Here is a 55221-nt window from a genome sequence, read left to right on the forward strand (position 1 = left end):
ACGCGAACCGGCCGCGCCGGCAACGACACCGATCACAACCTGCGGAACCCACCATGAAGAAACTTCCGACTCCCACCCCCGCACCGCTGCTGGCCCTGCTGCTGGCGGCGGCTTTCGTGCTGGCCGGCTGCAAGCCGGCGCAGAGCGCGGGCGGACCGCCGCAGGCGCCGCCGGTCTCGGTGGCGCCCGCGGTCGTGCGCTCGGTCGCGGACTCCGAGGAGTTCACCGGCCGCCTCGAGGCGCCCGAGACGGTGGAGGTGCGGCCGCGCGTGGGCGGCACCGTCGAGCAGGTGCACTTCGCCGACGGCGCGCGCGTGGCCAGGGACGCGCTGCTGTTCACCATCGACCCGCGCCCTTACGAGGCCGAGGTGCAGCGCGCGCAGGCGCAGCTGGCAGCCGCGCGCACGCGCGCCGAGCTGGCCAAGGCCGAGCTGGCGCGGGCCGAGAAGCTGGTGTCGCAGCAGGCGATCTCGCGCCAGGAGTACGACCAGCTCGCCTCGGCCGCGGGCACGGCGCAGGCCGACATCGGCGTGGCCGAGGCCGCGGTGCGCATCGCGCGGCTGAACCTGGGCTACACGGCGGTGCGCGCGCCGATCGCGGGCCGCGCCTCGCGCGCGCTCATCACGACGGGCAACCTGGTCACGCAGCAGAGCCTGCTGACCACCGTGGTCTCCACCCACCGCATGCAGGCCTACTTCGACGGCAGCGAGCAGACCTTCCTGCGCCTGCGCCGCCAGGGCGGCGAGCTCGCGCCCGTGCGCATGGGGCTGGCCGACGACGAGGGCTACCCGCGCCAGGGCCGGGTGGATTTCGTGGACAACCGGCTGAACGCGCAGACCGGCGCCATCCGCATGCGCGCCGTGTTCGACAACGCCAAGGGCGACCTGGCCCCCGGCCTGTTCGCCCGCATCCAGATGCCCGGCGGCGCGCCGCAGCCGGCGGTTCTCACGCCCGAGCGCGCCATCGGCACCGACCAGAACAAGCGGTACGTGTTCGTCGTGGGTGCCGACAACATGCCCCAGTTCCGGGAGGTCAAGCCAGGCCCGCTGATCGACGGCATGCGCGTCGTCACCTCGGGCCTCAAGGAAGGCGAGCTGGTCATCGTCGACGGCCTGCAGCGCGTGCGCCCCGGCATGGCGGTGGCGCCCACGGCGCTGGCGGTGGACGAGCGCGGCATGCCCGTGCCCAAGGCACCGGGCGGCAACGGCAACGGCGCCCCGGCCCCGGCCAAGTCCTGAAAGCGGGCGCCGCATGAACATCTCCACCTTCTTCATCAACCGCCCGATCTTCGCGGCGGTGCTGTCCATCCTCGTCACCCTGGTCGGCGCCATCGCCATCTTCCAGCTGCCGATCTCCGAGTACCCCGAGGTCGCGCCGCCGCAGGTGGTGGTGCGCGCCCAGTTCCCCGGCGCCAACCCGCGCGTGATCGCCGAGACGGTGGCCACGCCGCTGGAGGAGCAGATCAACGGCATCGAGGGCCTGCTGTACATGAACAGCCAGGCCACGGCCGACGGCGCCATGACGCTGGCCCTCACCTTCAAGATCGGCACCGACCCCGAGGCCGCCGAGACCGCGGTGCAGAACCGCGTCAGCCGTGCCCTGCCCCGCCTGCCCGAGATCGTGCGGCAGCTGGGCGTGACCACCGAGAAGAGCTCGCCCAACCTCACCATGGTCGTGCACATGGTGTCGCCGGACAACCGCTACGACGCGCTGTACCTGCGCAACTACGCCACGCTCAACGTGCGCGACGCGCTGCTGCGCATCGACGGCATGGGCTCGGTGCTGACCTTCGGCTCGGGCGACTACGCCATGCGCATCTGGCTCGACCCGCAGAAGCTGGCGAGCCGGGACATCACGACGACCGACGTGGCGCGCGCCATCCGCGAGCAGAACACCCAGGTGGCCGCCGGCGTGGTGGGCGGCCCGCCGTCGCCGGACAACACCGAGTTCCAGCTGGCCGTGAACACCCAGGGCCGCCTGGGCACCGAGGAGGAGTTCGCCGACATCATCGTCAAGGCCGATCCGTCCGACCGCTCGCTGGTGCGCATCCGCGACCTGGGCCGCGTGGAGATGGGCCCCAACTCCTATGCGCTGGGCTCGCTGCTGAACAACAACGAGGCCGCCGCCATCGCCATCTTCCAGGCGCCCAACTCCAACGCGCTGCAGCTGTCCAACGACGTGCGCGCCGCGATGGAGGAGGTGAAGAAGAACTTCCCCCCCGGCGTCGACTACTCCATCGTCTACGACCCGACGCGCTTCGTGCAGACCTCGGTGGAGAAGGTGGTCACGACCCTGTTCGAGGCCGTGCTGCTGGTGGTGCTGGTCGTGGTGGTTTTCCTGCAGACCTGGCGCGCGTCCATCATCCCGCTGCTGGCGGTGCCGGTGTCGGTGATCGGCACCTTCGCGGTGCTGCTGGCGCTGGGCTTCTCGATCAACACGCTCACGCTGTTCGGGCTGGTGCTGGCCATCGGCATCGTGGTGGACGACGCCATCGTGGTGGTGGAGAACGTCGAGCGCAACATCGAGGCCGGCCTCAGCCCGCACGACGCCGCGGTGCAGGCCATGAAGGAGGTCTCGGGCCCCATCATCGCCATCGGCCTGGTGCTGTGCGCGGTGTTCGTGCCGCTGGCCTTCGTGAGCGGCCTGTCGGGCCAGTTCTACCGCCAGTTCGCGGTGACGATCTCGATCTCCACCGTGATCTCGGCCTTCAACTCGCTGACGCTGTCGCCGGCCCTCAGCGCGATGCTGCTGCGCCCGCACGACGCGCCCAAGGACCGGCTGACCCGCGGCATCGACAAGGTGTTCGGCCGCTTCTTCGGCTGGTTCAACCGGTTCTTCAAGCGCAACGCCGACCGCTACAGCGGCGCCATCACCACCACCGTGGTGCGGCGCAAGTCGCTGTCCCTGGCGGTGTATGCCGGGCTGCTGGCCGCCACGGCGCTGCTGTTCTACCAGGTGCCGTCCGGGTTCGTTCCGCAGCAGGACAAGCAGTACCTGGTGGGCATCGCCCAGCTGCCGGACGGCGCCAGCCTGGAACGCACCACGCGGGTGGTGCGCGAGATGAGCGACATCGCGCGCTCGGTGCCGGGCGTGCGGGATTCCATCGCCTTCCCCGGGCTGTCGATCAACGGCTTCACCGCCGCGCCGAACACCGGCATCGTGTTCCTCGGGCTCGACGAGTTCGACAAGCGCACGACGCGGGAGCTCAGCGCCGAGGCCATCGTCGGCCAGGTCAACCAGAAGCTGGGCGCCATCCAGGGCTCCATCCTGTTCGTGCTGAGCCCGCCGCCGGTCAGCGGCCTGGGCAACGCGGGCGGCTTCAAGCTGCAGCTGCAGGACAGGAGCTCGCAGGGAGAGGCCGCGCTCAACGGCCTGGTGCAGCAGCTGATGGGGCGGGTGTACGGCAACCCCGACAGCTCGATCACCCAGTTCTTCTCGAACTACCAGATCAACGTGCCGCAGCTGATGGCGAACGTCGACCGGGCCAAGGCCAAGCAGATGGGCATCAACCTGACCGACATCTACGATTCGATGCAGGCCTACCTGGGCTCGCTGTACGTCAACGACTTCAACCGCTTCGGCAAGACCTACCAGGTGATCCTGCAGGCCGATGCCGGCTACCGGGCCAAGGCCGAGGACATCGCCAACCTCAAGGTCCGCAACAGCCGCGGCGAGATGGTGCCGCTGGGCTCGGTGCTGACCGTGCAGCCGAGCTTCGGCCCCGGGACGGTGGGCCGCCACAACGGCTTCTACACCGCCGACCTGAACGGCGCGCCCAAGCCCGGCTTCAGCTCGGGCCAGGCGCAGGCCGAGATGGAGCAGCTGCTGGCCGAGGTGCTGCCGCGCGGCATGGGCTACGAGTGGACCGAGCTGGTCTACCAGGAAAAGATCGCGGGCAACACCATGGTCTACATCTTCCCGTTGTGCGTGCTGCTGGTGTTCCTGGTGCTGGCGGCCACCTACGAGAGCTGGACGCTGCCGATGGCCATCGTGCTGATCGTGCCGATGTGCATCCTGAGCGCGATCTTCGGCGTGTGGGTCAGCGGCCTCCTGGGCGAGCCGGGCGACAACAACATCTTCACGCAGATCGCCTTCGTGGTGCTGGTGGGCCTGGCGTGCAAGAACGCCATCCTGATCGTGGAATTCGCCAGGGAGCTCGAGGACCGCGGCAGGAGCACCGTCGAGGCCGTGGTCGAGGCCTGCCGCCTGCGGCTGCGCCCGATCCTGATGACCTCGATCGCCTTCATCGCCGGCGTGGTGCCGCTGGTGCTGTCCACCGGCGCCGGCGCCGAGATGCGCCGCTCGATGGGCGTGGCCGTGCTCAGCGGCATGCTGGGCGTGACGGCATTCGGCCTGTTCCTCACGCCGGTGTTCTACGTGCTGCTGCGCAGCCTGCCCAAGAGGACGGCGCGCGCGCCGCAGCAACCACAGCCGATGGGCGGGGGCGCCGGCGCGCTGGCGGCGCCGCACGCCAGGCGCGACGGGGACAGCAGCCATGAGTAAACCAGCCACCCTGCACCGTTTCGTCCCGGCCCGCCTGCGGCTCGGCCTGCTGGCCGGCGCCGCCCTGCTGGCCGCCGGTTGCGCGGTCGGCCCCGATTACCAGCCGCCCCCCGCGGGCCAGCTGCCCGCCGGCTTCGTGGCCGCCGGTGCCGGGCAGCCCGGTACCGGCGGCCAGGAGCTCGGCCGCTTCTGGCAGGGCTTTTCCGACCCGGTGCTCGACGGCCTGGTGGACACCGCGCTGGCCGCCAACACCGACGTGCGCATCGCGCAGGCGCGGCTGCAGGAGGCGCGCGCGCTGCTGCTGGGCGCGCGGGCGGAACTGCTGCCGGCCTTCGGCATCGACGCCGGCGCCGGCCGCGGCGTGACGCCGCTGCCGCAGCGGCCCGGCACCTCGCGCAGCGAGCGCACCGGCAACGCGTTCGACGCCGGCGTGGTGATGAACTGGGAACTCGACCTGTTCGGCGGCGCGCGCCGCGCCGGCGAGTCGGCGGCCGCCCAGGTGGCGGCCTCGGAAGCGGGCGTCGGCGCGGCGCAGGTCGCCGTGCTGGCCGAGGTGGTGCGCAACTACGTGCTGCTGCGCGGGCTGCAGCAGCGGCATGCGGTGGCCGACAGCTCGCTGGAGAACCAGCGCCAGGCGCTTCGGCTGACCGAGCTGCGGCAGGACGCGGGCCGTGGCACCCAGCTCGACGTGGCGCGGGCGCGCAGCCTGGTGGCCTCGACCGAGGCCGCGCTGCCGGCGCTGCAGGCGCAGATCGAGCAGGCGACGTTCCGCATCGCGCGGCTCACCGGCCTGGCGCCCGCGCAGGCGGTGCAGCGGCTGTCGGCCGCGGCCGCGCTGCCCACCCTGCCGGTGACCGACCTGGGCGCGCTGCCCGCGGGCACGCCCGAGGCGCTGCTGCGCCGCCGGCCCGACATCGTGCAGGCCGAGCGGCAGCTGGCCGCCGCCAGCGCCGACATCGGCGTGGCGACCGCGGACCTGTTCCCGCGCATCAGCCTGTCGGGCCTGCTGGGCTTCAACAACAGCCGCGTGTCCAACCTGACCGACAGCAACGCGCGCGTGTACTCGGCGGGTGCCGGCATCGCCTGGACCTTCCTGGACTTCGGGCGCATCCGCTCGCGCATCTCTGCCAGCGAGGCCCGCAACGAGGGCGCACTGGCCACCTACGAGCAGACGGTGCTGCTGGCGCTGGAGGAGACCGAGACCGCGTTCTCGCGCTTCAACCGCACCGCGCAGCAGGGCGACCGGCTGGAGGTGGCGGCCCGCAGCGCCGAGGAGGCGGCCCGGCTGTCGCGCATCCGCTTCGAGGCGGGCGCCACCGACTTCCTGGCGGTGCTGGACGCCGAGCGCGAGCTGCTCAGCGTGCGCGACCAGCTGGCCCAGGCGCGCAGCGGCACGGCCACGGCACTGGTGGACGTGTACCGGGCGCTGGGCGGGGGCTGGCGCTAGGGTCTGGCGGCGCCGAACCGCGTAGGACAGCCGGCGCTTGAAAGCCTCCAAAAATCCCCTATGATTGGCACTCGCTGAGATCGAGTGCTAACACTCCCTCACGATTAATTCGAAAGCGCTACTTGGTGGCGCTTTTTGATGTTCCCCCTGTTCCGAGTCAAGGAGATGCACATGAAACTTCGTCCTCTGCACGATCGCGTGATCGTCAAGCGCCTGGAAAACGAGACCCGCACCGCTTCGGGCATCGTGATCCCCGACAACGCCGCCGAGAAGCCCGACCAGGGCGAGGTGCTGGCCGTGGGCCCCGGCCGCAAGAGCGACAAGGGCGAGCTGATCGCCCTGAACGTCAAGGTGGGCGACCGCGTCCTGTTCGGCAAGTACAGCGGCCAGACCGTCAAGGTCGACGGCGACGAGCTGCTGGTGATGAAGGAAGATGACCTGTTCGCCGTCATCGAAGGCGCCCCCGCCGCCAGCCTGAAGAAGGCCGCCTGAGCGCCTTTCCTCCCCATCCCTCCCAAGCACAGCATACGAGGTAACTCAACATGGCAGCAAAAGACGTAGTTTTCGGCGGCGACGCCCGCGCCCGCATGGTCGAAGGCGTGAACATCCTGGCCAACGCGGTCAAGGTCACCCTGGGCCCCAAGGGCCGCAACGTGGTGCTCGAGCGCTCCTTCGGCGCCCCCACCGTGACCAAGGACGGCGTGTCCGTGGCCAAGGAGATCGAGCTCAAGGACAAGCTGCAGAACATGGGCGCCCAGATGGTCAAGGAAGTCGCTTCCAAGACCAGCGACATCGCCGGTGACGGCACCACCACCGCCACCGTGCTGGCCCAGGCCATCGTGCGCGAAGGCATGAAGTACGTGGCCGCCGGCATGAACCCGATGGACCTCAAGCGCGGCATCGACAAGGCTGTCACGGCCCTGGTCGAGCAGCTGAAGAAGTCGTCCAAGGCGACCACCACCAGCAAGGAAATCGCCCAGGTCGGCTCGATCTCCGCCAACAGCGACAGCTCCATCGGCGAGATCATCGCCAAGGCGATGGACAAGGTCGGCAAGGAAGGCGTGATCACCGTCGAGGACGGCAAGTCGCTGGAGAACGAACTCGACATCGTCGAAGGCATGCAGTTCGACCGCGGCTACCTGTCGCCCTACTTCATCAACAACCCCGAGAAGCAGAGCGCGATCCTCGAGAACCCCTTCGTGCTGCTGTTCGACAAGAAGATCAGCAACATCCGCGACCTGCTGCCCACGCTGGAGCAGGTCGCCAAGGCCGGCCGCCCGCTGCTGATCGTCGCGGAAGAGGTCGAGGGCGAGGCCCTGGCCACCCTGGTGGTCAACACCATCCGCGGCATCCTGAAGGTCGTGGCCGTCAAGGCGCCCGGCTTCGGTGACCGCCGCAAGGCCATGCTGGAGGACATCGCCATCCTGACCGGCGGCAAGGTGATCGCCGAGGAAGTCGGCCTGACGCTGGAGAAGGTCACGCTGGCCGACCTGGGCCAGGCCAAGCGCATCGAAGTGGGCAAGGAAAACACCACCATCATCGACGGCGCCGGCGCCGCCGCGGACATCGAAGCGCGCGTCAAGCAGATCCGCGTGCAGATCGAGGAAGCGACTTCCGACTACGACCGCGAGAAGCTGCAGGAGCGCGTGGCCAAGCTGGCCGGCGGCGTGGCGGTGATCAAGGTCGGCGCCGCCACCGAAGTCGAGATGAAGGAGAAGAAGGCCCGCGTGGAAGACGCGCTGCACGCGACCCGCGCTGCCGTGGAAGAAGGCATCGTGGCCGGCGGCGGCGTGGCCCTGCTGCGCGCCAAGCAGGCCGCTGGCGAGATCAAGGGTGACAACCCCGACCAGGACGCCGGCATCAAGCTGGTGCTCAAGGCCATCGAATCGCCGCTGCGCGAGATCGTCTACAACGCCGGCGGCGAGGCCTCCGTCGTGGTGAACGCCGTGCTGGCCGGCAAGGGCAACTACGGCTTCAATGCCGCCAACGACACCTACGGCGACATGATCGAGATGGGCATCCTGGACCCGACCAAGGTGACCCGCACCGCACTGCAGAACGCCGCGTCGGTCGCGTCCCTGATGCTGACCACCGAGGCCATGGTGGCCGAGGCGCCGAAGGAAGAGGCGCCCGCCATGCCCGGCGGCGGCATGGGCGGCATGGGTGGCATGGGCGGGATGGACATGTAATCCCATTCACTCGGAAAACGCTGCGCGTTTCCCGAGTGGTTCTAGCCAGATCAAAAAGCCGGGCAGAGCCCGGCTTTTTTCATGGGGAGCGCGCTGCGCGCTGCTGCGCGCGCCCGGTGCCCCTGCGGGATCAGGTGCGCAGCCGCCGCAGCAGGCCGGCGGTGGACGCATCCAGCCCCGCCGCATCGCCGCTGGCCAGCCGGGGCGTGATGTCCTTGGCCAGCACCTTGCCCAGCTCCACGCCCCACTGGTCGAAGCTGTTGATGCCCCACAGCGCGCCGCTGCAGAACACCCGGTGCTCCTGCAGGGCGACCAGTGCGCCCAGGCTGGCCGGCTCCAGCCTGTCCAGCAGCACGAAGGTGCTGGGCCGGTTGCCGGTGAAATGGCGGTGGCCGCCGGCGTCGTCCTTGCCCTGCATCAGCGCCTGGGCCTGGGCCAGCGCGTTGGCCAGCAGCTGCTCGTGGTGGCCGGCCAGGCGGTGCGCCGCCCGGCGCACGGCGACGAACTCCACCGGCACCACGTCCGTGCCCTGGTGCAGCATCTGGAAGTAGGCATGCTGGCCGTTGGTGCCGGGCTCGCCCCACAGCACGGGCGAGGTGGCGAACGGCAGGGCCTGGCCGGCGCGGTCCACCCGCTTGCCGTTGCTTTCCATCTCCAGCTGCTGCAGGTAGGCCGGCAGGCGGCGCAGCGCGCTGTGGTAGGGCGCGATGCTGCGGCTGGTGAAGCCGTGGAAGTTGCGGTACCAGAGGTCCAGCAGGGCCAGGCGCACCGGCAGGTTGCGCTCCAGCGGCGCGGTCGCGAAATGCGCGTCCATGGCGTGCGCGCCGGCCAGCAGCTCGCGAAAGCACTGCGCGCCGACGGCGATGGCGATGGGCAGGCCGATGGCCGACCACAGGGAGTAGCGCCCGCCCACCCAGTCCCAAAAACCGAAGGTGGTGGTGATGCCGAACTCGCGCGCCGCCGCCACGTTGGTGGTCAGCGCGGCGAAGTGGGAAGCGACATCCGGCCGGCCGTCACGGGCCGGGCTGTCGGCCGTGCCGCCCTGCGCCAGGAACCATTCGCGCGCCGAGCGCGCGTTGGTCATGGTCTCCAGGGTGGTGAAGGTCTTGGACGCGACCAGGAACAGCGTGCTGCGCGGCTGCAGGCGGCGCAGCACGGCATCCAGCTCGTGCCCGTCCACGTTGGAGACGAAGTGCATGCGCCGGCCGGGCGCGACGAACTCGTCCAGCGCCAGCGTGGCCATCTGCGGGCCCAGGTCCGAGCCGCCGATGCCGATGTTCACCACGTCTGTGATCGCAGTGTCGGCCCGCACCTGCTCGGCGTAGGCCAGCATGGCGTCCAGCGTGCGGTGCACCTCGGCCAGCTCGCCGGCGGCGTTGCGCACCGCCCCCGGCATCCAGCCGGCGCCGGCCGCGGGGTAGCGCAGCAGGAAGTGCATCACCGCCCGTCCCTCGGTGGCGTTGATGGGCTCCCCGGCGAACATGGCGTCGCGCTGCGCTTCCAGGCCGCATTGGCGCGCCAAGTCCAGCAGCAGCGCCTGGGCGGGCGCGTCGATCAGGTTCTTGGACAGGTCGACAAAAAGGTGCGGCGCCTCCTGGCTGAACGCCTCGAAGCGGCCGGGATCCTGCCGGAACGCCTGGCGCAGGTCGAAGCCGCGCCCCTGGGCGGCGAAATGCTGCTGCAGCGCGGCCCAGGCCGGCGCGCGGTCGCAGCGGGCGAAGGTGCTCAGGTCCACCGCCATCTCAGGCCGCCTTCATCAGCTGCTCGAGCTTGACCGCGTCGGCGGCAAAGGTGCGGATGCCCTCGGCCAGCTTCTCGGTGGCCATCGCGTCCTCGTTCAAGGCGTAGCGGAATCCGGCCTCGTCGTACTGCACGGGCTTGAGGTCCAGCGCACGGGCCTGCTGCGGATCCAGTGCCCGCGGCACGCTGCCCTCGGCGGCGGCCAGCTGCGCCAGCAGCTCCGGACTGATGGTCAGCAGGTCGCAGCCCGCCAGCGCCAGGATCTGGCCGGTGTTGCGGAAGCTCGCGCCCATCACCTCGGTGGCGATGCCGAAATGCTTGTAGTAGCCGTAGATCTGCCGCACCGACTTCACGCCGGGGTCGTTGGCGCCGGCGTTGCCTGCCTCGTCCCAGGCCGGGCCGGCGGCTTTCTTGTACCAGTCGTAGATGCGCCCGACGAAGGGCGAGATGAGGCGGACCTTGGCCTCGCCGCAGGCCACGGCCTGGCAGAAGGAGAACAGCAGCGTGAGGTTGGTGTGGATGCCGCGGGCTTCCAGCTGCCGCGCCGCCTGGATGCCTTCCCAGGTGGCGGCGATCTTGATCAGCACCCGGGCCGGGTCGATCCCTTCGGCGCGGTAGAGCTCGATGATGCGCAGCGCCCGCCCCATGGTGGCCTCGGTGTCGAAACTCAGCCGGGCATCGACCTCGGTCGACACCCGCCCGGGGATGATGCGCAGGATTTCCGCGCCGAACCGCACCAGCAGCCGGTCCATGGTTTCGTCGATCGGCGCACCGGGATGCCGGCCCAGCGTGGTCTTGAGCAGCGGTGCGTAGTCGGGCTTTTGCACCGCCTTGAGGATCAGCGAGGGGTTGGTGGTCGCATCCTGCGGCTGGAACTGCGCCAGCTGCATGAAGTCGCCGGTATCGGCGACCACGGTGGTGGTTTGCTTGAGCGATTCGAGCTGGTTCATGGCGGAATTATGGGGCGGCAGGACGGTAACTTGGTTACGCCCGGCCACGCCCTTCACAGGAAGGATGAGCTGCATTCCCGTCCAGCCCATCCGGAACTAAGTTACATTGGCCGCTTTTGCGGACGCGACTTCCCCATGAGCTTCGACCTCGTTCTTTTCGGCGGCACCGGCGACCTGGCCTGGCGCAAGCTGATGCCGGCGCTGTTCCAGGCCTTCCGGCACGGCAGCCTGCCGCCGGGCGGCCGCATCATCGGCGTGGCCCGCGACGACCTGAGCGACGACCAGTACCGCAACCTCATCCGGGCGCGCTTTGACCAGGTCGAGCTGGCCAAGCGGCCCAGCGCGGAAGAGTTCGACCGCTTCGCCGCCCTGCTCGCCTTCGTGCGCATGGACGCGTCCAAGCCGCAGGACTACCAGCGCCTGGCGCAGCGCCTGCGCGAGCGCAACGCCGACACGGTGGTGATGTACGTAGCCACCGCGCCGGGCCTGTTCACGGCCGTCTGCGAGCAGCTGGCGGTGGCCGGCCTGAACACGCCCAAGACCCGCGTGGTGCTGGAAAAGCCCCTGGGCCACGACCTCGCCTCCAACCGCGCCATCAACGAGACGGTGCGCCGCGTGCTGGCCGAGAAGCAGGTGTTCCGCATCGACCACTACCTGGGCAAGCCCAGCGTGCAGAACCTGTTCGCGCTGCGCTTCGGCAACGCGCTGTTCGAGCCGCTGTGGCGGCGCGAGACCATCGCCAACATCCAGATCACCATCGCCGAGGACCTGGGCGTGGAAAAGCGCGGGGCCTTCTACGACAGCACCGGCGCGCTGCGCGACATGGTGCAGAACCACGCGCTGCAGCTGCTGTGCGCGCTGGCGATGGAGCCGCCGATCAACGCGCATGCCGACGCCATCCGCGACGAGAAGCTCAAGGTGCTGCGCTCGCTCAAGCGCTGGAGCGCCGAATCGCTGGGCCAGCACGCCATCCGCGGCCAGTACACCGCCGGCCGCATCGGCGGCGAGCCGGTGCCGGGCTACCGCGAGGAGCCCGGCGTGCGCCCGGACAGCACCACCGAGACCTTCGTCGCGCTGCGCGCCGAGATCGCCAACTGGCGCTGGGCCGGCGTGCCCTTCTACATCCGCACCGGCAAGCGCCTGGCCGCGCGCGACGCGCACATCACGGTCAACTTCCGGCCGACGCCGCATGCCATCTTCAACACGCCGCTGGGCGCGGCCAACCGGCTGGTGATCAACCTGCAGCCCAAGGACGGGCTGGAGCTGCACCTGCTGTCACAGGGCCAGGACAACCGGCACGCCCCACGCCCCGGGAGCGGCACGGCGGCGCAGACGCTCACGCCGGTGCACCTGGACCTGGACTTCGACAAGCGCTTCGGCTCCGAGCGCGTGGGCGCCTACGAGCGGCTGCTGCTGGACGTGATCGACGGCCGGCTCAACCTGTTCGTGCGCAGCGACGAGCAGGAGGAGGCCTGGCGCTGGGTGGAGCCGCTGCTGGAGCACTGGCGCGGCGAGAGCAACGGCCTGCGGCCCTACGCCGCCGGCACCTGGGGGCCCAGCGCCTCCAGCGCCATGATCGCGCGCGACGGGTTCTGCTGGTCCGAGGAATGTTGACCCGCCCGCGCTGATGCTGGACCGCATCAAGGCATCGCTGCCCTCGCTGGCGCCGGCCGAGCAGCGCGTCGCCAGGCTGGTGCTGGGCGACCCGCGCGCCTTCGCCAACCTGCCGGTGAGCGAGCTGGCCGATCGCGCCCACGTGAGCAAGCCCACCGTGGTGCGCTTTTGCCGCAGCATGGGCTACGACGGCCTGTCGGACTTCAAGCTCAAGCTGGCCGGCAGCGTGAGCGAGGGCGTGCCCTTCATCCACCGCAGCGTGGACGTGGACGACAAGGTCGGCGACGTGCTGGTCAAGGTGATCGACAACACGGTGGCGGCCTTCCTCAAGTACCGCAACGACGCGTCCACCTGGGCCATCGAGCGTGCCAGCGAGGCGCTGGCCGCCACCTACCAGACCGGCCGGCGCATCGAGTTCTACGGCGCGGGCAATTCCGGCATCGTGGCGCAGGACGCGCAGCACAAGTTCTTCCGCCTGGGCGTCAACGCCATCGCCTACAGCGACGGCCACATGCAGGTGATGAGCGCCTCGCTGCTGGGGCCTGGCGACTGCGTGGTGGTGGTGTCCAACTCCGGCCGCACCCGCGACCTGATGGACGCCTGCGACATCGCGCGCAAGAACGGCGCCACCGCCATCGTGATCACCGCCACCGGCTCGCCGCTGGCGGCCGCCGGCCACATCCACCTGGCGGCCGACCATCCCGAGGGCTACGACCGCTACAGCCCCATGGTGTCGCGGCTGCTGCACCTGATGATCATCGACGTGCTGGCTACGGCGGTGGCGCTGCGCATCGGCGGCGCGCGGCTGCAGCCGCTGCTGCGCGAGATGAAGAACAACCTGCGCAACAAGCGCTACGCCTAGCGTTAGATCCGCCCTTCCTCCACCCCGTGGCAGGCGACCTTGACGCCGGCGATGTCCAGCAGCGCCGGCCGCTCGACGCGGCAGCGCTCGTTGGCGTGCGGGCAGCGCGGGTTGAAGGCGCAGCCGGTGGGCGGATTCAGCGGGTTGGGCACCTCGCCCTGCACCGGCGTGCGGGACTTGCCGGTGTCGTGCATCTTGGGGATGGCGTCCAGCAGCATCCGCGTGTAGGGGTGGCGCGGGTTGTCGAACAGCTGGTGCTTGCCGGCGACCTCCACCAGGCGCCCCAGGTACATCACGCCGACCCGATCGCTCACGTGCCGCACCACGGCCAGGTTGTGCGAGATGAACAAGTAGGTCAGCCCCTGCTTGCGCTGCAGGTCCTTCATGATGTTGAGCACCTGGGCCTGCACCGACACGTCCAGCGCCGAGGTGGGCTCGTCGCACACCAGGAACTCCGGCTGCGTGGCCAGCGCGCGCGCGATCGAGATGCGCTGGCGCTGGCCGCCGGAGAACTGGTGCGGGTACTTCATCATGTCGAGCGGCGACAGGCCCACGGACTTGAGCAGCTCGCCCACCCGCTCCCTGAGCTGGGCCTTGTCGGTGATCAGGCCGTGCTCCTTGAGCGGCTCGCCCACGATGTCCTCCACGATCCAGCGCGGGTTGAGGCTGGCGTACGGGTCCTGGAAGATCATCTGGATGCGCCGGCGCAGCTGCCGCCCCTGCGGCGTCTTGAAGGCGGCATGCGCGTCCTGGCCGTCGAAGACGAAGCCGCCGCGCGTGGGCTGGTACAGGCCCACCAGCAGGCGCGCCACGGTGCTCTTGCCGCAGCCGGACTCGCCCACCAGGGCCAGGGTCTGGCCGCGTTCGATGTCGAAGCTCACGCCGTCCACCGCGTGCAGCAGCTGGCGCGGCTTGCGCTCGATCACCCGGTTGAGCCAGGGAGCGGAGACGTCGAAGGTCTTGGCCAGGTCGCGCGCCTGGACCAGCGGCTGGGCGGATCCTTGCACCGCGGCCTGTTCGGGCTTGGTCACGGCATTCATGCCACCACCCTCGCCGATTGGGCCGCCGGGGCCTGGGTCCCCTGGTGCGCGTCGTGCAGCCAGCAGGCGGCGCGCGTGGCGCCGGCATCCAGCAGCTCCGGCCGCTCGCGGGTGCAGCGGTCGAAGGCGCGCGGGCAGCGCGGGTTGTAGGCGCAGCCGGGCGGGATGGCGTTCAGGCGCGGCATGGCGCCGTCGATCTGGTTCAGGCGCTCGCGGTCCACCGTGATGTCGGGGATGGCCGCCATCAGGCCCATGGTGTAGGGATGGGCGGGCTGGTTGATGACCTCGTGCACGGGCCCGATCTCGGCGATGCGGCCGGCGTACATCACCGCCACGCGGTCGCAGGTCTCGGCGATCACGCCCATGTCGTGCGTGATCAGCATGACGGCGGCGCCGCGGTCCTTGCAGATGCGCTTGAGCAGCTGGATGATCTGCGCCTGGATCGACACGTCCAGCGCGGTGGTGGGCTCGTCGGCCACGATCAGCTTGGGCTCGGCCGCCAGCGCCAGGGCGATCACCACGCGCTGGCGCATGCCGCCGGAGAACTGGTGCGGGAAGTGGTCGATGCGCTCGGCCGCGGCGGGAATGCCGGTGTCCTCCAGCAGGCCGATGGCGCGGCGGCGCGCTTCCTTTTCATTGACCGGCAGGTGCGCCTGGATGGTCTCGGTCAGCTGCCGCCCCACCGTGTACAGCGGGTTCAGCGAGGTCAGCGGGTCCTGGAAGATGGCGCCGATCTTGCGGCCGCGGATGTGGCGCATCTTCTCGTAGGGCAGGTTGTCGATGCGCTGGCCTTCCAGCAGCACCTGGCCCGAGGCGATGCGTCCCGGCGGCTCCAGCAGGCCGATGATGGAAGCGCCGGTGAGCGACTTGCCGGCTCCCGACTCGCCGACCATGCCCAGGATCTCCCCGGGCGCGATCTCGAAGGAGATGTCGTCCAGCGCGCGCAGCGTGCCGCGCCGGCTGGGGAACTCGACGACGAGGTTCTTGACTTGCAATAGGCTCATCTTTTTAACGAAGCCTTGGGTTCAGCGCGTCGCGCAGCCAGTCGCCCAGCAGGTTCACGGACAGCGCGATGAGGATGAGCATCAGGCCGGGGAAGATGGTGATCCACCATTCGCCGGAGAACAGGTAGTCGTTGCCCACCCGGATCAGCGTGCCCAGCGAGGGCGAGGTGGGCGGCACGCCCACGCCCAGGAAGGACAGGGTGGCCTCGGTGATGATGGCGGTGGCCACGTGGATGGTGGCCAGCACCAGCACCGGGCCGGTGACGTTGGGCAGCACATGGCGCGCCATGATGCGCAGCGGCGCGACGCCGGTGACGCGCGCGGCCTGCACGTACTCCTTGTTGCGCTCCACCAGGGTGGAACCGCGCACGGTGCGCGCGTACTGCACCCAGCCGGTGAGCGTGATGGACACGATCAGCACGCCGAAAGCCACCGAGTCGTGCGCGTTGGGGAACAGGGCGCGGCCCACCCCGGCGATCAGCAGCGCCACCAGGATGGCCGGGAAGGACAGCATCACGTCGCACAGGCGCATCAGCACGGTGTCGATCCAGCCGCCGCGGAAACCCGCCAGCAGGCCCAGCGCCACGCCGATGACCATGGACAGCAGCACCGAGGTGATGCCCACCACCAGCGAGATGCGCGCGCCGTACATCAGCGCCGAGAGGATGTCCCGGCCCTGGTCGTCCGTGCCCAGCAGGTACTGCGCGCGGCCCTCGGCCTGCCAGGCCGGCGGCAGCCGGGCGTCCGACAGCACCAGGGTGGTCAGGTCGAACGGATTGTGCGGCGCGATCCAGCCGGCGAAGGCCGAGCACACCACGCACACCAGCGCGATGAGCGCCGCCACCACCGCGACCGGCGAGGTGCGGAAGCTGTAGCCGACGTCGCTGTCGAGCCAGCGACCCAGTGTCTTGACCATCGCCCGCTTACCTGCCCACCGTGATCCACTTGAAGTCGAGGTAGTTGTCGCCACGCTGCACGACCTTCACCTTCTTGCTCACGCCCCAGGCCAGCGACTGCTGGTGCAGCGGCAGGTGGCCCACGTCGGCCGTGTGCAGGTCGAAAGCTTCCTTGATCATGGCCTGCCGCTTGGCCTTGTCGCCTTCCGACTGCACGGCGCGGGTGAGCTCGTCGAACTTCGGGTTGCAGTACGCGCCCAGGTTGAACTGGCCGGCGCCCTTGTCGTTCGGGCAGGCCATCAGCGCGTTCATCGCGTTGTGCGCGTCGTAGGTGCTGGGCGTCCAGCCCAGCAGGTAGAAGCTGGTATCGCGGCGCAGGATCTTGGGGAAGTAGGTGCCCTTGGTCTCGGCCGCCAGGTTGATCTTGACACCCACGCGCGCCAGGTTGGCCGCCACGGTCTGGCAGATGCGCGCGTCGTTGACGTAGCGGTCGTTCGGGCAGTTCATGGTGACCTCGAAGCCCTGCGGGTAGCCGGCCTCGGCCAGCAGCTTCTTGGAAGCCTCCGGGTCGAACGGCAGGCGCTTGTTCTGCGCCGGATCGAACCCGTTGATGCCGGGGCCGATCATCAGCGCGGTGGGGGCCGAGGCGCCGCGCATCACGGTGCGCTTGATGCCCTCGATGTCGATGGCCTGGTAGAAGGCCTGGCGCACGCGCTTGTCCTTGAACGGGTTCTTGCCCTTGACGCTGGAGTACAGCAGCTCGTCGCGGCGCTGGTCCATGCCCAGGAAGATGGTGCGCAGCTCGGGCGCGACCAGGGCCTGGGCGCCGGCCGAGGCATTGATGCGCTCGATGTCCTGCACCGGCACCGGCTCCATCACGTCCACCTCGCCGGACAGCAGGGCCGCCACCCGCGTGGCGTCGCTGCCGATGGGGGTGAAGATCACCTCCTGCACGTTGCCCTCGATCTTGTCCCAGTAGGTGCCGTTGCGCACGAACGTGGTGCGCACATTGGGCTGGCGCTCGCGCAGGCGGAAGGGGCCCGTGCCGTTGGCACGGAAGGAGGCCGCGTTCTCGATGCCCTTGCGCCGGTCCACCGGCCGCGTGGCCTGGTTGGTCTCCGCCCACTTCTTGCTCATGATGAACACCTGCGTCAGCACGTCCGGCAGGATGGGGAACGGCGCGGTGGTTTCGATCTCGACCGTGTGGTCGTTGATCTTGCGCACATCCTTCACGTCGTTGGTGTAGCTCTTCATGTCCGAGCCGTCGACCTGGGTGCGCGCCAGGCTGAACAGCACGTCGTCGGCGGTGAAGGGCGTGCCATCGTGGAATTGCACGCCCTTGCGCAGCTCGAAGCGCCAGACGGTGGGCGAGGTCTGCTTCCACGAGGTCGCCAGCGCCGGGGTCACGCTCAGGTCCTTGGCGCGGCCGACCAGGGGCTCGTACACGTTGCTGGTCACGCTCAGCTGCAGCGACTCGTTGAGCGAATGCGGGTCCATCGACAGCGCGTCGCCCTGGTTGGCGATGCGCACCGTCTGCGCGCCGGCGCCCAGGCTGGCGGCCGCCAGGCCCAGGGCGGCCACCCGCAGCAGGTTGAGCTTGAATTTCATCGTGAACTCCTTGTGGAAGAGAAGAGAGAAAGCGGCGCGCGCGGAAGGTCGTTCATGGCGCGGCCGGCGGCAGGGAATGTTCGACCAGGCCGGCATGCAGCGCCGAGCCCAGGGGCAGGATCTCGTCGTTGAAGTCGTAGCGGCTGTTGTGCAGCATGCAGCTGCCCTCGCCGCCCTGGCCGATGCGCAGGTAGGCGCCGGGCTTGGACTGCAGCATGAAGGAGAAGTCCTCCGCGCCCATGCTGGGCTCCATGTCGCGCACCACGTGCTCGGCGCCCACCAGGCCCTCGGCCACGTCGGCGGCGAACATGGCCTCGCGCGTGGCGTTGACGGTGGCCGGGTAGATGCGCTCGTAGTGCACCGTCGCGGTGGCGCCGAAGCCCAGCGCCACGGCGCTGCACAGCTCGGTCAGGCGGCGCTCGACCAGGCTCTGCACCTCGGGGCTGAAGGTGCGCACCGTGCCCACCAGGGTGGCCTTGCCCGGGATCACGCTCATCGCGTGCAGGTCGCCTGCCTGCATGGCGCACAGGCTGATGACGGCGCCGTCGACCGGACGTACGTTGCGCGAGACGATGCTCTGCACCGCCGTGATGATGTGGGCCGCCACCAGGACCGGGTCGACGGCCAGGTAGGCATGCGCGCCGTGGCCGCCGCGGCCCGTGACCTCGATGGTGACGCGGTCGGCCGAGGCCATCATGGGCCCGGGGTTGGTGCCTATCATGCCGGGGCGCAGGCCCGGCCAGTTGTGCATGCCGTACACGGCCTCGACCGGGAAGCGCTCGAACAGGCCGTCGTCGATCATGGCCTTGGCGCCGGCGAAGCCTTCCTCGCCGGGCTGGAAGATGAGCACGGCCGTGCCGTCGAAGTTGCGCGTCTCGGCCAGGTAGCGCGCGGCGCCCACCAGCATGGCGGTGTGGCCGTCGTGGCCGCAGCCGTGCATCATCCCGGCCTTGGTGGAGCGCCACGGGAAATCGTTGTGCTCGGTCATGGTCAGGGCATCCATGTCGGCCCGCAGGCCGATCATGCGCTTGCCGGCGCCGCGTCCGCGGATGACGCCGACCAGGCCGGTCTTGCCGATGTGGGTGTGGACCTCGTCCACGCCGCACAGCCTGAGCGCCTCGCGCACCCGGCCGGAGGTGTAGACCTCCTCGAAGCCCAGCTCGGGGTGGGCGTGCAGGTCGCGCCGCAGCGCCGTCAGCTCCGGGTGGAACTGCGCGATGTGGGCGAAGGCACGGCCGCTGGCCTTGAACCGCGCCGGGGTGGCGGTGGTCAGCATCAGTGCGCCTCGGCCTTGCCCACGCGCAGGCGCGGGTCGACGGCGAAGTACAGCAGGTCGACCACCAGGTTGATCACCACGAAGATCAGCGCGATCAGGCACAGGTAGGCGGCCATCACCGGGATGTCCGCGAAGGTGACGGCCTGGATGAACAGCAGGCCCATGCCGGGCCACTGGAACACCGTCTCGGTGATGATGGCAAAGGCGATCAGCCCGCCCAGCTGCAGGCCGGTGATGGTCATCACCGGCACCAGCGTGTTCTTGAGCGCGTGGCCGAAGTGGATGGCGCGGTTGGACAGGCCGCGCGCGCGCGCGAACTTGATGTAGTCCGTGCGCAGCACCTCCAGCATCTCGGCGCGCACCAGCCGCATGATCAGGGTCAGCTGGAAGATGGCCAGCGTCACGGCCGGCAGGATGATGTGGTGCCAGCCCTTGGCGGTGAGCAGGCCGGTGGACCACCAGCCGATCTGCACCGTCTCGCCGCGGCCGAAGCTGGGGAACCAGCCCAGGGTGACCGCGAACACCAGGATCAGCAGGATGCCGATCAGGAAGGTCGGCAGCGACACGCCCAGCAGCGAGAGCGTCATGAACGCCTGGCTGAGGAAGGTGCCGCGGCGCAGCGCCGAGTACACGCCCATGGGGATGCCGATCAGCAGGGCCAGGCCGGCGGCGATCAGGGCCAGCTCCAGCGTGGCCGGGAAACGCTCGGCGATCAGGCGCGACACCTTGGCCCCCTGGCGCAGGCTCAGGCCGAACTCGCCCTGCGCCGCATTCGCCAGGAAGTGCCAGAACTGCACGATGAAGGGCTTGTCCAGCCCCAGGTCGGCGCGCAACTGGCGTATCTGCTCGGCAGTGGCATCCTGGCCCAGCAGGAAGACCACCGGGTCGCCCACGTACTGGAACAGCAGGAAGGCGATGAAGGCGACCGAGACCATGACGATCACGGCCTGGATCAGGCGGCGCAGGATGAAGGCAAACATTCGAGGGGAGAGGCTCTCGGGCGGACGCGGATGCTAGCAGAGCAAGGGCTGTGCCGGCACTGGTAGAAACGCTGCGGCCCCGTCCCGCAGGACGAGGCCGCAGCGTGGGGCTATCGAGGAAGCAGGCCGCCTCGCAGCGGCCTTGCTCTCACCTCAATTGACCTTGATGAGGCGCCAGTCCAGCCGGTTGTCCGGGCGGTGCACCACCTCGACGCCCTTCTTCATGGCCCAGGGGATGACCTGGTTGTGCAGCGGGATGTGCGACACGTCGTCATTGCTCATCTGCAGCGCCTGGGTCAGCAGGCGGTTGCGCACCAGCAGGTCGGTCTCCACCTTGGCGCGGTCGATCACGGCATCGAGCTTGGGGTTGCTGTAGCGGCCCACGTTGTAGTTGCCGTCGCCGTCGGTGCCGACGGTGCGCACCAGGGACTGCAGGCTGTACATGGCATCGAAGGTCGGCACGCCCCAGCCCAGCATGTAGATGCTGGCCTCGTAGCGCTGGATCATCGGGAAGTAGGTCACCAGCGGCAGGGTGCGCAGCTTGGCGCGCACGCCCACGCGCGACCACATGGCGGTGACGGCCTGGCAGATCTCCTCGTCGTTGATGTAGCGGTTGTTGGGGCAGGCGAAATCGACCTCGAAGCCCTGCGGGTAGCCGGCGTCGGCCAGCAGCTTCTTCGCGGCTTCCACGTTGTAGGGCATGCGCTTGTGGATGGCCTCGCTCCAGCCGTTGACCTGCGGCGCGATCAGCGTGCCGGTGGCCTGGCCCAGGCCGCGCATGGTCACGCGCATCAGGCTGTCGATGTCGATGGCCTGGTAGAGCGCCTGGCGCACGCGCTGGTCCTTCAGCGGGTTCTTGCCCTTCACGTTGGAGCCGGGCAGCTCGTCGCGGTGCTGGTCCATGCCGAAGAACATGGTGCGGCTCTCGACGCCGTCGATCACCTTCAGGCTGGCGTTGCTGCGAAGGCGCCCCAGGTCCTGCGGGCTGGGGTCGAGCACCAGGTCCAGCTCGCCCGACAGCAGGGCGGCGACGCGGGTGGCCTCGGACTTGATCGGCGTGTAGACGATCTCGGTCAGGTTGCCCTCCAGCTTGCCCCACCAGTCCGGGTTGGCGGCCATGACCATGCGCTGGTCGGGCACCCATTGCTTGAGGACGAACGGGCCGGTGCCCATCGCGTTGCGGTTGGCGAAGGTCTCCTGGTTGACGTTGCGGATGTCCTTGGGCTCGACCGAGCTGTTCTTCTCGGCCCAGGCCTTGCTCATCATGCGCAGCTCGGTGAGCTGGTTGAGCAGCACCGGGTTGGGGCGCTTGGTGAAGATGTCGATGGTGTTGGCGTTGACCTTGGCCACGCGGTCGATGCCGGCGGTGTAGGGTGTGAAGTTCGAGGTCTTCATCATGGCCCGCTCGATGGAGTACGCCGCGTCGTCCGCGGTGAACGCGCTGCCGTCGTGGAACTTCACGTTCTGGCGCAGGTTCACGCGCAGCTGCGTCGGCGAGACCTGGGTCCAGGAGGTGGCCAGCACCGGCTCGATCTTGAAGGTGCGGCTGTTGTAGTAGACCAGCGACTCGTAGACGGCGGCATGGATGCCGTTCTGCAGCGCGTTGTTCTGGGAATGGATGTCCCAGGTGGAGATCTCGCCGGCGCTGGCCCAGCGGAAGGTCTTGGCGTGCAGCGGTGCGGCGGCGAACGCGGCGGCGGTGGCGGCGCACAGCAGCGCGAGTTTGAGTTTCATGGAACCCTCTTGGTATGGAAAGACTGCGGACTATGCAACAGCCGCGCCAGGCCAGTCAAAAGGGGTTTCCCGCAAGCGAAAAAAAGCCGCCCGAAGGCGGCTTTCAAGTTTCTTCATTGTGGCCGGCTTGACGCCGGCTTTCAAATTAGAAGCTGTGACGGATACCGAAGTCGAAACCGGTGGAGTTCTCGTTCGCGGTGGTCGTCGAGCCGCCCACAGCGGCGGTCGCGCCGCCGTCGTTGCGCACATAAGCGGCGGTCGTGTACAGGGCCGTCCGCTTGGACAGGTTGTGCACATAGCCCAGCGCGACCTTGCGGCTGCGGGGCTCGGCACCGGCGTCCACGCGGTACTGCGAGTACGACGCGCGGATCTCACCGGCGCCGACCGGCACCAGGGCACCGACCAGGAAGCTATTGCCGTCCACTTCGCCGCCCAGCACGTCGATGGTGTCGCGGTTGAAGTGCGCCATCAGCTTGGCAACACCGAAGTCCCACTGGCCGCCGACGTTGATGGTGCGGATGTCACCACCGGTGGCGGTAGCGGCGTATTCGGTCTGCTGGATCGCCACGGCGACGTTCAGCGGGCCGGCGGCATAGCCGAAGCGAGCACCCAGGCCACGGCCGTCGTCTTCCGTTGCAGCGCCGGTGTCCTGGGGGTTCTCACCCAGCCAGCCCTGGATCTGGCCATAGAAGCCACCGATGTTGGCGGGCAGGAAGTAAGCGAGGCTGTTGGAGGTACGCACGCCGGTCGGGCCGCCGTTGAAGCCGACGACGCCAGCACCGACACCGGCCACGCCGACTTGGGTACCCAGGGTGGTCAGCGTCGTGCCAACACCGTTGGTGCCGAACGGATCGAACACGGTCAGGTTCCAGAAGGTCGGGGCGTAGTCACGGCCCAGGCGGACCTCACCGAAGCCGCCGGACAGGCTGACCGTCGAACGACGGTTGAAGGTCAGGCCACCACCACCGGTGCTGTTCGCAGCGCCGGGCTGGTTGTTCAGGCTGGTCAGGTCGCCGGAACCGTTGTCGTTGTTCATACCGGCTTCCAGCCAGAACGAAGCAGACAGGCCGCCACCCAGGTCCTCAACACCGCGGAAGCCCAGACGCGAGCTGTTGTAGCCCGAGTCCGTCAGCTGGGTACGGTCGGTCAGTTCGCCACGGCCGATCGTCAGCGTGGCGTCCACCACGCCGAACAGCGTCACGGAGGACTGGGCCGAAGCGGCGCCGGCGGCAGCCAGGACGGCCAGGGCGACTAGAGATTTTTTCATGCAGGTTTCTCCAAGGTTAAACATAGGGCTCCGGTGCGGATGGGCTCACGTAATGCAGGCATGTCATGCTCCCGCCGGATCCCCGGGCCAACCTCCTTTTGGGAAGTTGACGCTATTCCACCAGAGTGACTTTTCTTGCGCAAAGTATTTAACCGTTATGTCGACGTTTTGTTGCCACCCGGCAACAAGGAAAACTGTTCAGTAGGCGGCGCGCAACAGGTACTTTTGACTGCAGAGCAGCAATTCCATCTAAAACGGGCCTGATTTGGGCGCTTTAGGCACCGTAAACTGCAAAAGATGGACCAATTGCTGAGCATTGCCGACGGTGCGTTGCGTACCTTGTTCTCCAAACCCCGCGCCGTACGCGCCTGCCCAGTGCTTGCCGGTGACGAGACGCGCCTCACAACTGACGAAATGCGTCACTCCGCCGCATTGATGCGGGTGAACCATGTGGGCGAGGTGTGCGCGCAGGCCCTCTACACCGCCCAGGCACTGGCGGCCCGGGAATCTCGCCTGCGCGAACACTTCCGGCAAGCCGCGCGGGAGGAGACGGACCACCTCGCCTGGACCCGTGACCGCCTGGACGAGATCGGCGGGCGCCCTTCGCTGCTCAATCCCTTGTGGTACGCCGGCGCGTTCGGGCTAGGCCTGCTGGCAGCGCGTTTCGGGGACCGGGTGAGCCTGGGTTTCGTGGTCGAAACCGAACGCCAGGTCGAGGCTCACCTGGAGACCCATCTCGATCGCCTGCCGGCGGGCGACCATGCCTCGCGGGCCATCGTGAGCCAGATGAAGGCGGACGAGGCGTCCCACGCGGCGCAGGCGCTGCAGGCGGGCGCGATCCCGCTGCCGGCGCCTGCCAGGCTGTTGATGAAGGCAGCGGCCAAGGTGATGACCACCACCGCCCACTACGTCTGAGACTCAGACCGGTCTAGGCCTCGAGCACCTCGTAGCTGGTCGTCATCTCCGCCGTCTTGGCGAGCATGGCGCTGGCCGAGCAGTACTTCTCGTGGCTCAGGGCCACGGCGCGCTCCACCGCGCTGGCGGGCAGGCCCTTGCCGGTGACGGTGAAGTGCATGTGGATGCGCGTGAACACCTTGGGGTCGGCAGCCGCGCGCTCGGCCGACAGCTTGACGCTGCAGCCGCGGATGTCGTGCCGGCCACGGCGCAGGATCAGCACCACGTCGTAGGCCGTACAGCCGCCGGTGCCCGCGAGCACGGTCTCCATGGGCCGGGGCGCCAGGTTCTGCCCGCCGTGCTCGGGCTTGGCGGCATCCGGGGCACCATCCATCACCAGCACATGGCCGCTGCCGGTCTCGGCCACGAACCCCATGCCCGAGCGCGTACCCGCCGCGCCCGTCCAACTCACCGTGCATTCCATGAGCGTCCTCGATCAACGGCGCTTGACGCCGATAAATACGGCTAATGCCGCTGTTGCCAGAAGGAGACGTTGTGCTGCGTTGCAGCAAATCCCAGGCTATACTGATTTCGAGCATAACCATTGCGGGTTGTGCACCGATTGTCTCCTCCACCTCTCCTTTGGTGGATTTAGCCCCTGGATCGCAAGGTCTGGGGGCTTTTTTCTGGGTGCCGAGGGCCTGCGGGCCTCGACGCAACGACCCGTTGAGCTGCCCGCTTATCATGCTCCGCCCATGAAAAAGCAGCTCAAGCCCGCGGACTACCTCAAGAAGATCCTGACCGCGCGGGTATACGACGTGGCCATCGAGTCCGCGCTGGAGCCTGCTAAGAATCTCAGCCGGCGGTTGCACAACAAGGTGCTGCTCAAGCGCGAAGACCAGCAACCGGTGTTCAGCTTCAAGCTGCGCGGCGCCTACAACAAGATGGCCCAGCTGCCCCCGCAGGAGCTCAAGCGCGGCGTCATCTGCGCCTCCGCCGGCAACCATGCGCAGGGCGTTGCGATGTCGGCGCACCGGCTGGGCGCCAAGGCGGTGATCGTGATGCCCGTCACCACGCCCCAGGTGAAGGTCGACGCCGTGAGAGCCCTGGGCGGCGAGGTGGTGCTGCACGGCGACAGCTACTCGGACGCCCATGGCCACGCGCTGGCGCTGCAGGCCAAACACGGCCTGACCTTCGTCCACCCCTTCGACGACCCGGATGTGATCGCGGGCCAGGGGACCATCGCCATGGAGATCCTGCGCCAGCACCAGGGGCCGCTGCATGCCGTGTTCGTGGCCATCGGCGGCGGAGGCCTGGTGTCGGGGGTGGCCAACTACATCAAGGCGGTGCGGCCCGAGATCAGGGTGATCGGCGTGCAGACCGTGGACTCCGACGCCATGATGCGTTCGGTCGCCGCGCGGCGCCGCGTGGCGCTCGACGACGTGGGCCTGTTCTCCGACGGCACCGCGGTCAAGCTGGTGGGCGAGGAGACCTTCCGGCTGGCGCGCTCGCTGGTCGACGACTTCATCACGGTGGACACGGACGCGGTGTGCGCGGCGATCAAGGACGTGTTCGTCGACACCCGCAGCATCGTCGAGCCGGCCGGCGCGCTGGCCGTGGCGGCCATCAAGCAGTACGTGGCCCAGCACAAGACACGCGGCGAGACCTATGCCGCCATCCTGTGCGGTGCCAACATGAACTTCGACCGGCTGCGCTTCGTGGCCGAGCGCGCCGAGGTGGGCGAGGAACGGGAGGCGCTGTTCGCCGTCACCATCCCCGAGGAACGCGGCAGCTTCAAGCGGTTCTGCGCTCTGATCGGCGAGCTGCCGGGCGGGCCGCGCAACGTGACCGAGTTCAACTACCGCATCAGCGACTCGCGCCAGGCCCACGTGTTCGTGGGCTTGACCACGCACGGCAAGGGCGAATCCGCCCGGATCGCCGCCAACTTCAGCCGCCATGGCTTCCAGGCGCTGGACCTCACGCACGACGAGCTGGCCAAGGAGCACATCCGCCACATGGTGGGCGGCCACTCCGCGCTGGCGCAGGGCGAACGGCTGCTGCGCTTCATCTTCCCCGAGCGCCCCGGTGCGCTGATGAAGTTCCTCTCCCACCTGCGGCCAGGCTGGAACATCACCCTCTTCCACTACCGCAACCAGGGCGCCGACTATGGCCGCATCCTGGTGGGGCTGCAGGTGCCCGAGGCCGACGACGGGCGGTTCCAGGCCTTCCTGGACGAACTGGGCTATCCGCACGTGGAGGAAACCGGCAACCCGGCTTACCGGCTGTTCCTGCGTCAATGAGCATGGCGACCGCGCGTGCGCTGGGCTTCGTGCGCCACTACCTGCTGGCGATCCAATTCTTTACCCGCCTGCCGGTGACCGGCCCGCTGGCCGAGTGGGTGGGCCACAACCCGGCCATGCTGGGCGCCAGCGCCGCGCACCTCCCGGGCGTGGGCTGGCTGGTGGGCGTGACCGCCTGCGCGGTGTTCGCGTTACTGTCCCTGCTGCTGCCCGACACGCCCTTGACGCCGCTGGCCGCAGCCGTGGGCTCCACCATCGCCACCGTGCTGCTGACGGGCGGCTTCCACGAGGGTGGCCTGGCCGACATGGCCGACCGCCTGGGAGGATCGCCCGATCAGCCGGGCGCGCTGGAGATCATGGAGGTGAAGGATTCGCGCCTGGGCACCCATGGCGTGCTGGCGCTCAACCTCGCGCTGATGACCAAGCTGGCCTTGCTGGCGGTGCTGGCCTCCTTCTCCCCGCCGGCCGTGATGGCGGCCCTGCTGGGAGCCCACGTGCTGTCGCGCCTGTGGCCCCTGCTACTCCTTCGCGCACTGTCCCAGGGCGGTGCCACCGGTGCCAAGGGCAAGCCGCTGGCCGATCGCATCGAGCCGTGGGCGCTGGTGATCGCCCTGGGCTGGTGCTTGGTGCCACTGGCGCTGGTGGCCTTCGTGCAGGGGCTGTCCTTCCTGGCCTGGACCGTCGGCATGAGCGCGATGGCGACGGCGGCGCTCTGGCACCTGATCCGCCGGCGTCTGCGAGGCTTCACCGGCGACTGCATGGGCGCCACGCAGCAAGTCAGCGAAATCGCGTTCTACCTCGGTGCGGCGGCCGCCTTGGGCGGCGCATGAGGCAGCGAACAGAGCCGCTGCTAGCGACGCAGCGGCGGCATCTCCAGCGTGAGCACGGGCGGCCCGTCGGCGCTGGCGGCCAGCACGGCCTGCCGGCCCTGCACCGATTGCACCACCAGTCCTTCCTCGATGGTCGTGCCCACCCGGTAGGGCCGCGCGGGCTTGCCATCCACCGCGATCAGAGCCGCTCCGCCACGCGGGCCGCCCGCCGCCACGCCCACCAGAGAAAAGCGGCTGGCCAGGCTGGGCGCCGCCACCGGGCCGGCGGCCGGCTGCGGCGAGGCGCCGAGCAGGCGGGCGATGGCGGCCGGATCGGGAGCGACGGGCGCCGGCCGCACGGCGGCCGCGATCCCCGCGGCGCCATCACCCGCCGACAGCTTGAGGCCCCAGTAGGCCGCGCTGCCCGCCGCCAGGGCCCACAGCGCGAAAGTGGCGCCACGCACCGCCCATGGGCTTTGCCGTCCGCCACGCGATTGACTCACCATCCGGCGATTATCATTGATGCGATCTGCTGCTTCCCCTCGTATGAAGTCTCTTACCACCCGCCTCCGCCGGGCCGCCCAGGCCGGCTTCACCCTCATCGAACTGATGGTGGTGCTCGTGATCATCGGCGTGCTGGCCGCCCTGATCGTGCCCAACGTGCTGGACCGCGCCGACGACGCGCGCGCCACCGCGGCGCGCACCGACGTCAACAACCTGATGCAGGCGCTCAAGCTCTACCGCCTGGACAACCAGCGCTATCCCACGGGCGAACAGGGCCTGCAGGCCCTGGTGGCGCGCCCGAGCGCCGCTCCGCAGCCGGCCAACTGGAAGCCCTACCTCGAGAAGCTTCCCAACGACCCCTGGGGCCGTCCGTACCAGTACCTCAACCCCGGCGTGAAGGGCGAGATAGACGTCATGTCCTTCGGCGCCGACGGCCAGCCCGGCGGCGAGGGCAAGAATGCCGACGTGGGCAGCTGGCAGTAAGGGAGCCCCCACGCTCCCGCACTGCGTGTCGCTCGCTGCCCCCCGGGGGGGCCTTCGCGCCTTGGGGCGGCCCGGCGGCGCTCATCGTCTGCGCAGCGCCGGCTTCACCCTGATGGAACTGCTGGTGGTGGTGGCCATCATCGCCTTCGCCAGCGCCGGCGTGAGCTTCGCGCTGCGCGACTCGGCCGCCGCGCAACTGGAGCGCGAGGCCCTGCGCCTGGCTTCGCTGCTGGAATCGGCACGCGCCCAGTCCCGCGCCAGCGGACTGCCGCTGCGCTGGCGCTCCGTGGAGGGCGGCTTCCGCTTCGAAGGCGCCGCGCCCAACACCCTGCCCGAGCGCTGGCTGGGCGAGCAGACCCGGGTGCTGGGCGCGCCCGTGCTGCTGCTGGGGCCCGAGCCCATCATCGGCGCGCAGGAGGTGGTCCTGGTCTCGCCCGCGCTGCCCCAGCGCGCGCTGCGCGTCACCACCGACGGACTGCGCCCCTTCAGCGTGGTGGGTGAGTCCGGGCCATGAAGCGGCACAACCGCCAGCGCGGCTTCACCTTGATCGAGATCCTGGTGGCGCTGGGCATCGTGGCCATCGCCCTGGTGGCCGGGCTGCAGGCGACCACGGCGCTGACCAACAACGCGATCCGGCAGTCCGAGATGATGCTGGCCCAGATTTGCGCCGAGAACGAGCTGGTCAAGGCGCGGTTGGCGCGCCAGATGCCCGGCGTGGGCGACACCTCGCTGGTCTGCCAGCAGGGGGAAGTCCAGTTGGAGGTCACGGTCACCGTGGCACCCACGCCCAACCCCAACTTCCGGCGCGTCGATGCGCGGGTGCACCAGGGCGCGCTCACGCTGCTGCGCGTGTCCACCGTGCTGGGGCGGTTCTGATGCGGATACTTCGCCGCAGCGGCGGCTTCACCCTGGTCGAACTGCTGGTGGCGCTGTTCGCCATGGCCATCCTCGCCATCCTCAGCTGGCGCGGCCTGGACGGCATGACGCGGGCCCAGGCCCAGACCCAGGCGCGTGCCGACGAGGTATTGGCGCTGCAGGTCGGCCTGGCGCAGTGGTCCGCCGACCTCGACGCGCTGGTCCAGTTCCCGCAGACCACGGCGCTGGACTGGAACGGCCGGGTGCTGCGCCTGACCCGCCATGCCGGCCCGGGCGCCGACTCGGGCGCCCGGGTGGTGGGCTGGACGCGCCGCATCGTCAACGGCCAGGGCCGGTGGCTGCGCTGGCAGTCGCAGCCGCTGACCACGCGCGCGCAGCTCGAGCAGGCTTGGCTGACGGCCGATGCCTGGTCGCAGAACGCCGTCCTTGACGAGCTGCGTAGCGAAGTGGCGATCACGCCGCTGCTGGACTGGCAGATCTTCTATTTCCGGGGCGACGCCTGGACCAACCCGCAGTCCAGCGACGCCACCGGCGTCACCGGCGCCACGCCGCCGCCGCCCGGCACGCCCCCCCCTACTTCGTCGCCGGCGGCCGGCCGGGTCAACCCCGGCGGCCGCGTTTCCGTGCTGCCGGACGGCGTGCGGCTGGTCCTCAACCTGCCGCCGGGCCAGCCGATCAGCGGCCTGCTCACCATCGACTGGGTGCGCCCCACGGTGGGCGGAGGCAAGTCGTGACCGCCCGGCCAACCGCCCAGCGCGGCGCGGCGCTGCTGGCCGCCATGCTCACGGTGGCGCTGGTGGCGACCTTCGCCGCCGCGGCGTTGTGGCAGCAGTGGCGCAGCGTCGAGGTCGAGGCGGCGGAGCGCTCGCGCATGCAATCGTCCTGGGTGCTGACCGGCGCGCTCGACTGGGCCCGGCTGATCCTGCGCGAGGACGTGCGCAGCAACAGCAGCGGCGGTGCCGACCACCTGGCCGAGCCCTGGGCCGTGCCGCTGCAGGAGGCGCGCCTGTCCACCTTCCTGGCTGCCGACCGCAACAGCTCGGCCGAGGGCGGCGACAGCGAGAACGCCTTTCTCTCCGGCGACATCGTGGACCTGCAGTCGCAGCTCAACGTGAACAATTTGGTGGAAAGCGGCCGAATCTCCGAAACCGGCCTGCGCAGTTTCCAGCGTTTGTTCGACCTGCTCGGACTCCCCGCGGCCGAGCTCTCGCTGCTGTCGGAGAACCTGCGCCTGGCCACCGCCATCAGCGCCGAGAACGCCCCGGCCGACATGGCGCCACTGGCGCCGCAACGGGTGGACCAGCTGGTCTGGCTGGGGCTGTCGCCGCAGACGGTGGCGGTGCTGGAGCCCCATGTGACGGTGCTGCCCGCACGCACGCCCGTCAACCTCAACACCGCCAACGCCGAGGTCATCTATGCCGCGGTCGGCGGCATCAGCCTGGCCGATGCCCAGCGTCTGGTCAGCGAACGCACCCGCGCCCACTTCCGCAGCCTGGGCGATGCGTCACGTGCGCTGGGCGGGTCGCAGCAGACCGTGCTGGATGGCTCGGCCAGCGTCGCCTCGCGTTTCTTCGAGGTGCGCGGCCGGCTGCGCCTGGGCGATACGGTCGTGCAGGAGCGTTCGGTGGTCCAGCGCGACGGCCTGGACATCCGCACGCTCTCGCGCGAGCGCGGGGTGGCGGCGCCGTCGCCGGACGCGCAAGCTGCCGGGACGGGCCGCTGACGCCTTCCAGCCGGACCGTAGGGCCTCCCTACAATCCCCGCCATCCATGAGTTCCCTGTTCGTCCTGCTGCCGACAGAACCCGCGACCGCCGGCACCGAATTCGGCTTCGTGCTCACGCCCGACGGCCAGACCGTCGGCGAGCATGGCAGCGCGCCCGCCGCCCTGCTGCCGGCGCCCGCCGGCGCGGCGGCCGAGGTGGTGGCGGTGGTGCCCGCCGCCGCCCTGTCCTGGCACCAGGTCGAGCTGCCCAAGGGGCTGTCCGCCGCGTCGCCGCGCCTGCGCGCCGTCCTGGAGGGCCTGCTGGAGGAGCGCCTGCTCGACGAGCCCGAGGCCCTGCACTTCGCCTTGCAGCCGCAGCCGCCGGCGGGTGCGCCGGCCTGGGTGGCGGTGTGCGAGCGCGCCTGGCTGCGGGCGGGGGTGCAGGCCCTGGAGGCCGCCGGCCGGCCGGTCGGGCGCATCGTGCCGGAGTTCACCCCCCAGGACCCGCCGGCGGTGCATGCCATCGGCGAGCCGGAGTCGGCCCTGCTGGTCGCCGCCAGCGCGGGCGGGGTGCTGGCCCTGCCGCTGACGGCCGCGTCGCTGCCGCTGCTGCCGGCCCTGCCCGAGCACAGCGTGTGCACCGCCGAACCGGCGGTGGCCGCGCAGGCCGAGCAGCTGCTGCAGCAGCCGGTCACGCTGCAGCTGCCGGCGCAGCGCTGGCTGCTGGCCGCACAGTCGCGCTGGGACCTGGCGCAGTTCGACTTCGCCAGCTCGCTGCGCGCCCGGCGGCTGAAGAAGCTGGCCACCGGCGGCGCCGAGCTGCTGCGCGCGCCGCAGTGGCGGCCGGCCCGCTGGGGGGCCGCGCTGCTGGTGGCAGCCAACCTGGTCGGCCTGAATGCCTGGGCCTGGAAGGAACGCGCGGCGCTGGACGACAAGCGCGAGCGGGTGCGCGAGGTGCTGACCCAGACCTTTCCCCAGGTGAAGGTGGTGGTGGACGCGCCGGTGCAGATGGAACGCGAGGTCGCCGCCCTGCGCCGGGCCACCGGCGCCAGCTCGGGCCGCGACCTGGAGGCCATGCTGTCGGCCCTGGCCTCGCTGGGCGCCGGCCAGCCGGCCGGCGGCATCGAATACAACGGCAGCGAGCTGCGCGTCAAGGGCCTGGGCTGGAACACCGAGCAGGCGCGCCGCGCGGCCGCCTCGCTCAAGGGCCAGGGCTATGCCGTGGCCCTGCAGGGTGACACCCTGGTGGTGTCGCCGGAGGCCTTGCCATGACGCTGGCCGCCCGCTTGCGATCGCTGCCGCAGGCCGCGGCCCTGCGCGAGCGCTGGCAGAAGCTGGCGCCGCGCGAGAAAGCTTACGTGGCGGCCGCCGCCGGCCTGCTGCTGCTCGCCCTGCTGTGGTGGGTGCTGGTGGCGCCGGCGCTGGCCACGCTGCGTGGCGCCGAGGCGCAGCACCGCGCGCTGGATGCCCAGCTGCAGCGCATGCTGGCCTTGCAATCCCAGGCCCAGGCCATGCAGTCGCAGCCGCGCCAGAACGCCGACGAGGCGCTGCGCGCGCTGGAGGCCTCGGTGCGCCAGATGCTGGGCGCCGGCGCCCGCATGGTGGTAGGCGGCGACCGCGTGACCCTCACCGTGTCCGGCGTGCGTGGCGATGCGCTTGCGCAGTGGCTGACGCAGGCGCGGGTCAACGCCCGCTCGCTGCCCGCCGAAGCCCGCCTGAACCGCAACGCCAACGGCCTGTGGGACGGCACCCTGGTGCTGGCCCTGCCGCCCCGCTGAGGCCGCGCCCGCCATCCGCCACGTGGCCCGACGCCTTTCCACCGCCTCCGCCCTGCAGACCCGGCCCGCCTGGGGCTGGGCCGCCGCCGGTGCCGTGCTCGGGCTGCTGGCGGCGCTGGTGTTCTTCATTCCCGCCTCCTGGGCCGCTGCCGCGCTGTCCGGCGCCACGGCCGGCCGGCTGCTGCTGGACGAGCCGCGCGGCACGGTCTGGAACGGCTCGGCCCGCCTGGTGCTGACCGGCGGCGCGGGCAGCCGGGACGCGGCGGCCCTGCCCTCGCGGCTGCAATGGCGGCTGCGCCCGGCCGCCACCGGCATGCGGCTGGAGGTCGAGGCGCCCTGCTGCACGACCCAGCCGCTGGCGCTGCGCATCCAGCCGCGCTGGGGCGGCGCCGCCGTCGCGGCGGCCGACGGCGCATCGCGCTGGCCGGCCGCGCTGCTGGCCGGGCTGGGCACGCCCTGGAACACGCTGCAGCTGGATGGCGAGCTGCAGCTGGCCACCCGAGGCTTGTCAGTAGAATGGACCGCAGGACGGCTGCAGGTGCAGGGCCAGGCCGAACTGCAGGCGGTGAACCTGTCGTCCCGCCTCACCACCTTGAGGCCCATGGGCAGCTACCGCATCGTCCTGGCCGGAGGCGCCACGCCGACGCTGCAGGTCTCCACCCTGGAAGGTCCCCTGCAGCTGGCCGGCAGCGGCCAGTGGATCGGCTCGCGGCTGCGGTTCACCGGCCAGGCCAGCGCCGAACCCGAGCGCGAGGCCGCCCTGGGCAACCTGCTGAACATCATCGGGCGGCGCGAAGGTGCGCGCTCCATCATCACCATAGGCTGAAGCCATGCCATTCCGTATTGCCGTCGTTTCCCTCGCTGCAGCCGCCTTGCTGGCGGGGGCCCCGGCCTTCTCGCAGACCCAGGCCCAGACCCGGCGCCAGGCGTCGCCCGAGCCGGTGACGCTGAACTTCAACAACGCCGAGATCGAGGCGGTGGCGCGCACCATGGCCGCCATCACCGGCCGCAACATCGTGGTCGACCCGCGCGTCAAGGGCGTGATCACGCTGACCACCGAGCGCCCGGTGAGCCCGCAGACCGCGTACAACCAGTTCCTGGCGACGCTGCGCCTGTCCGGCTTCACCGTGGTGGACTCCGGCGGGCTGCTCAAGGTGGTACCCGAGGCCGAGGCCAAGCTGCAGGGAGGGCCGGTGTCGGTGGGCCGGGCGCCGGCGGGCAACCAGATCGTCACGCAGATTTTCCGCCTCAACCACGAGACCGCCAACAACCTGGTGCCCATCCTGCGGCCGCTGATCAGCCCCAACAACACCATCAACGTGAACCCCGGCAACAACTCGCTGGTGATCACCGACTACGCCGACAACCTGCAGCGGCTGGGCCGCATCATCGCGGCGCTGGACGTGTCCAACGCCACCGACGTGGAGGTGCTGCCCTTGCGCCACGGACTGGCGGCCGACCTGGCGCCGGTGGTGCAGCGGCTGGTGGACTCCAGCGGCGGCCCCGCCGCGGGCGGTCCGCCCGGCCAGGGGGTGGGAGGCGACGCCGCGCTGCGCACCACGGTGCTGCCGGAAGTGCGCAGCAACTCGCTGATCGTGCGTGCCGCCAACCCGGCCCGGCTGAACCTGGTGCGCACCCTGGTCGAGCGGCTGGACCAGCCGACCTCGCAGAACCCCACGGGCAACATCTACGTGGTCTACCTGAAGAACGCCGAAGCCACGCGCCTGGCCGTGACGCTGCGGGCGGCGATGGCCGGGCTCGGCACGGGCGGCACCGCGGGCGGCGGTGCCGCCGGCGGGGTGGGTGGCGGCGTGGCGGGTGGCGCCGGCGCGTCCATTCCTGCGCCGTCCTCCGCCGGATCGGTCAACGCCGGCCTCGGCGCGGGCGGGGTCAGCAGCGCGGCCGCGGCCCCCATCCAGCCCACGGCGGCGCCCTCCACCGGCGGCCAGATCCAGGCCGACCCGGCGACCAACGCGCTGATCATCACCGCGCCCGAGCCGCAGTACCGCCAGCTGCGCGCGGTGATCGACCGGCTGGACTCGCGCCGCGCCCAGGTCTACGTGGAGAGCCTGATCGCCGAGGTCAATGCCGACAAGGCCGCCGAGTTCGGCGTGCAGTGGCAGAACCTGATCGGCAATATCAACAACAACATCGTCGGCGCCATCGGCACCAACTTCACCATCGCCGGCGCCAACATCATCAACCTGGCCGCGGGCATCGCGGGCGGCGAGCCGACCACGCTGCCGTCCACCGGGGGCAACATCGGCATCGCCCGCAACATCGGCGGCACGCCCGTGCTGGCGGCGCTGGCGCGCTTTCTGGAGACCAATGCCGACGGCAACGTGCTGTCCACGCCCAACCTGCTGACGCTGGACAACGAGGAGGCCAAGATCGTGATCGGCCAGAACGTGCCCTTCGTCACCGGCCAGTTCACCAACACCGGCGCCAGCAACGGCTCGGTCAACCCGTTCCAGACCATCGAACGCAGGGACGTGGGCCTCACCCTGCGGGTGCGGCCGCAGATCAGCGAGAACGGCACGGTGAAGATGCAGATCTTCCAGGAGGTCTCCAGCGTGGACGCCAGTTCCGTCAACTCCCCCAGCGGCCTGATCACCAACAAGCGCTCCATCGAGTCCAACGTGATCGTGGACGACAGCTCCATCGTGGTGCTGGGCGGCCTGCTGCAGGACGAGTACGCGGGCCGCCAGGAAAAAATCCCCCTGCTGGGCGACGTGCCGGTGCTGGGCAACCTGTTCCGGGCCGAGACGCGCAGCCGCCGCAAGACCAACCTGATGGTGTTCCTGCGGCCGGTGGTGGTGCGCGACTCCGGGCAGAGCGACGAGCTTTCGCTGGACCGCTACGACCTGATGCGCGGCAAGCAGGAAGCGGCGCAGCCCCGCCCCAGCAGCGTGCTGCAGATCAACGCCGCGCCGGTGCTGCCGCCCGCTCCCGTGCCCGTGCCGCCGTCCGTCCGCCCGGCGCCGCCGCCCGGCCCGCCGGTGCCGGCCGAGATGGCTCCGCCCTCCACGACCCGCTGACACCATGGCCCGTTATCCCCTGCCTTATGCCTTCGCCCGCGGCAGCCAGCTGCTGCTGGAGGAAGACGGCGACTCCCTGACCCTGTGGCACGCCGGCATGCCGCCCGGCAGCGCCTGGACCGAGGTGATGCGCAAGTGGCGCGTGCGCGCCCTGCAGCAGCTCGATGCCTCCGCGCTGGCGCAGCGCATTAGCGCGGCCTATGCCCAGGGCGAGTCCAGCGCGGCCACCGTCGTGAGCGAAGTGCAGAACGACGCCGACCTCTCGCGCATCATGCAGGAGCTGCCGGCGGTGGAAGACCTGCTGGAGACCAGCGACGACGCGCCCATCATCCGCATGCTGAACGCGCTGCTGACGCAGGCCGCGCGCGACGGCGCCAGCGACATCCACATCGAGCCCTACGAGCGCCATTCGTCGGTGCGCTTCCGTGTCGACGGCACGCTGCGCGAGGTGGTGCAGCCCAACCGGGCGTTGCACGCGGCACTGATCTCGCGCCTGAAGATCATGGCCGAGCTCGACATCGCCGAGAAGCGCCTGCCGCAGGACGGCCGCATCTCCCTGCGCATCGGCACGCGGGCGGTGGACGTGCGCGTCTCCACCCTGCCCAGCGCCCACGGCGAGCGGGCGGTGCTGCGCCTGCTGGACAAGAGCGAAAGCAAGCTCAGCCTGGAGTCGGTGGGCATGACGGGCGAGACGCTGCGGCGCTTCCTCAACCTCATCGCCCAGCCGCACGGCATCATCCTCGTCACCGGCCCCACCGGCTCGGGCAAGACCACCACGCTGTACGCGGCGCTGTCGCGGCTGGACGCGAACACCAGCAACATCATGACGGTGGAGGACCCGATCGAGTACGAGCTGCCCGGCATCGGCCAGACGCAGGTCAACGCCAAGATCGACCTCGACTTCGCCAAGGCCCTGCGTGCCATCCTGCGGCAGGACCCGGACGTGATCATGATCGGCGAGATCCGCGACTACGAGACCGCCCAGATCGCCATCCAGGCCTCGCTCACCGGCCACCTGGTGCTGGCCACGCTGCACACCAACGACGCGGCCAGCGCCGTCAACCGCCTGATCGACATGGGCGTGGAGCCTTTCCTGCTCAGCTCGTCGCTGCTGGGCGTGCTGGCCCAGCGGCTTGTGCGCAAGCTGTGCTCGCACTGCCATGGCCCGGGCTGCGGCGAATGCGGCCAGACCGGCTACCAGGGCCGCACCGGCGTGTTCGAGCTGATGGTGACGGACGAGCACATCCGTGCCCTGATCCACAACCGCGCCGCCGAGGCCGACCTGCGCAACGCCGCGCTGGCTGCGGGGATGACGCTGATGCGGGACGACGGCGAGCGGCTGGTGCGCGAAGGCATCACCTCGCGCGAGGAGCTGGTGCGCGTGACGCGCGAATAGCGCCTTCGCTCGCTCTTCAGTGCACCCGCTCGGGTGCGTGCGGCTGGCCCGGCAGTTCGATGGGCGCCTGCGGTCCGCGCTCGTCCTCGGCCGGCGGCGCCTTGGGTTTGCGATCGCCCGGCTGGGGATCGGGATCGTGCGTGGGCGGTATGGGCTCGGGCGTGTGCAGGTCCACGGGCACGCGCTGCATCGTCAGCCTCGCTGCAAGGTGGCGTCGGACTGGAACCGCTCGGCCAGGCCGGGGCTGTCGTCGCCCACCGGGTCGGCCTCCTCGTCCTCGATATCGACGGCGGTCAGTACCGGCTGGGCGGGCAGCGGCGGACGCTCGTCGAGCGCCGCCTCATCGGGCGCTTGCGCCTCGTCCGCATCGCGGGCTTGGCGACCGGCCTGCGCTTGCGGCGCGGGCTGCAGGAACTCGGGCTCATCGGGGGCGCGCAGCATGTCGCGCGGGTCGGGCGTGGTGTCGGTGGGGCACATGGCGTGGCTCCTTCCTGGTTGCCTCATGGTCCGGCCGCGCGGGCGCCGGGGCACTCAGTCCAGGCCCCCCGTCCCTGTCAGCACAGACCGACATCCGTCCTGGAGCGCTACATGAACCATAGCGCACGGCCCAGTTGATATGCGGTCCGCAGGCCCACGTGTCGGACAGACACTGACACGGGAACAAGCCGATGGCTGAACCGGACGGGCCGGCGCGGCCGTGAACATGTTCATGCACAGGAGAGTTGCCATGCCCCACACCCCCGCCCCCACTGCCACCTTCCAATCGGCCAAGCCGTCGTCCCAGGCTCGCCACGAGTCCGCCCGGGGCGCTGCGGCTGCCGGCGCGCCGCTGCTGCAGCTGCATGCGCACTGGCAGACGCGCACGCATCCGCGCTACCTGGCGGCTGCCAACTTCCACTGGCGCTGAGGCGGGCTGCCCAGCCTCATCGTCGGCGGCCGCTGCCGCCGACGAGGTGCAGCATGGACCCGATGGCACAGTTCCACCGGGTCCGGAAAAATTTGAAACTCTGCAATTGGTCCCCCTGCGACTGAGGGGTATGCTGCTCGACTCGAAAAGTCATCCCCCTCAGGAATCTTGTCTACTCCCCCCAGCCCGGCCGCGTCGGCGGCGCAGGAGCGGCCCAGCGAGCCGGTCGCTGTCAACGGCGAAGCGGGCTTGCGGGAGCGCATTGTCGAACTCGAGGCGGCGGTGCGGGCCCGGGACGATTTCCTGGCGCTGGCCGCGCATGAGCTCCGTTCCCCCCTGAACACACTGGCGCTCCGGCTGGCTGTCCTGGAGCGCATGGCCGCGAACAATGCGGACCAGCCGCTGCGCGACGAAATCCAGCGGGCCCGCCGCAGCGCCGACCGGTACGTGCGCCGCGCCGTCGTGCTGCTGGATGTGTCGCGCCTCAACACGGGACAGCTCGAGCCGGCGCGCAGCCCGGTGGATATCCGGCAACTGGTCGAGGATGCCGTTGATGCGTACAGGGACGACGCCCAGTTCCAGGGCGTCACGCTGCGGGCTGAAGTGGACGATGACGGGGTCGGCTGGTGGGATGCGCACATGGCGGAAGAGATCCTGTGCAACCTGATCAGCAACGCCCTCAAGTACGGACAGCACACGCCGGTCCGGGTTCGGGCCGCGGTGCAGGACAATACCGCCCGGTTCGAGGTGGCGGACCAGGGGCCAGGGATCGACGCGGCGCACGTCGACAGGATCTTCGAGAAATTCGAGAGAATCGTGCATGGCACCCACTACCGCGGCGGCTTCGGGCTGGGATTGTGGATCGTCGGCCGGATGGTGGCCGCGCACGGCGGCAGCATCCAGGTCGAGAGCCAAGCCGGCCGGGGCTCGGTGTTTCGCGTGACCCTGCCCATGGGCCATGACAACGGACGGAGTTGAAGCAGTGAACGCATCAGAGCTCCCGCTCGCGCGGGTGGCGAGCGGCGTGCCGGGGCTGGACGAGATCACCGGGGGCGGCCTGCTCAAGTCGGGCGTCTACATCCTGCAAGGCATGCCGGGCGCGGGAAAGACCATCCTGGCCAACCAGATCGGGCACCAGTACGCCGCCGGCGGCGGGCACGTGGTGTACGTCACCCTGCTGGCCGAATCCCACGCGCGGCTGTTCCAGCATCTGGGCGCGTTCTCGTTCTACGAGGCATCGGCGGTCCCGAACAGCGTGTACTACGTGAGCGCCTTCGACGCGCTTCGCAGCCGGGGGCTCAAGGGCGTGGTCGAGCTGCTGCGCAGCGAGATGCGCACCCGCCGCGCGGGCATCCTGGTGCTGGACGGGCTGGTGATGGCGGCCAGCGCGGCGGCCTCCGACGAGGAACTGAAGGTCTTCGTCAGCGACATCCAGTCCCACTCCGTCCTGACCGGCTGCACGACCTTGCTGCTGACCAGCGAAGACGCGGACCGGCCCGTGTCCGCCGAGCAGACCATGGTGGACGGCATCCTGCTGCTGCGCGAGAGCGCCTACGGCCCCCGCCGCGAGCGCAACATCGAGATCGTCAAGTTCCGCGGCAGCGCCACCCTGCGCGGCAACCACACCTTCGTGATCGGCGGCGATGGCATCACCATCTACCCGCGGCTGGAAGCGGCGCGCCGGGCCGGCCCCGACGGCGGCGTGAAGACCACGGGCGTCTCGAGCGGCGTCAAGGCGCTGGACGGGATATTCGAGATCGGGGGGTATGCGCAGGGCAGCATCACCATGCTGTGCGGCCCCTCCGGCAGCGGCAAGACCACGCTGGCGCTGCACTTCCTGGCCGCGGCCTCCGCCGGCGAGAAGGGCCTGTTCCTGGGCTTCTACGAATCACCGCAGCTGCTGGAGACGATCGCGCGCCTGCAGGGCATCTCGCCGCACCTGGGCCGGTCCGGCGACGGCGTCGAATTCATCTGGCGCCCCTTCGGCGAGAACATCCTGGACCAGCTGGCAGCCGAGCTCCTGGCCCGCATCGAGGCGATCCGCCCGCGGCGCGTGGTCATCGACGGGCTGGGCGGCTTCTATGCCACGCCCTCGTTCGGCGAACGGGGCGGCGCCTTCCTGAGCGCGCTGATGAACGAGCTGCGCCGGCTCGGCGCGACCACGCTGGTCACGGTCGAGTCGCAGCAGCCCGGGGGCGCCCGGCCCATGGACACGGCGACCATGTCCGCGCTGGCGGACACCATCGTGAACTGCGAGATGAGCCACGAGCGCGCCGTCCGCCGCTTCATCTGGATCGGCAAGAGCCGCGTCACCCGGGCCGATCTGCGCGTGCGCGAGGCGGTCCTGGGCGACGACGGGGTGGTCGTGCTGAAGGAGGATCCGCCTCTTGGCAGCTGAGGAGGTCACGGTCGCAACGACGCCACCGGGGCGCGTGCTGCTCGTCGATGACGAGATCGCCGGCACGGACGTCCTTGCCCTGATCCTGGCCGGCGAAGGATTGCAGGTCACGGTGGCCGCCAACGGCCACCAGGCGCTCGAGCGCCTGGAAGACGCGGCGCCGGACCTGCTGATCACCGACTTCATGATGCCCGGCATGAACGGCGCGGAGCTGGTGCGGGCGCTGCGCGAACGTGAGCGTTACCGCCGGCTGCCCGTCTTGCTGATCAGCGGCGCGCCCGAGGCGGCGCTGCGCTCCTACGGCATCGAGTACGAAGCCTTCCTGCGCAAGCCCTTCGGCCTCGAGCAGTTCCTGGCCAGCGTCCGCTCGCTGCTGCCCGGCCAGGCCGCCTGACGGTCATTCGCCGACGATCTTGCGCTCCTTCACGATGGCGCCCCACTGAGCCGACTCCTTGCGCATGAACTCGGCCAGTTCGGCGCGGCTGGTCGGGTGCGGCGTCAGGCCGTGCTTGGTCAGGTACTCCCGCGTTTCGGCATCGTTCAGCACCTTGACGATCTCCTGGTTCCAGCGGTCCAGGAGCGCCGCCGGCATCTTGGCCGGGCCCACGAAGGCGTACCAGTTCAGCGCCTCGAAGCCGGGAACGCCGGACTCCGCGACGGTGGGCGTGTTCGGCAGGTGGGCGGCCCGCTTCAGGCCGGTGGTCGCCAGCGCGAGCACCTTGCCCGACTCGATGTGCGGCAGCGCCGTGGGCGGCGCGGCGAAGTAGCCGGTGAAGCGGCCGGCCAGCAGGTCGGGCATGGCCTGGGAGCCGCCGCGGTAGGGCACGTGCAGCAGCTCGGCGCCGATGCGCTTGCCGAACAGCTCGCCGGTCAGGTGGGAGGCCGAGCCGGGGCCGGTCGAGGCATAGCTGACCGAGCCGGGCTGCTTCTTCGCCAGGGCGACGAACTCGGCCAGCGTCTTGGGCCCGCTCTGGGCGTTGACCACCAGCACGCTCGGGAAATACACGCCGCCCGAGATGGGCGCCAGGTCCTTGAAGGGGTCGTACGGCAGCTTCATCATGTGCGGCGCGATCGTCAGCGGGCCGATCGAGCCGAGCAGCAGCATGCTGCCGTCGGCCGGCCCTTGCGCGACCTGCTGGTGGGCGATGTTGCCGCCGGCGCCAGCCTTGTTCTCCACCACGATGGACTGGCCGATGTTCTCGCCCAGCTTCTTGGCGATCATCCGTGCCGCGCCGTCGGCGGCGCCGCCGGGCGCGAAGCCCACCAGCAGCGTGACCGGTTTCTTGGGCGGGAAGTCCTGCGCCTGGACCAGGCCGGCCGACAGAAGGGCGAGCAGGACCAGCAGTCTGCGTTGCATCATGGGTGTCTCCTTGTGATGTGACGGCCCGGAGCTTACAGCGGCCCGGCGCGGCCGCCATCAGTTCCCGCGATGGCCTGGCTCGGCGGGTGTACGCTAGCCCGCATGGAACTGAGACAGTTGCGCTACTTCGTGTGCGTCGTCGAGCAGGGCAGCATGAGCCGGGCCGCCGTGGAGCTGGACATCGTGCAGCCGGCCCTGAGCCAGCAGATCGCCAAGCTGGAGGGCGAGCTGTCCACCCGCCTGCTGCAGCGCAGTTCAAAGGGCGTGACGCCCACGGAGGCCGGCCTGGCTTTCCTGCAGCAGGCCCAGCTCGCGCTGCGGCACGCCGACGAAGCCGTGCGCGCGGCCCAGCAGTCGCGCCTGTCCGGCGTGGTCAGCGTGGGGCTGGCACCCACCACCGCATCGATCCTGGGCCTGCCCCTGATGGTGGCGGTGCGCGAGCGCTACCCGGACGTGCGTCTGCACATGGTCGAGAGCCTCTCGGGGCATCTGTCGTCCATGCTCAACGGCCGGCAGCTGGACCTGGCCGTGCTGTTCGACACCGATCCCGGCCGGCGCTGGAGCGTGACGCCGCTGATCGAGGAAAAGCTCTACCTCATCCAGGCTCGCGGCCCGGGGCGTGCATCCCTGCCGGCCCGCATCCGGCTGGCGGACCTCAAGGACTTCCCCCTCATCCTGCCCAGCGGCTCGCATGGCTTGCGCAGCACCCTGGACGCGGCGCTCTCGACCAGCCGGCTGCGCCGCCTGCTGCCGGTGGAGATCGATTCGCTGGCCATGCTGATGGAGGCCGTGCGCGCCGGACTGGGCTGCACCATCCAGCCGCGCGCCGCCCTGGCGCGCTTCGCGGATGCCGACGAGGCCTTCGAGGTCGCCGAGATCACCGACGGGCGGCTGCGGCGCCTGAACTCGCTGTGCAGCGTGTCCGACGAGGAGCTCTCGCCGGCGGCGCGCGCGGTGCGGGTGGCGCTGGCGGACTGCGCGCGGGAGCTGGTCCGCACGGGGCGCTGGGTAGGTGCCCGGGCCAGCCATCACGCAAACTGATACCTGTCTCAGCGGTAGCGTCTGGCCGGCCGCCGCGATGCGGTCTACAGTGCCACGCGATGCATGATGTCCTGGTCATTGGCGGCGGCAATGCCGCCCTGTGCGCAGCCCTGACGGCCCGCGAGGCGGGCGCCCGCGTGCTGCTGCTGGAAGCTTCGCCGCGCGAGTGGCGGGGCGGCAATTCGCAGCACACCCGCAACCTGCGCTGCATGCACGATGCCCCGCAGGACGTGCTGGTCGACGCCTACCCCGAGGAAGAGTTCTGGCAGGACCTGCTAAAGGTCACGGGCGGCAACACCGACGAGCGGCTCGCCCGGCTGGTGATCCGGGCCTCCTCCACCTGCCGCGACTGGATGCGCAGGCACGGCGTGCGCTTCCAGCCTTCGCTGGCGGGGACGCTGCACCTGTCGCGCACCAACGCGTTCTTCATGGGCGGCGGCAAGGCGCTGGTCAACGCCTACTACCGCAGCGCCGAGAACCTGGGCGTGGACATCCGGTACGACTCGCCGGTGGACCGGCTGGAGATTCAGGACGGCCGCTTCGTCGCCGCCTGCGTCGGGCGCGAGCGCATCGAGGCCAGGGCCTGCGTGCTCGCCGCCGGCGGCTTCGAGTCGAACCGGGAGTGGCTGCGCGAAGCCTGGGGGCAGAACGAGCGCGGCGAATGGCCGGCCGACAACTTCATCATCCGGGGCACCCGCTTCAACCAGGGCGTGCTGCTCAAGCACATGACGGCGCAGGGCGCCGACATCATCGGCGACCCGACCCAGGCCCATTGCGTGGCCATCGACGCCCGCGCCCCGCTGTACGACGGTGGCATCGTGACGCGCGTGGACGCGGTGTCGCTGGGCGTGATGGTGAATCGCGACGCGGTGCGCTTCTACGACGAGGGCGAGGACTTCTGGCCCAAGCGCTACGCCATCTGGGGACGGCTGGTGGCCCTGCAGCCGGGGCAGATCGGCTACTGCATCATCGACAGCAAGGCCGTCGGCCGCTTCATGCCGCCGGTCTTCCCCGGCGTGAAGGCCGGCACCCTGCCGGAACTGGCACGCAAGCTGGAGCTGGACGAGGCGACCTTCATGCGAACCCTGAACGACTACAACGCCGCCTGCCGCGTGGGCAGCTTCGACCACACCGTGCTGGACGACTGCCACACCGAGGGGCTCACGCCGCCCAAGACCCACTGGGCGCGCCCGATCGACCAGGCGCCCTTCTACGGTTATGCCCTGCGCCCGGGCGTCACCTTCACCTACCTGGGCCTCAAGACCGACGCGCGGGCGCGGGTGCATTTCGGCGGCGAGCCCAGCGACAACCTGTTCGTGGCCGGCGAGATGATGGCGGGCAACGTGCTGGGCAGGGGCTACACGGCCGGGGTGGGAATGAGCATAGGCACGGCCTTCGGCCGCATCGCCGGCACCCAAGCGGCGCGGGCCGCGCTGAAGGAGGACGCGCATGCAATCGCTTGACGCCCTGACGCGGCAGGCCGTCGCGCTGGCCAACGGCGCCGCGGCGACCGCGGAAGTCTCGCGCCAGATGCAGATCTGCAATGCCTGCCGCTACTGCGAGACCTTCTGCGCCGTCTTCCCCGCCATGACGCGCCGGCTGGAATTCGGCGCCGGCGACGCGCACTACCTGGCCAACCTCTGCCACAACTGCGGCGCCTGCCTGCACGCCTGCCAGTACGCGCCGCCCCACGAGTTCGCCGTCAACGTGCCGCGGGCCATGGCCCAGGTGCGCCAGGAGACCTACACCGAGTACGCATGGCCCCGGGCGTTCGGAGCCCTGTACCGCCGCAACGGCGTCACGGTGGCCCTGGCGACTGCGGCCGGCCTGGCGCTGTTCCTGGTGCTCGCGCTGGCGATGCGGGGCACCTTGCTGCACGAACCGCTGGCCGGCAATTTCTACGCCGTCTTCCCGCACTCGCTGATGGCCTGGATGTTCGGCGCGGCCTTCGGCTGGGCGGTGCTGGCGCTGGCGATAGGTGGCGTGCGGTTCTGGCGCGGCCAGTCGCCCGGCCCGGTCACGCCGGCCGCCGCCGGCGAGGCGACACGGCATGCGCTGGCCCTCACTTACCTGGACGGCGGCCATGGCGATGGCTGCAACGAGTCGGACGACCGGTTCACGCTGCTGCGCCGGCGCTTCCACCACCTGACCTTCTACGGCTTCATGCTGTGCTTCGCCTCGACCTGCGTGGCCACGCTGTACCACTACGCCCTGGGCCTGCCCGCGCCCTACGCGCTCACCAGCCTGCCGGTCGTGCTCGGCACGGTGGGCGGGCTGGGCCTGCTGGCCGGACCCGCGGGCCTGCTGTGGCTGAACATGCGCCGCCATCCGCTGCAGGGCGACCCGCGCCAGCGCCCCATGGACCGGGCCTTCATCGTGCTGCTGTTCGCCACCAGCCTCACCGGCCTGGCGCTGCTGGCGCTGCGCGACACCGGCGTGATGGCCCTGCTGCTCGCGGTGCACCTGGGCACCGTGATGGCGCTGTTCCTCACCCTGCCCTACGGCAAGTTCGCCCATGCGGTCTACCGCGTGGCGGCGCTGCTGAAATGGGCCATCGAGCGGCGGCAGCCGAACCGGCTGCAGCTGGGCGCCGACTAAGAACACAGGAGAAGTCAGATGAGCGAAGGTGTGCTGCAGTTTCCCTCGATGAAAAGCCGGTGCTCCCCCGAGGAGTGGCAGGCCCGCGTCGACCTGGCCGCGTGCTACCGCCTGGTGGACCTCTACGGCATGTCCGACATGATGGCCAACCACATCTCGGTGCGGGTGCCGGGCGAGGAAAGCTTCCTCATCAACCCCTACGGGATGATGTACGAGGAGATCACCGCCTCCTGCCTGATCAAGGTGGACCTGGCGGGCAACATCCTTGCCAAGCCCGACTTCGGCGCGCTCAACTACGGCATCAACAAGGCCGGCTACGTGATCCACAGCGCCATCCACGAGGCGCGGCCGGAGGTGGGCTGCGTCATCCACACGCACAGCTGGGCCTCCATGGCGGTGTCGGCGCTGGACTGCGGCCTGCTGCCGATCACGCAGACCGCCATGCGCTTCCTCAAGATCGGCTACCACGAGTACGAGGGCGTGGTGCTGGACGAGGCCGAGAAGGAATCGCTGGTGCGCGACCTGGGCCAGGGCGAAGCGCTGATCCTGCGCAACCACGGTGCCCTGGTGGTCGGGCGCACGACCGGGGAGGCCTTCAACTGGACGCACCGGCTGGAGCTGTCCTGCCGCTCGCAGATCGGCGCCATGTCCTGCAACACCAAGCTGCGGCCGGTGCCCCAGCACGTGCTGGAGGAGACCTGGAACAACTACCAGCCCGGCACGCGCCGGCCCTATGGCCTGATGGAGTGGCCGGCGCTGCTGCGCAAGCTCGACCGGTTGGACCCGAGCTACAAGACCTGACCCGAGACGACACACCAACGACAAGGAGACAAGCATGGAACCCGACTTCATCCGCAGGAGGACGGTGCTGGCCGGCGCGGCGGCACTGGCCGCCCCGGCCGCCTGGGCACAGGCCGCCGACTATCCCTCGCGCCCCGTCCGCGTGATCGTCGCCTTCACCGCCGGCGGCACCACCGACATCCTGGCCCGGGCCGTGAGCCAGAAGCTGTCCGAGCGGCTCAGGCAGCCTTACGTCATCGACAACAAGCCGGGCGCCGGCGGCAACATCGGCACGGAGATGGCCGCCCGCGCCACGCCCGACGGCTACACGCTGATCGTGAACTCGGTGGGGCCGATCGCGGTCAACCCCACGCTCTACACCAAGCTCAACATCGACCCGCTGACCGACCTGGTGCCGGTGGTGCAGATCGCGGACGTGCCCAACGTGCTGGTGGTCCACCCTGCGGTGCCGGCGCGCACCCTGGAGGAGCTCGTCGCCTATGCCAAGGCCCACCCCGGGCAGGCGAACTATGGCTCGACCGGCATCGGCACCTCCTCTCACCTGTCGGGCTACATGCTGGGCAAGCGCGCCGGCATCACGACCACGCACGTGCCCTATAAGGGCGCGGACGCGCTCAAGGACCTGCTGGCCGGCCGGCTGCAGTTCATGTTCGCCACCATCCCCTCGGTGATCCAGCATATCCACGCGGGCGGCCTGCGGGCCCTGGCTGTCACCAGCGTCAAGCGCTCGCGCTCGATGCCGGACGTGCCGACCGTCGCCGAGAAGGGCTTCCCCGGCTTCGAGGCCGGCTCCTGGTTCGGCTTCTTCGCGCCCAAGGGAACGTCCGAGGCGGTGATCGCCACCTTGAACAAGGCGGTGAACGAGGCCTTGCCGTCGCTCGAGGCGCAGATGGTGCGCGAGGGCGCCGACCCGGTGGGCGGCTCGCCGGAGCAGTTCAAGCAGTTCGTGATGAAGGAATACGAGAAGTGGCGGGTGGTGGTGCGCGAGTCCGGCGCCACGGCGAGTTGAACCCGCCGGACGGGCCGCTGCGCCTTTTGATGTCGGCGGAGGCGGCGGGCAAGCTGAGCCCGGACATCGCCCGTGTGCTCGGCGGCCGCGCGCACGTCACGCTGTCGCCCGACCACCCCGATGCCGCGCTGGCGCAGGCGGCCTTCGTCTCGCGCGACGTGACGGGCCTGTCGACCAAGCACCGGGTCTTGCCACCGACGCAGCGGATGTACGACGCGCTGCGTGCCGCAGCGGGGCTGCGGTGGGTCCACATCCACTCGGCCGGCGCCGACCGGCCCGTGTTCGTGGAGCTGCGCGAGCGCGGCGTTCAGGTCACGACCTCCTCGGGCGCCAACGCGCCGGTGGTCGCGCAGACCGCGGTGCTGGGCCTGCTGATGCTGGCCCGGCACTGGCCGCGGCTGCTGGCCGCCCAGCGCGAGCGCCGCTGGGCGCCGCTGATCGAGAGCGGCCTGCCGCGCGACCTGCAGGGCCAGACGGCGATCGTGGTCGGCTGGGGGCCCGTGGGCCGCGAGATCGGGCGCCTGCTGCGCGCGCTGGGGCTGCGGGTGGTGGCGGTGCGCCGGGAAGCGGGCAGCAGTGCGGACGAAGATGTGCGCTTCGTCGGGGTGGGCCAGTGGCGCGAACTGCTGCCCCAGGCCGACTGGCTGGTGCTGGCCTGCCCGCTCACGCCGCAGACGCGCGGCCTGGTCGGCGCCGCCGAGCTGGCCCTGCTGCCGCCGCACGGCGGGATCGTCAACGTGGCGCGCGGCGAGGTGGTGGACGAGCCGGCACTGATCGCCGCGCTGCAGGCCCAAAGGCTGGCCGGCGCCTACCTCGACGTGTTCGCGACGGAGCCGCTGTCGCCGGATTCGCCGCTGTGGGATTTGCCGAACGTGATCGTCACGCCCCACAGCGCCGGGTTCTCGGACGGCAACGAGGCGCGGGTGGCGCGCATGTTCCTGGACAACCTGGGGCGCTGGCACCGGGGGGAGGCGCTGGCGAATCGGGTGGGCGGCTAGGAGTTTGCGGTGTACCTGCTTGGTGTACCAAGCCCGCAGGTAGACGCAGCGCGCCCATAAGCAAAAAGCCCCTGACCTGTTACAGATCAAGGGCTTGGCGTTCTGGCGGCTGGGGCAGCTTCCAAAAAACCCGAGCTCCGCGTGTTTCAGCACGAGGAGGGCCTGCTCGGGCAACCCCTCTCGTGCCCGTGCCACGGCTTCCACGGCCACGGACGCCGGCGGGGCCCTCGCCGGGTCGATCGCGCGCAAGGTCGTGAGTGCGGGGTGCTTGGAGTGCAGGCGATGAAAGAGGGCCTGCGCCTTCACCGGGTCCTTGTGGGTGCCGGCTTCGAGGTGGACAGACCGTGATGCATCTCCAGCACGTCCTGCGCGGCAGCCGCGTCTTGCGGCGACAGCGCTTCGGGAAGTTTCGCGCTCAGGATGCCGCTATATTGCTTCTTCAGAAGCATGGCGAGCAATCGCGCGCGGAATCGCTCGACGCCCCGGCCCGGCGCCGGTCCGGTGGAGACGGATTCTTCAAACGCCATGAAGCGTTCCGCCGCCTGTGTCAGCCCCGCCCCGAGCAGTTGCTGAATCGTGCGCTGAAGCTCGGTGATGGTCGAGTATGGCCCGCGTCCTGCGGAACGAGCTGCTCCACGCGGCGTTCGACTCGTCGGAGGTCACACGCTCACGCCAGCGGACCGCGCCAACTCCACCAACTGCGGCCGCGCGCTCAACATCGCTTCCAGCGAAACGAAGGCATTGACGTAGTGGCCGCGAAAGCCCTTGCTTTCGAGACGGGCGAAGAGCCGCCCGAAGTCGAGGTCGCCGTCTCCGATCATCAGGTGCTCTTCCTTCCCGTTCCGCAGGCAGTCTGCCAGGCGGACCTCGAACACACGTTCCAACGGCATGTGGTCAAGGAAGCCATCGATGCCTTCGGGCACCAGGTGGGCGTGGTTCGCGGTGAACGACAGCGCGAGGGCGGGGGAGTCGATCTCCTCGAAATAGTATTGCCACTCTTCGAGGGTGTGCGCGAGGTAGTGCACCTCGGCGTCCGCCGGCTCCTTGTTCATGTTCTCCAGCAGCAGCAACGCGCCTTTCTTGTGCGCGTAGTCGGCCATGCGCGCCAGCCGTTCGCGCCCGACCTCCATGCGGCGGGCCTTGTCGGAACTGAAGTGGTAGCCGGCGTGCACGACGATGTGCTGCGCGCCGAGCTTGGGGGCGATGTCGATGTAGGCCCGCAGGTAGTTGTCCATGGCCTCGTCCAGGAAGGGCGAGTACTCGGCCACGTTGACGGCAGACAAAGTATGCAAGCCGAACTTCACGCCCAGCCGTTCGGCCAAGGCACGCACCGCCGCGATGCGGACATCGTCAAAGGCATTGACCTTGTTCGCCCCGGTGTCGAGCTGCACGTCGATGTACTTCAGCCCGCTGGCCGCCGCCACCTTCAGCGCTTCCTCCAATGGACGGCGCCCGCCCATATCCACGCCGATCCGATCGATCAATGACATTCCATCTCCTGCATTGGTGAGAGTCGCTCCGGGTCCGCAGCGGGGCTAGTCGAACTTGAGGTTCTGCGCCGCGATGATCCGCTTCCACTTGGCGAAGTCCTCGTTGACCAGCTTCAAGGTGCTCTGGGGATCGCTGGCCGGGGCGCTGCTTCCCTGCGACGCGAGCTTGGCGCGCACGCCAGGCGTGTTCAGCGCCGTCCTCAGGGCCTCGCTGTACCGTTCGCTGATCGGTGCCGGCAGTCCCCTGGGAGCAGCCAGCACGAACCAGCCTTGCGCGTCGAAACCGGCAACGCCTTGCTGCGCGATCGGCTTGACGCCCGGGTACACCGGGACTTCCTCGGGCGAAGTCACTCCGATCGCCCGCAGCTTGCCGGCCTGCGTCATGGACACGGCGGCCGTGATGGACGCGAAGGCGACATCCACCGATCCGCCCGCGACATCGTTCAGCGCTTGCACGGCTCCCCTGTACGGGATGTGCGTGATGAAAGTCTGCGTCGCGGACTTGAAGTACTCGGTCGCCATGTTGTGGATGGAACCCAGGCCCGACGACGCGTAAGTCAGGCGACCCGGCCGTGACTTGGCGTGCGCGATCAGTTCCTGGATGTTCTTTGCCGGGAAATCCGGCCGCACGACCACCACCAAAGGGCCCTTGGTCACGATGCCGATGAATTGGAAGCTCGTGCGCGGGTCGTAGGGCGTGCGGCGGGTGTTGGGAACCACGGTCAGCGGCCCACTGTCGAGCAATCCCATCGTCAGCCCGTCGGCTGCGGCTGAAGCGACGGCTTCGGCGCCAATGGCGCCCGCCGCGCCTGGCTTGTGATCCAACACCATGGGTTGTCCCAAGTTGCGCTCCATCAACGCCGCCAGCTCCCGCGCGACGAAATCGGCTGCGCCGCCCGGAGGCGCACCGAGGACCAGTCGAACCGGTCGCGGCGGGCTCCAGCCTTGGGCTCTTGCCAGCGGCACGGCGCCGGCGGCCAGAAGCAGTCCCGCTTTGATCAGTGAGCGTCTTGGAATCGCCATGTCATCTCCTCGATCGGGTCATGAGCTTCAACATGACTGGCTTGCGAATGCCAATGCTCGAGGGTGACAAAGCAATCGTCTTGACGACTAGCGCCATTTTTTTGACACTGAACGACATGCCTCATACAGTGCGCGCCGCGGGTCTGCGGGGATTTGTCGAGCTGGCCCGTCGCCTGGGAGGCGACGGGGGCGCCTTGCTCGCCGCACATGGCCTGCCGGAGGACCTGAGCGACGAGGAGATGCTGCTCCCGGCCCGGCAGATCGGCCGGTTGCTGGAGGCCAGCGCCAAGTCCCTGCGGTGCCCCGATTTCGGACTTCGGCTCGCGCAGTTGCAGGACATCCGGATCCTCGGGCCCATTGCCATCGCGATCGAGAACGCGCGAACGGTCAAGGAAGCCCTGGATGTCGTTTCCAAGTACATGTTCGTGCACCACGACGGGATGTCGATTTCCACGGTGCCGCACAGGGACGGTCCCGGCCGCATCGAACTCTGTTATGGATTTCGCGCAGGGCCCCAGGCAGCCGCGAGGCAGGCCATCGACCTGGTGCTGGGGGGCGGCCACCGCATCCTGGGCTTGCTGGGCGGCGAGAACTACCTCCTGCACGAGGTTCATCTGCCCTACGCCCCCATCGCACCGCCAGCGTCCTACCAACGCAGTTTCGGAGTGCCCGTCCTGTTCCGGCAGAACAAGGCAGCGCTGGTCGTCTCCGGCGCGCTGTTGAATGCACCATTGCCCCACGCCAACGAGTCGCTGCGTGGCATGGCGACCGACTATCTCCAGAAGCACTTCGGCGCCGGCCGGGACGGCCTGATTGCCCGCGTGCGCCTGGCTATCGTCTCGGGCCTCGAGAACTCGGATGCCAGCCTGGCCAAGGTGGCCAGCCTGCTGGCATTGCAGCCGCGGACGTTGCAGCGTCGCCTGGCAGACGCTGGTGAGTCATTCGAAGCGATGCGCGACGACGCGATGCGCGAGGCCGCGTGGACGTACTTGCGCAGTTCGGACATGGCCCTTTCCGACATTGCGGCACGCCTGGGGTTGTCCCAGCAGTCGGCCCTGGCGCGATCCTGCAAGCGCTGGTTCGGCGATACGCCGCTGGCAGTTCGGCGCGGGGCCTTACAGGCCGAGTCGCCCGCCCTCAGCGGCTCACGCGCACGGGGTTAGCCCGCGCTCGCGATGGCATGCGGCCCAGGGGCTGTGTCGCCGTCCGTCAAATCTTTGTCGCTGGCAGTCAAGCATCGAACCATCCGATCCGCGAGCATTGGGCCTTCGAGCGAATCTACGCGCATCCACGCTAAAGGAAACCACTGTCATGGCCTCCGAGATCGACATGAGCCGACTCGACATCACCCAGCAGAACGTTGCCGTCGAGAAGGCCCTGGCCGCCACCACGAACCCTCGGCACCGGTACCTGCTGAAGTCGTACCTGCGTCACCGCTACCTCGAGTCGGCCGGCCGATGGCAGGAGATCCTCGACCCCGCGCTCACGGTGGACCATCCTGTCTACCGGTTCAACCTTGCCGGCAAGAGCGCGTTCACGCTGCGGGGCAAGGAGCAGGTGGGTGCGCTGTACGGGCACTGGACCGCCACGAACCAGTGCATCTTCTATGTCGAGGATGAGGACGTGGCGGTAGGTGACCACATGGTGATCGGCCGCGGCATCGGCTATCACCAAGTGCTGGGGTCCGAGCTCGCCGCCGAAGGCCTGAAGGTCGACCCGCAGGCCATGTACCTCAAGAAGTCGCAGATCATGATGCTGTGGCCCTACGACGACCGCTGCCGGTTGCTGGGCGAGGACGTCTGGGAGTTCGACACGGAGAAGGCCGGGCTGTTCAAGCTGGACCCGGCCGACGTGCTGACGGCGCAGCAGAGCCGGCAATTGCTGGACCCGTACATCAAGCCACTGGAGCTTTTCGACGAAAGCCTCCTTCCGCGATGAAGGCGGTCGTCTCGCAACATGCCCGCCTGAGCGTCGTCGACCTGTCCGAGCCCGTGCCCGGCGAAGGGCAGCTCGTGCTGGACGTCACCCGCTGCGGCATCTGTGGCTCGGACTTGCACGCCCGCCATGACGCGGACGCGCAGGCCGACGTGCTGGCCCAGGCTGGCTACGGCGGCTTCGCCCGCTCGCATGAGAAAGTGGTCTACGGCCACGAGTTTTGCGGCACCGTGGTCGAACATGGACCTGGCACATCCAGGAAGCTTCGCACGGGCGCTTCTGTGGTGGCGCTGCCGCTCGTGCGCATGGCAGACGGCATGCATGCCATCGGCCTTTCCGCATCGGCGCCGGGCGCTTACGCCGAACGGGTGCTGGTCGAGGAGGCGTTCACGATCCCCGTGCCCAACGGGCTCGCGCCGGAAGTCGCGGTCCTCACGGAGCCGATGGCGATCGGGCTCCATGCCGTCAGGCGGTCGGAGATCACCCGCAAGGATGCCGCGGTGGTGATCGGCTGCGGTCCGGTCGGACTGGCGATCATCTGCCTCCTTAGGGCCTTCGGCGTCGAGACCATCGTCGCGAGCGACTATTCGCCGGGCCGTCGTGCACTGGCCCAGGCCTGCGGCGCCGCGGTGACGGTGGATCCTGCGGCCGGGTCACCCTACGAATCCCTTGCCGGCCGGGGCTACATGAACTCGATCTCCGATCAGGCCGCCGAGGGCCTGACGGGGATGATGGCGTTGCGCGCGCTGCCGGTTCCTTGGCACGTGGCCCTGCGGGTACTGGACAAGGTGGGGGCGAGGGCGCCGAAGCGGCCGATCGTGTTCGAGTGCGTGGGCGTGCCCGGCGTCATCGACGACATCATCAGCAAGGTGCCGCTCAGCACTCGCATCGTGGTGGCTGGTGTTTGCATGAAGCCAGACCAGTTTCGGCCCGTCATGGCGATCAACAAGGAGATCGAACTGCGGTTCGTCATGGGCTACGACCCGCTGGAGTTTCGCGACACCCTGCGGATGCTCGCCGAAGGCCGGATTGACGCCTCCCCCCTCGTCACCGGCGTCATCGGGCTCGAAGGCGTGTCAGGCGCCTTCGACCTGCTCGGGTCGCCCGACGCCCACGCCAAGGTCATCATCGATCCGCGCAGCAGCGCGACGCTGTGAAGTCACGGCCCAGCAAGTGCCGAACCGAAGGACGCGCTCGGCCTTCCCACCAGGAGATGACATGAACAACGAGACCGCGGGCCAGCTTCCTCTGAACCGACTGCTTAATCGGGTCGCGCTGCGCTACCTGCCATTCCTGTTGGTGTGCTTCATCGTGTCGATCATCGACAGGGTGAACGTCGGATTCGCGAAGATGCAGATGCAGCAGGCGCTGGAGTTTTCCGACGTGGTCTTCGGGCTCGGTGCAGGCATCTTCTTCATCGGCTACTTCCTGTTTGAAGTACCGTCGAACATGATCCTGGCCCGAGTCGGGGCGCGGCGATGGATCGCGAGGATCCTGATGATCTGGGGCCCCATCGCCGCCGCCACTGCATTCGTCGAAACGCCGACCCAGTTCTACGTCCTGCGTTTCCTCCTGGGCGTCGGCGAGGCCGGCTTGTTCCCCGGCGTCGTTCTGCTGCTCACCTACTGGTTCCCCGTTGCGCGGAGAACCCGATACATGGCGCTTTTCATGCTGGCGATCCCCATCTCGGGCATCATCATCGGCCCGCTCTCGGCGGTCATCGTGGTCGGCCTGGGAGGCGCGGCCGGGTTGGCCGGATGGCAGTGGCTCTTCATCGTGCAAGGACTGCCCGCCCTGGGCTTTGGCTTCATTGCCCTGCTGATCCTGGACGACAAGCCTGCGGTCGCGAAGTGGCTCACGGACTCGGAGCGCGCGCTCCTGCAGGGCGCCGTGGGCGAGGTCAGGCGGCCGCCTCCGTGGCGCGAGGAACTGCGCATCGCACTCAAGGAGCCAGGCATCTGGGCCCCGACGCTCTGCTCGTTCTTCCTGATCGCCACGGCCGTGTCCGTCGGCATCTGGGGACCGCAATTCATGCAAGACCTTCTTCGGACAGACCTGCGCGGGATCGGCGCCACCTATGCCGGCATCTCGCTTGCCGCCACCATCGGCATGGTTGCCATCGCAGCGATGGTGGACGCGACCGGACAGCGAGAGAGAGCGTTGCTCATCCTGCTGGCCACCGGTGCAGCCGCGTTCCTGCTCGCAGCCTTCACCACCACCCGCCCCTTGATTGCCGTGCTGGCCATCGGCGTCGGAGCGGTCTGCTACCAGGCGAGTTTCCCGGTCTTCTGGGGCTGCGTTACGCCCAGGCTGGGTGCGGCAGGCGCAGCTGCTGCGATCGCCCTCATTAACTCGGTGGGCAACCTTGGCGGCGCACTCGGCCCGTCCATCATGGGCCCGGTCAAGCAGAACTTTGGCTTGGGCCCGTCCATTGCCGTGTTCGGCGGATTCCTGCTGCTGTCGATGCTCTTCGTGCTCCCCATGCTGCGCGGTGCTTCAGCCAGCGAGACAGTCGGATAGGCGCCAAGGCTGAGTTTTACTTCCTCGGGGCCGGTCCGATAGCGGAAGGCCCATGCCTTTGCCAGTAGGCCTCACGCGAAGGTAGAGGCCCTCGCCGTCGGCCAGCAGGTATTCCTTGTGGCGCGGCTTTGCGGACTTGATCTTCAGATCGTTAAGACGTCCCATTGTGGTACCCAGAAAAATGACTGTTGATGGAACACAGTCTGAGTACCTGCGTGGGTACACGCAAATGCGGGATTTGGTGGGATTT

Annotated in this window: 52 protein-coding genes; 34 read left to right on the forward strand and 18 right to left on the reverse strand. The window is 69.5% G+C overall.

Annotated features, from left to right (window positions below):
• Positions 1–53 precede the first annotated feature (53 nt).
• The 5 genes from RTA_RS17955 (at position 54) to groL (ending at position 8139) form a co-directional block, all read left to right on the forward strand.
• Entirely contained in the window at positions 54–1238 is a 1185-nt protein-coding gene (locus RTA_RS17955) for an efflux RND transporter periplasmic adaptor subunit (protein WP_013902855.1), read from the forward strand.
• A 13-nt stretch (positions 1239–1251) separates the two neighbouring features.
• Positions 1252–4503, forward strand: a complete 3252-nt coding sequence (locus RTA_RS17960; protein WP_013902856.1) for an efflux RND transporter permease subunit — start codon at positions 1252–1254, stop codon at positions 4501–4503.
• The gene (locus tag RTA_RS17965) at positions 4496–5950 is read left to right on the forward strand and encodes an efflux transporter outer membrane subunit (RefSeq protein ID WP_013902857.1); all 1455 of its coding nucleotides are present in this window, start codon (positions 4496–4498) and stop codon (positions 5948–5950) included. Before RTA_RS17960 ends, RTA_RS17965 begins: the two co-directional genes overlap by 8 nt.
• A 171-nt stretch (positions 5951–6121) precedes the next feature.
• Positions 6122–6442 (forward strand): co-chaperone GroES, encoded by a 321-nt coding sequence (gene groES, locus RTA_RS17970; RefSeq protein WP_049871334.1) that lies wholly within the window; start codon positions 6122–6124, stop codon positions 6440–6442.
• Between the two features lie 50 nt (positions 6443–6492).
• Positions 6493–8139, forward strand: a complete 1647-nt coding sequence (groL, locus tag RTA_RS17975; protein ID WP_013902859.1) for a chaperonin GroEL — start codon at positions 6493–6495, stop codon at positions 8137–8139.
• 130 nt (positions 8140–8269) lie between these two features.
• On the opposite strand, the gene pgi is transcribed toward groL, so the two are convergent.
• Positions 8270–9880: a glucose-6-phosphate isomerase gene (gene pgi, locus RTA_RS17980; protein ID WP_013902860.1), complete on the reverse strand. Its 1611-nt coding sequence runs from the start codon at positions 9878–9880 to the stop codon at positions 8270–8272.
• A 1-nt stretch (position 9881) separates the two neighbouring features.
• Positions 9882–10829 (reverse strand): transaldolase, encoded by a 948-nt coding sequence (gene tal / locus RTA_RS17985; RefSeq protein WP_041675733.1) that lies wholly within the window; start codon positions 10827–10829, stop codon positions 9882–9884.
• Between the two features lie 135 nt (positions 10830–10964).
• On the opposite strand from tal, the gene zwf reads away from it, so the two are divergent.
• On the forward strand, positions 10965–12443 hold the full coding sequence (gene zwf, locus RTA_RS17990; RefSeq protein ID WP_013902862.1) for a glucose-6-phosphate dehydrogenase: 1479 nt from the start codon (positions 10965–10967) through the stop codon (positions 12441–12443).
• Positions 12444–12456: 13 nt separating this feature from the next.
• Positions 12457–13305, forward strand: coding sequence for a MurR/RpiR family transcriptional regulator (locus tag RTA_RS17995; protein WP_013902863.1), 849 nt, complete (start codon positions 12457–12459; stop codon positions 13303–13305).
• 2 nt (positions 13306–13307) lie between these two features.
• On the opposite strand, the gene RTA_RS18000 is transcribed toward RTA_RS17995, so the two are convergent.
• From RTA_RS18000 to RTA_RS18035, 8 genes are all read right to left on the reverse strand, one after another.
• Entirely contained in the window at positions 13308–14345 is a 1038-nt protein-coding gene (locus tag RTA_RS18000) for an ABC transporter ATP-binding protein (protein WP_013902864.1), read from the reverse strand.
• Positions 14342–15349 (reverse strand): ABC transporter ATP-binding protein, encoded by a 1008-nt coding sequence (locus RTA_RS18005; RefSeq protein WP_013902865.1) that lies wholly within the window; start codon positions 15347–15349, stop codon positions 14342–14344. Before RTA_RS18005 ends, RTA_RS18000 begins: the two co-directional genes overlap by 4 nt.
• Before the next feature lie 4 nt (positions 15350–15353).
• Positions 15354–16265 carry an ABC transporter permease gene (locus RTA_RS18010; RefSeq protein WP_013902866.1) on the reverse strand — a complete coding sequence of 304 codons (912 nt, stop codon included), beginning with the start codon at positions 16263–16265 and terminating at the stop codon, positions 15354–15356.
• Positions 16266–16272: 7 nt separating this feature from the next.
• The gene (locus RTA_RS18015) at positions 16273–17853 is read right to left on the reverse strand and encodes an ABC transporter substrate-binding protein (protein ID WP_013902867.1); all 1581 of its coding nucleotides are present in this window, start codon (positions 17851–17853) and stop codon (positions 16273–16275) included.
• 52 nt (positions 17854–17905) lie between these two features.
• On the reverse strand, positions 17906–19129 hold the full coding sequence (locus tag RTA_RS18020; protein ID WP_013902868.1) for a M20 aminoacylase family protein: 1224 nt from the start codon (positions 19127–19129) through the stop codon (positions 17906–17908).
• Positions 19129–20109 carry an ABC transporter permease gene (locus RTA_RS18025; protein ID WP_013902869.1) on the reverse strand — a complete coding sequence of 327 codons (981 nt, stop codon included), beginning with the start codon at positions 20107–20109 and terminating at the stop codon, positions 19129–19131. The genes RTA_RS18020 and RTA_RS18025 overlap by 1 nt, the downstream gene beginning before the upstream one ends.
• A 153-nt stretch (positions 20110–20262) precedes the next feature.
• Positions 20263–21843: an ABC transporter substrate-binding protein gene (locus RTA_RS18030; protein WP_013902870.1), complete on the reverse strand. Its 1581-nt coding sequence runs from the start codon at positions 21841–21843 to the stop codon at positions 20263–20265.
• Between the two features lie 145 nt (positions 21844–21988).
• Entirely contained in the window at positions 21989–23110 is a 1122-nt protein-coding gene (locus RTA_RS18035) for a porin (protein WP_013902871.1), read from the reverse strand.
• A 297-nt stretch (positions 23111–23407) separates the two neighbouring features.
• Here RTA_RS18035 and coq7 point away from each other — a divergent pair, with 297 nt between their 5' ends.
• Positions 23408–24025, forward strand: a complete 618-nt coding sequence (gene coq7, locus RTA_RS18040) for a 2-polyprenyl-3-methyl-6-methoxy-1,4-benzoquinone monooxygenase (RefSeq protein WP_041675734.1) — start codon at positions 23408–23410, stop codon at positions 24023–24025.
• Between the two features lie 13 nt (positions 24026–24038).
• On the opposite strand, the gene RTA_RS18045 is transcribed toward coq7, so the two are convergent.
• Positions 24039–24488 carry an OsmC family protein gene (locus RTA_RS18045; RefSeq protein WP_013902873.1) on the reverse strand — a complete coding sequence of 150 codons (450 nt, stop codon included), beginning with the start codon at positions 24486–24488 and terminating at the stop codon, positions 24039–24041.
• Positions 24489–24759: 271 nt separating this feature from the next.
• On the opposite strand from RTA_RS18045, the gene ilvA reads away from it, so the two are divergent.
• Positions 24760–26304 carry a threonine ammonia-lyase, biosynthetic gene (gene ilvA, locus RTA_RS18050; RefSeq protein ID WP_013902874.1) on the forward strand — a complete coding sequence of 515 codons (1545 nt, stop codon included), beginning with the start codon at positions 24760–24762 and terminating at the stop codon, positions 26302–26304.
• Positions 26301–27134, forward strand: coding sequence for an adenosylcobinamide-GDP ribazoletransferase (locus tag RTA_RS18055; protein WP_013902875.1), 834 nt, complete (start codon positions 26301–26303; stop codon positions 27132–27134). The genes ilvA and RTA_RS18055 overlap by 4 nt, the downstream gene beginning before the upstream one ends.
• A 20-nt stretch (positions 27135–27154) precedes the next feature.
• Here RTA_RS18055 and RTA_RS18060 read toward each other — a convergent pair whose 3' ends face one another.
• On the reverse strand, positions 27155–27619 hold the full coding sequence (locus tag RTA_RS18060) for a type II secretion system protein N (RefSeq protein ID WP_041675736.1): 465 nt from the start codon (positions 27617–27619) through the stop codon (positions 27155–27157).
• A gap of 40 nt (positions 27620–27659) precedes the next feature.
• Here RTA_RS18060 and gspG point away from each other — a divergent pair, with 40 nt between their 5' ends.
• The 10 genes from gspG to RTA_RS18110 are packed head-to-tail and all read left to right on the forward strand — an operon-like array spanning position 27660 to position 36891.
• Positions 27660–28100, forward strand: a complete 441-nt coding sequence (gspG, locus tag RTA_RS18065; RefSeq protein WP_013902877.1) for a type II secretion system major pseudopilin GspG — start codon at positions 27660–27662, stop codon at positions 28098–28100.
• On the forward strand, positions 28075–28614 hold the full coding sequence (locus RTA_RS18070; protein WP_081466317.1) for a type II secretion system protein: 540 nt from the start codon (positions 28075–28077) through the stop codon (positions 28612–28614). Before gspG ends, RTA_RS18070 begins: the two co-directional genes overlap by 26 nt.
• Complete coding sequence (gene gspI, locus RTA_RS18075; protein WP_013902879.1) at positions 28611–28976, forward strand: type II secretion system minor pseudopilin GspI; 366 nt, start codon at positions 28611–28613, stop codon at positions 28974–28976. Before RTA_RS18070 ends, gspI begins: the two co-directional genes overlap by 4 nt.
• Positions 28976–29710 (forward strand): PulJ/GspJ family protein, encoded by a 735-nt coding sequence (locus tag RTA_RS18080; RefSeq protein WP_013902880.1) that lies wholly within the window; start codon positions 28976–28978, stop codon positions 29708–29710. The genes gspI and RTA_RS18080 overlap by 1 nt, the downstream gene beginning before the upstream one ends.
• Positions 29707–30699, forward strand: a complete 993-nt coding sequence (gspK, locus tag RTA_RS18085) for a type II secretion system minor pseudopilin GspK (protein ID WP_013902881.1) — start codon at positions 29707–29709, stop codon at positions 30697–30699. Before RTA_RS18080 ends, gspK begins: the two co-directional genes overlap by 4 nt.
• A gap of 46 nt (positions 30700–30745) precedes the next feature.
• Positions 30746–31951, forward strand: a complete 1206-nt coding sequence (gene gspL, locus RTA_RS18090; RefSeq protein WP_013902882.1) for a type II secretion system protein GspL — start codon at positions 30746–30748, stop codon at positions 31949–31951.
• Complete coding sequence (gene gspM / locus RTA_RS18095; protein WP_013902883.1) at positions 31948–32457, forward strand: type II secretion system protein GspM; 510 nt, start codon at positions 31948–31950, stop codon at positions 32455–32457. Before gspL ends, gspM begins: the two co-directional genes overlap by 4 nt.
• 22 nt (positions 32458–32479) lie before the next feature.
• Positions 32480–33283, forward strand: a complete 804-nt coding sequence (gene gspN, locus RTA_RS18100; protein ID WP_013902884.1) for a type II secretion system protein N — start codon at positions 32480–32482, stop codon at positions 33281–33283.
• A 4-nt stretch (positions 33284–33287) separates the two neighbouring features.
• Entirely contained in the window at positions 33288–35495 is a 2208-nt protein-coding gene (gene gspD / locus RTA_RS18105) for a type II secretion system secretin GspD (RefSeq protein WP_013902885.1), read from the forward strand.
• A gap of 4 nt (positions 35496–35499) precedes the next feature.
• Positions 35500–36891: a GspE/PulE family protein gene (locus RTA_RS18110; RefSeq protein WP_013902886.1), complete on the forward strand. Its 1392-nt coding sequence runs from the start codon at positions 35500–35502 to the stop codon at positions 36889–36891.
• Between the two features lie 16 nt (positions 36892–36907).
• Here RTA_RS18110 and RTA_RS21055 read toward each other — a convergent pair whose 3' ends face one another.
• Together RTA_RS21055 and RTA_RS18115 are read right to left on the reverse strand one after the other, a co-directional pair.
• Entirely contained in the window at positions 36908–37081 is a 174-nt protein-coding gene (locus tag RTA_RS21055; RefSeq protein WP_013902887.1) for a hypothetical protein, read from the reverse strand.
• Positions 37082–37083: 2 nt separating this feature from the next.
• Positions 37084–37368 carry a hypothetical protein gene (locus RTA_RS18115; RefSeq protein ID WP_013902888.1) on the reverse strand — a complete coding sequence of 95 codons (285 nt, stop codon included), beginning with the start codon at positions 37366–37368 and terminating at the stop codon, positions 37084–37086.
• A 250-nt stretch (positions 37369–37618) separates the two neighbouring features.
• Between RTA_RS18115 and RTA_RS18120 the strand changes: the two genes are divergently transcribed.
• The 4 genes from RTA_RS18120 (at position 37619) to RTA_RS18135 (ending at position 40590) form a co-directional block, all read left to right on the forward strand.
• Entirely contained in the window at positions 37619–37798 is a 180-nt protein-coding gene (locus RTA_RS18120; RefSeq protein ID WP_041675738.1) for a hypothetical protein, read from the forward strand.
• Between the two features lie 168 nt (positions 37799–37966).
• On the forward strand, positions 37967–38776 hold the full coding sequence (locus RTA_RS18125; protein ID WP_013902889.1) for a sensor histidine kinase: 810 nt from the start codon (positions 37967–37969) through the stop codon (positions 38774–38776).
• 4 nt (positions 38777–38780) lie between these two features.
• Positions 38781–40196, forward strand: coding sequence for an ATPase domain-containing protein (locus tag RTA_RS18130; RefSeq protein ID WP_013902890.1), 1416 nt, complete (start codon positions 38781–38783; stop codon positions 40194–40196).
• Between the two features lie 34 nt (positions 40197–40230).
• Entirely contained in the window at positions 40231–40590 is a 360-nt protein-coding gene (locus RTA_RS18135; RefSeq protein ID WP_041675740.1) for a response regulator, read from the forward strand.
• Between the two features lie 3 nt (positions 40591–40593).
• Here the strand turns inward: RTA_RS18135 and RTA_RS18140 are convergent, their stop codons facing one another.
• The gene (locus RTA_RS18140) at positions 40594–41556 is read right to left on the reverse strand and encodes a Bug family tripartite tricarboxylate transporter substrate binding protein (RefSeq protein WP_013902892.1); all 963 of its coding nucleotides are present in this window, start codon (positions 41554–41556) and stop codon (positions 40594–40596) included.
• Positions 41557–41658: 102 nt separating this feature from the next.
• Between RTA_RS18140 and RTA_RS18145 the strand changes: the two genes are divergently transcribed.
• The 6 genes from RTA_RS18145 to RTA_RS18170 are packed head-to-tail and all read left to right on the forward strand — an operon-like array spanning position 41659 to position 48003.
• Positions 41659–42597 (forward strand): LysR substrate-binding domain-containing protein, encoded by a 939-nt coding sequence (locus RTA_RS18145; protein ID WP_041675741.1) that lies wholly within the window; start codon positions 41659–41661, stop codon positions 42595–42597.
• Between the two features lie 59 nt (positions 42598–42656).
• Positions 42657–44060 carry an FAD-dependent tricarballylate dehydrogenase TcuA gene (gene tcuA / locus RTA_RS18150; protein WP_041675742.1) on the forward strand — a complete coding sequence of 468 codons (1404 nt, stop codon included), beginning with the start codon at positions 42657–42659 and terminating at the stop codon, positions 44058–44060.
• The gene (tcuB, locus tag RTA_RS18155; protein ID WP_013902895.1) at positions 44047–45195 is read left to right on the forward strand and encodes a tricarballylate utilization 4Fe-4S protein TcuB; all 1149 of its coding nucleotides are present in this window, start codon (positions 44047–44049) and stop codon (positions 45193–45195) included. The genes tcuA and tcuB overlap by 14 nt, the downstream gene beginning before the upstream one ends.
• 18 nt (positions 45196–45213) lie before the next feature.
• The gene (locus tag RTA_RS18160; RefSeq protein WP_013902896.1) at positions 45214–45996 is read left to right on the forward strand and encodes a class II aldolase/adducin family protein; all 783 of its coding nucleotides are present in this window, start codon (positions 45214–45216) and stop codon (positions 45994–45996) included.
• 34 nt (positions 45997–46030) lie between these two features.
• Positions 46031–47005 carry a Bug family tripartite tricarboxylate transporter substrate binding protein gene (locus RTA_RS18165; RefSeq protein ID WP_013902897.1) on the forward strand — a complete coding sequence of 325 codons (975 nt, stop codon included), beginning with the start codon at positions 46031–46033 and terminating at the stop codon, positions 47003–47005.
• Positions 47002–48003: a D-2-hydroxyacid dehydrogenase gene (locus RTA_RS18170; RefSeq protein ID WP_226986089.1), complete on the forward strand. Its 1002-nt coding sequence runs from the start codon at positions 47002–47004 to the stop codon at positions 48001–48003. The genes RTA_RS18165 and RTA_RS18170 overlap by 4 nt, the downstream gene beginning before the upstream one ends.
• A gap of 302 nt (positions 48004–48305) precedes the next feature.
• Here RTA_RS18170 and RTA_RS18175 read toward each other — a convergent pair whose 3' ends face one another.
• The 3 genes from RTA_RS18175 to RTA_RS18185 form a co-directional block, all read right to left on the reverse strand.
• The gene (locus RTA_RS18175) at positions 48306–48530 is read right to left on the reverse strand and encodes a hypothetical protein (protein WP_013902899.1); all 225 of its coding nucleotides are present in this window, start codon (positions 48528–48530) and stop codon (positions 48306–48308) included.
• 132 nt (positions 48531–48662) lie between these two features.
• Positions 48663–49493, reverse strand: coding sequence for a sugar phosphate isomerase/epimerase family protein (locus RTA_RS18180; RefSeq protein WP_013902900.1), 831 nt, complete (start codon positions 49491–49493; stop codon positions 48663–48665).
• 45 nt (positions 49494–49538) lie between these two features.
• Positions 49539–50516: a Bug family tripartite tricarboxylate transporter substrate binding protein gene (locus RTA_RS18185; protein WP_013902901.1), complete on the reverse strand. Its 978-nt coding sequence runs from the start codon at positions 50514–50516 to the stop codon at positions 49539–49541.
• Positions 50517–50536: 20 nt separating this feature from the next.
• Here RTA_RS18185 and RTA_RS18190 point away from each other — a divergent pair, with 20 nt between their 5' ends.
• The 4 genes from RTA_RS18190 to RTA_RS18205 all read left to right on the forward strand — a co-directional run bounded on the left by RTA_RS18190 (position 50537) and on the right by RTA_RS18205 (position 54971).
• Positions 50537–51679 (forward strand): AraC family transcriptional regulator, encoded by a 1143-nt coding sequence (locus RTA_RS18190; protein ID WP_049871339.1) that lies wholly within the window; start codon positions 50537–50539, stop codon positions 51677–51679.
• A gap of 166 nt (positions 51680–51845) precedes the next feature.
• Positions 51846–52454, forward strand: a complete 609-nt coding sequence (locus RTA_RS18195) for a hypothetical protein (RefSeq protein ID WP_041676584.1) — start codon at positions 51846–51848, stop codon at positions 52452–52454.
• Positions 52451–53608, forward strand: a complete 1158-nt coding sequence (locus tag RTA_RS18200; protein ID WP_013902904.1) for a zinc-binding dehydrogenase — start codon at positions 52451–52453, stop codon at positions 53606–53608. The genes RTA_RS18195 and RTA_RS18200 overlap by 4 nt, the downstream gene beginning before the upstream one ends.
• A gap of 61 nt (positions 53609–53669) precedes the next feature.
• Positions 53670–54971, forward strand: coding sequence for an MFS transporter (locus RTA_RS18205; protein WP_013902905.1), 1302 nt, complete (start codon positions 53670–53672; stop codon positions 54969–54971).
• Positions 54972–55221 lie beyond the last annotated feature (250 nt).

Source organism: Ramlibacter tataouinensis TTB310, from assembly GCF_000215705.1.
Lineage (GTDB): Bacteria > Pseudomonadota > Gammaproteobacteria > Burkholderiales > Burkholderiaceae_C > Ramlibacter > Ramlibacter tataouinensis.

Bases quoted from the DNA above. Each gene is read 5' to 3' on its own strand.
- gspI (WP_013902879.1), top strand. From the start codon at position 28,611: ATGAAGCGGCACAACCGCCAGCGCGGCTTCACCTTGATCGAGATCCTG.
- gspM (WP_013902883.1), top strand. From the start codon at position 31,948: ATGACGCTGGCCGCCCGCTTGCGATCGCTGCCGCAGGCCGCGGCCCTG.
- groES (WP_049871334.1), top strand. From the start codon at position 6,122: ATGAAACTTCGTCCTCTGCACGATCGCGTGATCGTCAAGCGCCTGGAA.
- RTA_RS18025 (WP_013902869.1), bottom strand. From the start codon at position 20,109: ATGTTTGCCTTCATCCTGCGCCGCCTGATCCAGGCCGTGATCGTCATG.
- groL (WP_013902859.1), top strand. From the start codon at position 6,493: ATGGCAGCAAAAGACGTAGTTTTCGGCGGCGACGCCCGCGCCCGCATG.
- RTA_RS18200 (WP_013902904.1), top strand. From the start codon at position 52,451: ATGAAGGCGGTCGTCTCGCAACATGCCCGCCTGAGCGTCGTCGACCTG.
- RTA_RS18000 (WP_013902864.1), bottom strand. From the start codon at position 14,345: ATGAATGCCGTGACCAAGCCCGAACAGGCCGCGGTGCAAGGATCCGCC.
- RTA_RS18140 (WP_013902892.1), bottom strand. From the start codon at position 41,556: ATGATGCAACGCAGACTGCTGGTCCTGCTCGCCCTTCTGTCGGCCGGC.
- RTA_RS18015 (WP_013902867.1), bottom strand. From the start codon at position 17,853: ATGAAATTCAAGCTCAACCTGCTGCGGGTGGCCGCCCTGGGCCTGGCG.
- RTA_RS18195 (WP_041676584.1), top strand. From the start codon at position 51,846: ATGAGCCGACTCGACATCACCCAGCAGAACGTTGCCGTCGAGAAGGCC.
- RTA_RS21055 (WP_013902887.1), bottom strand. From the start codon at position 37,081: ATGCAGCGCGTGCCCGTGGACCTGCACACGCCCGAGCCCATACCGCCC.
- RTA_RS18110 (WP_013902886.1), top strand. From the start codon at position 35,500: ATGGCCCGTTATCCCCTGCCTTATGCCTTCGCCCGCGGCAGCCAGCTG.
- RTA_RS18070 (WP_081466317.1), top strand. From the start codon at position 28,075: ATGCCGACGTGGGCAGCTGGCAGTAAGGGAGCCCCCACGCTCCCGCAC.
- RTA_RS18055 (WP_013902875.1), top strand. From the start codon at position 26,301: ATGAGCATGGCGACCGCGCGTGCGCTGGGCTTCGTGCGCCACTACCTG.
- zwf (WP_013902862.1), top strand. From the start codon at position 10,965: ATGAGCTTCGACCTCGTTCTTTTCGGCGGCACCGGCGACCTGGCCTGG.
- RTA_RS18010 (WP_013902866.1), bottom strand. From the start codon at position 16,265: ATGGTCAAGACACTGGGTCGCTGGCTCGACAGCGACGTCGGCTACAGC.
- tcuA (WP_041675742.1), top strand. From the start codon at position 42,657: ATGCATGATGTCCTGGTCATTGGCGGCGGCAATGCCGCCCTGTGCGCA.
- gspD (WP_013902885.1), top strand. From the start codon at position 33,288: ATGCCATTCCGTATTGCCGTCGTTTCCCTCGCTGCAGCCGCCTTGCTG.
- RTA_RS18035 (WP_013902871.1), bottom strand. From the start codon at position 23,110: ATGAAAAAATCTCTAGTCGCCCTGGCCGTCCTGGCTGCCGCCGGCGCC.
- RTA_RS18030 (WP_013902870.1), bottom strand. From the start codon at position 21,843: ATGAAACTCAAACTCGCGCTGCTGTGCGCCGCCACCGCCGCCGCGTTC.
- RTA_RS18185 (WP_013902901.1), bottom strand. From the start codon at position 50,516: ATGGCGATTCCAAGACGCTCACTGATCAAAGCGGGACTGCTTCTGGCC.
- RTA_RS17995 (WP_013902863.1), top strand. From the start codon at position 12,457: ATGCTGGACCGCATCAAGGCATCGCTGCCCTCGCTGGCGCCGGCCGAG.
- RTA_RS18115 (WP_013902888.1), bottom strand. From the start codon at position 37,368: ATGTGCCCCACCGACACCACGCCCGACCCGCGCGACATGCTGCGCGCC.
- RTA_RS17965 (WP_013902857.1), top strand. From the start codon at position 4,496: ATGAGTAAACCAGCCACCCTGCACCGTTTCGTCCCGGCCCGCCTGCGG.
- coq7 (WP_041675734.1), top strand. From the start codon at position 23,408: ATGGACCAATTGCTGAGCATTGCCGACGGTGCGTTGCGTACCTTGTTC.
- gspG (WP_013902877.1), top strand. From the start codon at position 27,660: ATGAAGTCTCTTACCACCCGCCTCCGCCGGGCCGCCCAGGCCGGCTTC.
- RTA_RS18205 (WP_013902905.1), top strand. From the start codon at position 53,670: ATGAACAACGAGACCGCGGGCCAGCTTCCTCTGAACCGACTGCTTAAT.
- RTA_RS18080 (WP_013902880.1), top strand. From the start codon at position 28,976: ATGCGGATACTTCGCCGCAGCGGCGGCTTCACCCTGGTCGAACTGCTG.
- RTA_RS18190 (WP_049871339.1), top strand. From the start codon at position 50,537: ATGAGCTTCAACATGACTGGCTTGCGAATGCCAATGCTCGAGGGTGAC.
- tcuB (WP_013902895.1), top strand. From the start codon at position 44,047: ATGCAATCGCTTGACGCCCTGACGCGGCAGGCCGTCGCGCTGGCCAAC.
- RTA_RS18160 (WP_013902896.1), top strand. From the start codon at position 45,214: ATGAGCGAAGGTGTGCTGCAGTTTCCCTCGATGAAAAGCCGGTGCTCC.
- RTA_RS18045 (WP_013902873.1), bottom strand. From the start codon at position 24,488: ATGGAATGCACGGTGAGTTGGACGGGCGCGGCGGGTACGCGCTCGGGC.
- RTA_RS18175 (WP_013902899.1), bottom strand. From the start codon at position 48,530: ATGGCGTTTGAAGAATCCGTCTCCACCGGACCGGCGCCGGGCCGGGGC.
- pgi (WP_013902860.1), bottom strand. From the start codon at position 9,880: ATGGCGGTGGACCTGAGCACCTTCGCCCGCTGCGACCGCGCGCCGGCC.
- RTA_RS18165 (WP_013902897.1), top strand. From the start codon at position 46,031: ATGGAACCCGACTTCATCCGCAGGAGGACGGTGCTGGCCGGCGCGGCG.
- ilvA (WP_013902874.1), top strand. From the start codon at position 24,760: ATGAAAAAGCAGCTCAAGCCCGCGGACTACCTCAAGAAGATCCTGACC.
- RTA_RS17960 (WP_013902856.1), top strand. From the start codon at position 1,252: ATGAACATCTCCACCTTCTTCATCAACCGCCCGATCTTCGCGGCGGTG.
- RTA_RS17955 (WP_013902855.1), top strand. From the start codon at position 54: ATGAAGAAACTTCCGACTCCCACCCCCGCACCGCTGCTGGCCCTGCTG.
- RTA_RS18120 (WP_041675738.1), top strand. From the start codon at position 37,619: ATGCCCCACACCCCCGCCCCCACTGCCACCTTCCAATCGGCCAAGCCG.
- RTA_RS18020 (WP_013902868.1), bottom strand. From the start codon at position 19,129: ATGCTGACCACCGCCACCCCGGCGCGGTTCAAGGCCAGCGGCCGTGCC.
- RTA_RS18005 (WP_013902865.1), bottom strand. From the start codon at position 15,349: ATGAGCCTATTGCAAGTCAAGAACCTCGTCGTCGAGTTCCCCAGCCGG.
- gspL (WP_013902882.1), top strand. From the start codon at position 30,746: ATGAGTTCCCTGTTCGTCCTGCTGCCGACAGAACCCGCGACCGCCGGC.
- RTA_RS18180 (WP_013902900.1), bottom strand. From the start codon at position 49,493: ATGTCATTGATCGATCGGATCGGCGTGGATATGGGCGGGCGCCGTCCA.
- RTA_RS18145 (WP_041675741.1), top strand. From the start codon at position 41,659: ATGGAACTGAGACAGTTGCGCTACTTCGTGTGCGTCGTCGAGCAGGGC.
- tal (WP_041675733.1), bottom strand. From the start codon at position 10,829: ATGAACCAGCTCGAATCGCTCAAGCAAACCACCACCGTGGTCGCCGAT.
- RTA_RS18060 (WP_041675736.1), bottom strand. From the start codon at position 27,619: ATGGTGAGTCAATCGCGTGGCGGACGGCAAAGCCCATGGGCGGTGCGT.